Here is a 57,671-nt window from a genome sequence, read left to right as displayed (position 1 = left end):
GGGCCCGACGCGGTGCTGGTGGCGCGCGGAGTCGTCGCTTACGACGCCGCCGAATTGGCCACGATGATCGGCCGGTCGACTTCTGACCTGCCCGCCGAGCTGCGTCGGCCCGCGGTGCACGCCGACGACCTGGTCGCCGTCTAACTCTTCGGAATCGGTTTCAAATATAAAGCTCCCCAAACGATCTCGGTCAGCGTAGCGGCGAGCTCGGCGTCGTAGTCGGGCGGACTGTGCGGCAGGTTCTGCTGACAGGCCCGCTCTACCATCCAGCTGAGCGTGCTGGCCGCGGCGGCCGCGGGTAGCTCGGGGCGGATCGTGCCGTCGGCCTGGCCGTCCTCGATCACCTGCGTGAGCCGGCCGGAGATGCCGGCGAGCAGTTCGCGGTAGATCGCCGCGACCTGCGGGTCGTAACCGGCCATTTCGTTGAGCGCCACCAGCACCGGCTGATGACGCCGATAACTGGCGATGATGCCGGCCATCGCGGCCCGGACATCGTCGGGATCGTGACGCCAGGCCACCCCCCACCAAAGCTCGGCATTGTCGGCCAGTTCGCCGAACACCTGACCGGCCAGCCGCCGCAGCAGATCGCCCTTGTCCTCGAAATAGATGTAGAAATTGGCCCGCGACATCCCGGCCGCGCCTGCCAGCCGGTCGACGGACAGTTCGGTGAAGCTCGCGCCGTCGCCCATCAGGCGTTCGGTCGCGTCGAGCAGCCGGCGTTCGATCTGCTCGCGACGCTCCCGCCGCTTGGCCTGCGGCTTGCGGGTCACTGAGGGCACAGGCGAAAGTATGACATCTTGACTAGACACAGTGTCCAGTTTAGGGTCGTCGGTGTTTCCCAAACTGTGACCGGCGTCATAGCCGATAGAGGACTCGCCCATGACCGCGACGGCCGCCAGCCCCCGTGCCTACGACCCCGTCGACCTGTCGTCCCGCGCGTTCTGGTCGACCAGTGCTCAGCAGCGCGAGCAGTCGTTCGCGGAATTGCGGGCCGCTCGCCCGGTGAGTTGGCATCCGCCGGTGGAAGACGCCATACTGCCGTCCCCTGACGACCCCGGCTACTGGGCGGTCACTCGTCGTGACGACATCGTCGCGGTCAGCCGTGACAACGAGTCGTTCCTGTCGGGCCAAGGCGTCATGTTCGAGAACTTCCCGGTGGAACTGCTCGAAGCCTCGCAGTCCTTCCTGGCCATGGACCCGCCGCGGCACACGTTTTTGCGCAAGCTCGTCAGCGCTGCCTTCACCCCTCGTCAGGTCCGCCGCATCGAGGACTCGATCAAGGCGAACGCGAAGACCATCGTGGCGGAACTCAAAGCCGCCGGCAGCGGCGCAGACTTCGTCGACCTCTGCGCCAAGGAACTGCCTATCCGCACGCTGTCGGACATGGTGGGCATCCCCGAGTCGGAGCGGCAAAAGCTGGCGCACGCGGCCGACGCCATGGTGTCCTCCGGTGACCCCGAGTACCTGAACGGCCGCCACCCGATGGAGGTGTTGTTGGAGGCGCAGACGTATGTGCACCAGGTAGCCGGGATGCTGGCCCGGGAGCGCCGCGAGCATCCCGGTGAGGACTTACTGAGCGCGCTGGTCAACGCCGAGGTGGACGGGGACCGATTGGCCGACGCCGACGTCGCCGCGTTCTTCGTGTTGCTCACGGTGGCCGGTAACGACACCACCCGCCAGACCACCAGCCATGCGTTGAGAGCTTTGACCGACTTCGGAGACCAACGCGACTGGCTGTCGGAGGATTTCGAGAGCCGAATCGGCGGGGCGGTCGAGGAGTTCATCCGGTTTGCGACCCCGGTGATGACTTTTCGCCGCACGGCGGCAAGGGATGTCGAGATCGGCGCTCAGAGCGTGCGGGCCGGCGAGAAGGTCGTGATGTTCTATTCGTCGGGCAACTTCGACACCGAGGTGTTCGAGCAGCCCGAGCGCCTCGACCTGAGTCGCAACCCCAACCCGCATGTCGGTTTCGGCGGCGGTGGTGTGCATTTCTGCCTGGGCGCGAACCTGGCCAGAGCGCAGCTACGCGCCATCCTCGGTGAGCTGCTGCATCAGCTGCCCGACATCCAGGCGGGCGATCCGGTGTATCTGGCGGGCAACTTCATTCACGGCATCCGCAGCATGCCCTGCACGTTTTAGCGCGCGGCGGCGGGCGACAGTTCCTCGGCCAACAACGTCAGCAGTTCCGAGCAGCCGCCGTCGACCTTGACATGGGCGTGCTCGTCACCGCGGGTGGGCCCGCGGTTGATGATGGCGATCGGCATGCCCAGGGCCGCGGCGTGGCGTACGAACCGGTAGCCGGAGAACACCGTCAACGACGAACCGGCGACCAACAACGCCTCGGCATGGTCTACGAGCGAAAACGCCTGCTGAACTACCTCTTTGGGCACGCTTTCGCCGAAGTACACGATGTCGGGCTTGAGCATGCCGCCGCACGAGGGGCAGTCGAGGTAGCGGAACGAGGCAGTGTCGGCGACGACGGCGTCGGCATCGGGCGCCACCGCGAGTCCGCCGGCGGCCTGCGCCCGCTCGGCGAAGCCCGGGTTCAGCGCGTCGAGTTGGTCGCCGAGTGCCGCGCGGGTCATGGTGTGGCCGCAGCTCAGGCAGACCACCCGCGCGTAGGTGCCGTGCAGGTTGACCACGTTGCGACTACCGGCCTTGGTGTGTAGCAGGTCGACGTTCTGGGTGATGACACCGCTGACGACACCGGCGCGCTCGAGTGCCGCGACCGCGCGGTGTCCGGCGTTGGGCCGGGTGTCGTCCATGTGTCGCCACCCGACGTGGTTGCGGGCCCAGTACCGCTGCCGGAAGGCCGGGTCGGTGGTGAACTGGCGGATCGTCATCGGGTTGCTCGGGGGCGAGTCCGGCCCGCGGTAGTCGGGGATGCCGGAGTCGGTCGACAGCCCCGCTCCGGTCAGCACGGCGATGCGGCGACCGGTCAGGGCAGCGACAAGCTCCGGAGCCTGCGCGCGCACAGCTGTCACCCTTCGATGGTACGGATCAGGCCCGGTTGCCCGCCGACGAGCGGACGAAAGAGTCGGTTGTCCCGCCGTTTTGCGATCACTGAGATTCCAACCAAGTTTATGTGTTGTCTATGTCGCGTCCGATCCGACACCCGAAGATGGGCTGCTCGTAATAGGTTGTTTCTCAGCTGCTTTGGCCTCAGAGGGATCGGCGATGCTGTCCTTGGGTTTTGCTGACGCTGCCGCCGCAGGCGGTCAGCGAGTTCGCGCCCGGGTGCGAATGACCATGGCGCCGTATTACTTTCAGCGCAGGGCCCACAGCGCCGGCGACTCAGGGTGGTGAGGTCGGACTAGGGGCCGTTGTGGCTCATCGGAAAGGAGTACCGCCAGTGCTCGATTACGGCGCACTGCCGCCCGAGATCAACTCGGGCAGGCTCTATGCGGGTCCGGGATCGGGTCCCATGATGGCCGCCGCGTCGGCCTGGCAGGCTACCGCCGGTCAACTGGAGTCGATCGCTCGCGGGTACGCCACCGTGATCTCGGGCCTACAAGGCGAAGCGTGGTCGGGAAGCGCCTCGACGGCGATGGCCGATGCGGCCGCACCCTACGTCGAATGGCTGGCGGCGGCGGCCGAGACAGCGGAGGCAACGGCCGGTCAGGCGCGGGCCGCGGCCGCGGCCTACGAGCTGACTTTCGCCGCGGCCGTGCCGCCGGCCCTGGTCGCGGCCAACCGCGCGCAGTACACGGCGCTGGTGATGGCCAACATCTTCGGCCAGTACACCGCCCGCATCGCCGCGGTCGAGACTGCCTACGCCGACATGTGGGCCCAGGATGCCCAGGCGATGTACGGCTATGCGGCGGCGTCCTCCGCCGCAACCGCGGTGTCGCCGTTCACCGAGCCGCCCGAAACTACAACGGCAACAGCGCACTCCGCTCAAGCCGCCGCCGTAACACAGGCCGTCGGCAGTTCCGGCTCGACCACCGCGCAGTCGGCGTTGTCTCAGTTCCTGGCGTCGGTTCCCAACCAGCTGCAGAACCTGGCGACCAGTGGGGCGTCGACGGCCGCCACCGACCCGTCATCATCGATTCTCACTGGTATCGGTAACTTCAACACGCTGACGGGCCCGGCGGGCCTCAGCGCGGCTTTCACTCGCACGGCCAGCAGCGCCGGAAGCTTCTTCACCCAGGTCTACCGCACCGGTCTGCAGGCGCAGGACCTGCCCAAGATCGCCGAGGAAGGCGCGGCAGAGGCGGGTAGGGCCGCCGGCGGCGCCAAAGCCGCGGCCCAGGCCTGGGTGGCTGAGGGCACGGAACGACCTGTGCTCGCCGGTCTCGGCAAGGCCGAGCCGATCGGCGGACTGTCGGTCCCGCAGACATGGGCGTCGGCAACCCCGGGGGGCAGCACGGGCGGACTGCCGCGGTGGCTGTCGGAGATGGACCTCGCGGCTGTTCCGGCGTCGGACCCGACCATGGGGGGCATGTCCGGTGCACCAATGGTCGGAATGGCCCAGCAACCCGGTATGTGGTCACGTCCCACCGTCAACAACATCTTGCGTGTCCAATCGGCCCGATTCAAGATGCCCCGCCCTGCGTTGGGCGGCTGAACGTCTTTCCGCCCGAATCCATTCACGGCAGGCAAGGCTTGTCGGCCCAAAAGTTGCAGCTGAAAAAGGGGAAGCGGTGCTTGATTTCGGGGCGTTGCCGCCTGAGATCAACTCGGCCCGAATATATGCCGGCCCGGGTTCGGGTCCGATGTCGGCCGCGGCCGCGGCGTGGGCCGGCGTGGCCGCCCAGCTCGAGACGTTTGCCGCCGGCTTCTCGGCGGTGATCTCCGAGTTGCAGGGCGTTTGGTCCGGCGCTTCCTCGGCTGCGATGACGGCCGCGAGTGCGCCCTACCTGGCGTGGGCGACGACGACCGCCCGGCAGGCCGGGCAGGCCGCAAGCCAGGCCCGAGCGGCAGCGGCCGCTTACGAAACGGCTTTCGCCGCAACCGTTCCGCCGACGGTGGTCGCGGCCAATCGCGCCCTCCTGGCGATGCTGATGGCGACCAACTTTTTCGGGCAGAACACCCCGGCCATCGCGGCCGCCGAAACTGTGTACGCCCAAATGTGGGCTCAAGATGCCGCGGCGATGTACAACTACGCCGGATCGGCCTCCTCGGCGGCGGCCTTGCCGCCGTTCGACCAGCCACCGCCCACGACGAGCACGGCGGAGCATTTCACCCAAGGTGCCGCGGTTTCCCAGGTCGCCGGTACCTCTGCCGATCAATCTCAGACGGCCCTGTCCCAGCTGCTGGCAGCGATGCCTGCGCAGTTGCAGAGCCTCGCATCGGGCGGAGCCGCGAACACGTCGGCGGCCGATGGCTCGGCGCCGTCGATTGTCACCGTCTTCGCCGACATCAATACCCTTACCGGACCGCTGGTTCCGGGGTATCAGTTCACCTACGCGACCTTCCAGACGGCCCAATTTGCTCAGGCACTGGTCCAGTCGGGGACGCAGGCGAAATTTCTGCCCGCGCTGGCCGGACCGTTGGAGGGTGTCGCATCGGCCGCGCAAACGACTGCACCGCAGAGTGTTTCGGGACCGGTGCTCGCCAGCGCGGGCCGCGCAATTCCGGTCGGAGGGCTGGCCGCTCCGCCGAACTGGGCAGCGGCGATGCCGCCGGAAAGCACCGTCGCCGAACCGATCACAGTCGCCGAGACAGGTTTCCGCGCCCTGCCGCCGTGGGTAGAGCAGCCGCAGCTGTCAGAGCGGTCAGGGTTGCCGATGATCGGGCAGGTTCACCACGGCGGCGGGCGCGGCGTCGACGACAACGCTTTCCGGATCAAGCCTCGTCGCTACCGCGTGCCGCGCCCCACGCTCGGGGGATAGCGGCCCAACTCGACCCCCGATAGTCGCCAGCTGCCACTCGCGGGGCGACAATAGGGGCACGATGGACTTCTACAACGCCTACAGCCAGGGGTTTGCCCGGGTTGCCGCGTGCACGCAGCACACCACGATCGGCGACCCCGCGGCCAATGCCGCATCGGTGTTGCGGCTGGCCCGACTGTGCCACGACGACGGTGTGGCACTCGCCGTGTTCCCGGAGTTGACGTTGTCCGGCTATTCCATCGAGGACATCCTGCTGCAGGACGTGCTGCTGGACACGGTCGAGGACGCCCTGCGCGACATCGTTGCGGCCTCCACCGACCTGCTGCCCGTAGTGGTGGTCGGTGCCCCGCTGCGTCACCGGCACCGGATCTACAACACCGCGGTGGTCATCCACCGCGGCGCGGTACTGGGTGTGGCGCCCAAGTCGTATCTGCCGACCTACCGGGAGTTCTACGAGCGCCGCCAGGTCGCACCCGGCGACGACCAGCGCGGCACCATCCGGGTTGCCGGCGTGGACGCGCCGTTCGGCCCGGATCTGTTGTTCGCGGCGACCGACGTGGCCGGCTTGGTGCTGCACGTCGAGATCTGCGAGGACATGTTCGTGCCGATTCCGCCCAGTGCCGAAGCGGCGCTGGCGGGCGCGACCGTGCTGGCCAACTTGTCGGGCAGCCCGATCACCATCGGTCGCGCCGACGACCGCGCGTTGTTGGCGCGCTCGGCGTCGCAGCGGTGTCTGGCCGCCTACGTGTATGCCGCTGCCGGAGAAGGAGAGTCGACGACCGACCTGGCGTGGGACGGCCAAACCATGGTCTGGGAGAACGGTGTCCTGCTCGCCGAGTCGGAGCGGTTCCCCAGGGGTGAGCGCCGCAGTGTCGCTGATGTCGACCTTCAACTTCTGCGTGCGGAGCGGCTGCGGGTGGGCACCTTCGACGACAATCGCCGTCACCACCGCGCGTCGGCAGAGTCGTTCCGGCAGGTCAACTTTCATCTGAAGCCGCCAGCCGGTGACATCGGTTTGCGCCGTAACGTCGAGCGCTTCCCGTTCGTGCCGGCCGATGCGCAGCGATTGCAGCAGGACTGCTACGAGGGCTACAGCATTCAGGTCGCCGGGCTCGAACAGCGGTTGCGCGCCTTGGACTTTCCGAAGGTGGTCATCGGCATCTCCGGCGGGCTGGACAGCACGCATGCGCTGATCGTCGCCGCACGGGCGATGGACCGGGAAGAGCGGCCGCGCAGCGACATCCTGGCGTTCACGCTGCCCGGCTTCGCCACCGGCGAGCACACCAAACGCAACGCGGTCGAACTCTGCCGCGCGCTCGGGGTCAGCTTCGCCGAAATCGACATCACCGAGACCGCGTCGTTGATGCTCAAGGAGATGGACCACCCGTTCTCGCGCGGCGAGAAGGTCTACGACGTCACGTTCGAAAACGTCCAGGCCGGCCTGCGCACCGATTACCTGTTCCGGCTGGCCAATCAGCGCGGCGGCATCGTGCTGGGCACCGGGGACCTGTCCGAGTTGGGATTGGGTTGGTCCACCTACGGCGTGGGCGACCAGATGTCGCACTACAACGTCAACGCCGGTGTGCCCAAGACGCTGATTCAGCACTTGATCCGCTGGGTGATCTCGTCCGGGCAGTTCCCACCCGAGGTGGGGAAGGTGCTGCAGTCGGTGCTCGACACCGAGATCACCCCCGAACTTGTGCCCAGTGGCGAGGAAGAGGAGTTGCAGCGTAGCGAAGCGAAGGTCGGACCCTTTGCACTGCAAGATTTTTCGCTGTATCACATCCTGCGGTACGGATTCCGTCCGGCGAAGGTCGCTTTTTTGGCCTGGCACGCGTGGGGCGATGCCGACAGCGGCAATTGGCCGCCCGGTTTCCCCGAGAGTAAGCGGCCTTCATACTCGCTCAAAGAGATTCGGCACTGGCTGCAGATATTCGTGCAGCGGTTCTACTCGTTCAGCCAATTCAAGCGCTCGGCGATGCCCAACGGGCCCAAGGTGTCTCACGGCGGGGCGTTGTCGCCGCGGGGAGACTGGCGCGCTCCGTCGGACATGTCGGCGCGGGCCTGGCTCGACGCGATCGAACGCGATATCCCCGCGGACTGAACGTAACCGACCGGTATCGCATTCGCGTCGAAGCTGACTCGCTCGGCCGGCAGTGTACCGTCGGCGACAACACCCCGCCTGACGATGTCTACAGCACTCCCAGGCTTGCCGTCGCCCATCGCAATGGATCGATACAGCGGAACGGCGCAATGCCGCGGGGGTTGAGTCGGTTTCCGACCGGCGGCTGTCCCAGCGACGAGACCGCGAAGTAGCGATGATCCAACCTGATTCCGCTCGAAGGGTTTTCGACGCCGGCAACGATCGACCCACCGTGCAAACGCAGCAGCAGGCTGCGCACTTCCTCGTGCAGAAGGCGGCCTTCTGCCTCGTTGTAGCGTCCAGACGCCGAACTGTCCCGCATGAATGCTGCTCCGGCGTTGGACATCACCCGGCTCCATGCCGATCCCTCGACAGCAGTGAGCGCACGCAGTACATCGAACTTCGCCATGATTACAGCCAGTCGCGGCCGGCCTCCGCCCACCGCCAGTAGAAGATTGCTCAGCACCGAACGCGGATCGCCGCCGCTCCATGCCTGGGGCGGGATCAGGTCGTGAAGCTGGTCACGAATTGCCTCGACCCGCAGCGGGTCGAACATGAAGAACACCGCGTCGGCGTTGGCCAGCGGAGGCGCCTCGGACCGAGATCCAGCAACCTCACAGAAAAAAAGTCGCGAACGGCCGTTTCTCCGCCGTGGTTTGGGGTAACCCCGGCCTTGCGTTTGACAGGTAGTGAAAAAGGTAGGTCTGTCTTCAGACTGATGGGCAGCCATCACCACGGCCCCTCCGGTGCCGTGCCTACGACGCGGCCGGGGGCCACAATGCGACGTTCAACATCGACCAGAATGGCATGCACAGCTGGGGCTACTGGGGGCTCAGCTGAACGCCATGAAACCGGACATGCAACACACGTTGGGGGCCAGCGGATAAAACGCCTCGTAAGTAGGTAAACCCGCTCTCGGACAAGGGGATAGGAGGAACGATACCGGCTCAGTAGCAGCGCTGTGAGCGCGGCGCTCAACCAGATCGTCACGACGAAGCCGTTGTGGAGCGATCTACGTCGACCGAACGACAAAACTCGATCATGGTGTGGCTGGTCCAAAGTCGTCCTGCCCGGCTTTGTGTATGACAGAGCCAGCCAACGGCTGGGTATTTCAGATCAACCGAAAAGTCGAAGTTTGCAACACAATTCAGAGGGGAATCTCGGCGGCATGACTTCACGTGTACATTTTCGTTCATTCGTTCTCGCGGTGCTGGCCGCCTTGAGCCTCGGTAGTTTCGGTGTTGGCGCCCCCAACGCATCGGCTCAACGGTGTCCGGACACCCAGGTGGTGTTCGCCCGGGGCACGGGGGAGCCACCGGGCGTCGGCCCGACGGGCCAGGCGTTCGCCGATGCCCTGCGGTCGCGGTTAGGTGGGCGTTCGATGGACGTGTACCCGGTCAACTATCCCGCGAGTGATCAGTGGTCCACCGGTCTCGACGGCATCAGAGACGCTGGTGCTCATATCGTTTCGATGGCGAACAGTTGTCCCAACACCAAGATGGTGCTCGGCGGTTACTCCCAGGGTGCAGCGGTGATGGGCTTCGTCACCTCGCCGGCTGTTCCGGATTCGATTCCCGACGACGTCGATCGCGCGACCATTCCCAAGCCCCTGGATCCCGGCATTGCCAACCATGTCGCCGCTGTGGTGCTGTACGGCACGCCGAATGTACGCGCCATGAACTTCCTCGGCCAGCCGCAGGTCGTCATCGGTCCGTTGTATGAGGACAAGACCATCAGAGTGTGCGTTCTGGAAGACCCGGTCTGCTCGGACGGGTTGAACTTCGCCGCGCACAGCACCTATGCCGACGACGCAAGCTCGATTGGCCAGGGCGTGGACTTCGCCGCCAGCCGGCTGGGCGTCGGTGGCGTGCAAATGGCCGGAGCTTCGGCGCACCAGGGCTTCGGCAGCTGAGGTGCGCGACGATGCACGCATTCGAGTCAGCTCGCGACGTTTGCGGCACAGCTCGCCGAGATGTGCGCCATCGCGGGTCAGACGATGCATGACGCCACGCACGCGGTACTGGAGGCCGATCTCGGCGTCGCCGATGCGCTGATCGCCGGGTACGACGAGGACGCGGCGATGAGATCCAGTGCGCAAGAGACCACCTTGTCGTTGCTGTCAATGCGGACACCGGCCGCGACGGATCTGGCCGCGGTGGTCGACGCAGTCAAGATGGCTCGAGTTGTGCACGACATGGCGCTGTCCGGGGATTGCGAGCTGGCGAAATCGACCTCCCACGATGTCGACGCCATGGCAGATGTACACCGCCGACTGGTCGCCGTGCTGGTCGGCGAGCAATGGAAGGACGGCGTAGCCGTCGCGGTTGACGTCATCTCGTTATCGGTGTGCTACCGACGGTTTTCTGATGATGATCAACCCGGCAGCATCGCGTCATCGATCGCCGCGGCGGACGGCGCGCAATCCCCGGCCCCGGGCACCAGCGTCGCGAGTGCGCCACCAGCGCAGGCGCGGCGCAATGCAAGGTCCCGGTCGCCGGCCCAGTTCGCCGCCAGCACACCAGCGAACACATCGCCGGCACCCGATGTGTCGAGTGCAGCTACCTCGGGAGCGGCCACAGTGAAGTCCGCGTTCTGGCCGGTGTAGCCCGCGCCGCGGGCGCCGAGCGTGGTCACCTTGTGCCGGACGGGCCAAAGCCATTGTGCAGCTTCGGATTCGTTGACGACCAACACATCGGTCAGCTCGGCAAGCCGGGCCAGCTCGGCCTGGTCACCACCCGCCGGTGACGCGTTGAGCATGACGGTCACCCCGGCGGCATGCGCCTCGCTGGCCGCCGCGGTCGCTGTGGCGAGCGGAATCTCCAACTGCAGCAGTAACACATCGCTGTCTGCGACCAGATTGCGCCCCGCCGAGTCCAGCGTCAGCCGGCCGTTGGCCTCCGGCGCGACGACGATGACGTTCTCACCGCCTGCGTCGACGATGACGACCGCGTTGCCGCTGCGCCCCGGGATGGTGATCAGCCCGTCGGTTCCTACGCCGTTTGCGTTGAGGTGCTCGCGCAACTGGTCGGCCGCCGCGTCGTCGCCGACGGCGCCGACGAACTGCACCGTCGCACCCGCGCGCGCCGCCGCGACGGCCTGATTTGCGCCCTTGCCGCCCGGTGTCGAGCGCATCGAGGACGCCAACGCCGTCTCGCCCGGACGGGGCAGTGTGCCGACATCGAACCCGATATCCATGTTCACGCTGCCCACCACACAAACGCGCGTCATTCCACCGACGCTATTTCAGAAGCGCCCGGATACACAAACATCGTGTTGATAACGGTTTTCGGCAAAACCGTTCTCACCGCTCAGGAGACGATATTCTGCTGCGTGATCTGGGCTTCTTGGCCTGGCCGCGAAAGGACGCCGATTGACGCCGCAGGGCTCAGCTGATCCCGCACCGGACGATCAACCGGCGCGGTTCGGTACTGAGCGGCGGCATCTTCGCCGGTGGCTGCCGAAATTGAGCATCCAATCCAAAATCATGGTGATGCTGCTGGTTTCCAGCCTGGCGTCGCTGGCGGTCATCGGTGCCGTCACCTACGTCTCGGGTCGACGCACATTGCTGCCCATTGCGGCCGAACGCATGACCCAGTTGCGTGAGGGTCAGAAACGGGCGATCGAAATGCTTTTCGCCGATCTGTCGAATTCACTGGCGATCTACAGTCGCGGGCTCACCGCCGACGAAGCCATGCAGTCATTCACCGCCGGATTCGACCAATTAGCGGATGCACCAAGCGATCCCGGTCAACAACAAGCACTGGATCAGTATTACACCGACAAGGTGATCAAGCCTTTCCAGCAGACTGCCGGCATCAAGCTGGATCTGTCCGCGTTGTTGCCCAGCAGCAACGCGCAGCGCCATTTGCAACTGCGCTACACCATTCCCGCAGCGGACCGTAAGACCCCGCCCGAAGACGCGGGCGACGGTAGCGCGTGGTCGGCGGCGAATGCGCGCTTCAACAGCTATTTCGGCGAGATCGCAACACGGTTCGAATACCGCGACGCCATGTTGCTCGACACCCGCGGCAACGTGGTCTACAACTTCAGCAAAGGGCCCGCGCTGGGCACCAATATTCGCACCGGGCCGTATCGAGGTTCGAATCTGCGTGATGCGTACGAAAAAGCCATGAACGCAGACTCGGTCGACTTCGTTTGGATCACCGATTTCCAGCCGTTTCAGGCATCCGGCGGAATGCCCATTGCGTGGCTGGTGTCGCCGATAGGCGCGCCGGGTAGGACGGACGGGGTGATGGCGCTGCCGCTGCCGATCTCGAAGGTCAACCGGATCATGACCGCCGACCAGCACTGGAAAGCCGCCGGCATGGGTGCAACGGCAGAGACGTACCTGGCCGGCCCGGACGGGTTGATGCGGTCCGATTCACGGCTGTTCTTGCAGGACCCCGCGAAATACCAGCGCGACGCGGTGGCGGCCGGGACACCGGCCGACATTGTCGCCAAGGCGATCCGGTGGCATGGCACCACGCTGGTGCAGCCCGTAGAGACTCAGGCCTTCCGCGCCGCGCAACGCGGGCAGAGCGGAACTGTCATGGACACCGGCTACCTGGGTGACCGTGAACTCGCCGCGTACGCCCCGGTGACTATTGCGAATTCGGATCTGCGCTGGTCGATCCTGGCCACCCGGGACAGCGAAGAGGCCTACTCACGGCTGGTGTCGTTCGCTCGCACGACGGTGGTCACCGCCGCGATCCTGGTTTTCGTGCTGTGTGTGCTCGCGATGCTGATCGCCCAACGCTTCGTGGGACCCATCCGGCGACTGCGCGCCGGCGCGGAGGAGATCAGCGCCGGGCACTACGACGTCGCGATACCTGTCACCACCCACGACGAAATCGGCGATCTGACAATCGCTTTCAACGCGATGAGCCGCAATCTGGAAATCAAGGAAGGGCTGCTCGCCGAACAGCGCGGGGAGAACGACCGGCTGTTGCTTTCGCTGATGCCTGAAGCGGTCGCGCAGCGGTATCGCGACGGCGAGCAGACCATCGCGCAGGAGCACCAGGATGTGACCGTGATTTTCGCCGACATCATCGGCCTCGACGAAATCTCTAACGGCATGTCGGGCGAAGAGTTGGTCGGGGCGATCGACGAACTCGTACGCGAACTCGATTCGACTGCCGAAGCCCTCGGCGTCGAGCCGATTCGCACCGTGCACAACGGATATCTCGCCAGCTGCGGACTGAACGTGCCGCGGCTGGACAGCGTGCCCCGAACCATCGACTTCGCCGTGGAGATGCAGCGCATCATCGAGCGGTTCAACAGCGGAAAGGGTTACCACCTGAGCATCCGGGCCGGTGTCAACACCGGCAACGTGATCAGCGGACTGGTCGGCAGATCCAGCGTCATCTATGACCTGTGGGGTGCTGCGGTCAATCTGGCTCACCAGATGCGCAGCGGAGCAACCGAGTCCGGAATCTTCGTCACCACCGACGTCTACGAGGTGATGCGCGACATCCGACAATTCACCGCCGTGGGGACCGTCACGGTCGGCGGCACCGAACAGCCGGTCTGGAAATTGGCGGACCGCAAATGACCATTGTCGATCCGGGGTGGTTGTACTGGGCCGTCGGGCTGGCGGTCGGATTACCGTTGCTGCTGATCGGTCTGACCGAATGGCACCAGTTCCTCACGCGCAGACAGAGCGCCCTGGCACGGCCGGTCGACCTGTTGCGCAACTACCTGGTGCCACTGGCGGCGTTGCTCCTACTGCTGGTCAAGGTGGCGCAGGTGCCCGCGCGCGTCGACTCAGTCCGGCTGTTGGCGACGATATTCGGCTTCGTGTTGCTGTTGCTGGTGTTGTCTGGGCTCAATGCCACGGTGTTCGAGGGAGCGCCGGAAAGCTCTTGGCGCAAACGGGTTCCGGCGATATTCCGGGACGTGACAAGGTTTTTGCTGATCGCAGTGGGTCTCGCGCTGATCTTGTCCTACGTCTGGGGAGTGCGGGTCGGCGGCCTGTTCACCGCACTCGGCGTGACGTCGGTGGTCATCGGTCTGATGTTGCAGAATTCCGTCGGCCAGATCGTGTCCGGGTTGTTCATGCTGTTCGAACAGCCGTTCCGGATCGGCGACTGGCTGGACACGCCGGCCGCCCGCGGACGCATCGTGGAAGCGAATTGGCGCGCCGTGCACATCCAGACCGGCCACGGCTTGCAGATCACACCGAACTCGGTGCTGGCCGCTACCTCGTTCACCAACATGAGTCGCCCGCCGGGCTCGCACAAGCTGTCGATCAGCACCGCGTTCTCACCCGCCGATCCCCCCGACCGGGTGTGTCGCCTGCTGGTGCGGGTGGCAACTGCGTTGCCGCAACGCAAAAGGGATGTCGTGCCGACGTCGTCGGTCGTTGGTCCGGGTCAGTATCAGGTCAGCATCGCGTTGAAGTCGCCCGCCGACGACGGCGCCGCCAAAACGACCTTCCTGCGGTGGATTTGGTATGCGGCCCGGCGCGCGGGGCTGCACCTGGACGACGTGGTCGACGACTTCTCCACGCCGGCCCGGGTCCAGGCGGCGATGCGCCGTGTCGTGGCGCCCGCATTGCGGCTGAGTGTCACCGATCAGCAATTGGTGATCCCGCACGCGAGGATGGTTCGCTATGGCGCCGACGAAATCGTGCAGTACGCCGGGGAAGTGCCCACGGCGATGACGTTCGTGATCAACGGCAGCATTCGGCGGACCGCGACCAACGAGGACGGATCGGTGACGCCGCTGAGCCTTCTGGAAGAAGGCTCGTTCCTCGGGTTGAGCTCGCTGACCCGGCAGCCGAGCGTGGCCGGCGCGTATGCGCTGGAGGAGGTGACCGCACTTGAGATCGATCGCGAGCACATTGAAGATCTGGTGCTCCGGACACCTTTACTAATGCAGGAATTTGGCCGGATCATCGAAGACCGCCGCAGCGAGTCATCGCCCATTGGGGCCGTCTCCACCCGGTGCTAGATTGCCCGCTACCCTGGGTTAATGAGCGTCCATGCCTTCTCGGCGACCGACGTGCGCCAGCGGGTGCATGACGCGGCGCGCCGGGCCCGGGTGGCGGCTCGAGTTCTGGCGTCACTGCCGACCGTCGCCAAGGACCAAGCGCTGCACGTCGCCGCGAACGCGCTGGTCGCCAACACCGACCGGATCCTGGCCGCCAACGCTGAGGATCTCGACACGGCGCGGGCTGCGAACACGCCGACCGCCATCCTCGACCGGCTGGCACTGGACCCCAAGCGCGTCGAGGGCATCGCCGCGGGCCTGCGTCAGGTGGCCGGCCTACCCGACCCGGTGGGCGAGGTGCTACGCGGCTACACGCTGCCCAACGGGCTGGCCCTGCGCCAGCAGCGTGTCCCGCTCGGCGTGGTCGGGATCGTCTACGAAGGCCGGCCCAACGTCACCGTCGACGCGTTCGGTCTGACACTCAAATCCGGCAACGCCGCCCTGCTGCGCGGCAGCGCTTCGGCCGTGCACTCCAACACGGCGCTGGTCGCCGTGCTGCGCGACGCACTGCGCGCGGAGGACCTGCCCGTTGATGCTGCGCAACTGATCCCGTCGGAAGACCGCGCGTCGGTCACACATCTGATTCAGGCCCGCGGACTGGTCGACGTGGTCATCCCGCGCGGCGGCGCCGGCCTGATCGACGCGGTGGTCCGCGACTCGCAGGTGCCGACGATCGAGACGGGTGTCGGCAACTGCCACGTCTATGTCCACGATGCCGCCGACCTCGACATGGCCGAGCGAATCCTGTTGAACTCCAAGACCCGTCGGCCCAGCGTGTGTAACGCCGCCGAGACGTTACTGGTCGACCGGGCGATCGCTGACCACGCCATGCCGCGACTGGTCAACGCGTTGCAGGCCGCCGGTGTCGCCGTACATCTGGATCCCGACGACGACCACCTGCGCCGCGAGTACCTGGAAATGGAGATCGCCGTCGCAGTCGTCGACGGTGTCGACGCCGCCATCGCCCACATCAACGAATACGGCACCGGCCACACCGAAGCCATCGTGACCTCGAACATGGCTGCCGCGCAACGCTTTACCGAAGGTGTCGATGCGGCCGCAGTGATGGTGAACGCTTCGACGAGCTTTACCGACGGTGAGCAGTTCGGGTTCGGTGCCGAAATCGGCATCTCCACCCAGAAGCTGCACGCCCGCGGCCCGATGGGGCTTGCTGAACTGACCTCGACCAAGTGGATCGGTTGGGGAGACGGCCAGACCCGTCCGGCCTGACATCGCTGAGGAGAACCCAAACGTGAGTGTGCCTGCGCGGCCGGCGCCGCTGTTCGTCGACATCGACGACGTCGAACGGCGGTTGGCCGAAACCGGCTATCTGGTCGACAAAGCCACCGCCACCGCGGTTTTCCTGGCCGACCGGCTCGGCAAGCCGCTGCTGGTCGAAGGACCGGCCGGCGTCGGAAAGACAGAACTCGCGCGCGCCGTGGCGCAGTCGACCGGGGCTGGTTTGGTCCGCCTGCAGTGCTACGAGGGCGTCGACGAGGCGCGCGCGCTCTACGAGTGGAACCACGCCAAGCAGATACTGCGTATTCAGGCCGGTAGCGCTGCCGGACAAGGTGACTGGGACCAGACCAAGACCGACGTCTTCACAGAGGAATTCCTGCTGTCTCGACCACTGCTGACCGCGATCCGGCGCACCGAGCCGACCGTGCTGTTGATCGACGAGACCGACAAGGCCGACATCGAGATCGAAGGCCTGCTGCTGGAGGTGCTTTCCGACTTCGCGGTCACCGTGCCGGAATTGGGGACGATCAGCGCGCAGCGCCGCCCGTTCACGGTGCTCACCTCCAACGCCACCCGAGAGTTGTCCGAAGCGCTCAAACGACGCTGTTTGTTCCTGCACATCGACTTTCCCAGTGCGGCGCTGGAACGCCGGATCCTGTTGTCCCGGGTTCCCGAGCTGCCCGATCACATCGCCGAGGAGATGGTCCGCATCATCGGTGTATTGCGGGGCATGCAACTCAAGAAGCTTCCGTCGGTGGCCGAGACCATCGACTGGGGACGCACCGTGCTCGCGCTGGGCATGGACACCATCGACGATGCGACGATCGCCGCCACGTTGGGCGTGGTGCTCAAGCACCAATCCGATCAACAGCGCGCCACCTCCGAGCTCCGGCTCAACTGAGGCGGGCTGATGGCCGTTCGCCGCGTTCGCCCCAGCCAGCCGCTGGCCCCGCACGGTATCCCGGGCCATCTGGTCGGGTTTGTCGAAGCACTGCGTGCGCAAGGCATTTCGGTCGGACCGTCGGAGACGGTGGATGCCGGCCAGGTGATGGGAGTACTCGGCCTCGGTGATCGCGAGATCCTGCGCGAGGGGCTGGCGTGCGCGGTGCTACGACGGCCCGAGCACCGCGAAACCTACGACGCGATGTTCGACCTGTGGTGGCCGGCGGCGCTGGGCACCCGGGCCGCGGTTGCCGACGAAGACGCCATCGCCCCGGACGTGCAGTTGCCGCCCGACGATGTCGAGGCGATGCGCCAGATGCTGCTCGACCTGCTCACCGAGAATCCCGAACTCGCCGACATGGACGACCGCCTGGTCGCGATGATCGCCCAAATCGTAGACGCCTACGGCAAATACAACTCCAGCCGCGGCCCGTCGTACTCGTCGTATCAGGCGCTCAAGTCGATGGCGCTGGATGAGTTGGAAGGTAAACTCTTGGCCGGGCTGTTGGCGCCCTACGGTGACGAGCCCACGCCGACCCAAGAGCAGATTGCCAAAGCGCTTGCCGCCCAGCGGATCACCCAACTCCGAAAGATGGTCGATGCCGAGACCAAACGGCGTACCGCCGAGCAGCTCGGCCGCGACCATGTCCAGATGTACGGGATCCCGCAGCTCTCCGAGAACGTCGAGTTCCTGCGCGCTTCGGGCGAACAGTTGCGGTCGATGCGCGGGGTCGTGCAACCGCTGGCCCGCACGCTTGCGACCCGGCTGGCCGCGCGCCGGCGCCGGGCCCGTGCGGGCGCGATCGACCTGCGCAAGACGCTGCGTAAGTCGATGTCCACCGGCGGGGTGCCGATCGATCTGGTGCTGCGTAAGCCGCGCCCGGCCCGCCCGGAGTTGGTGGTGTTGTGCGACGTCTCCGGTTCGGTTGCCGGCTTCAGCCACTTCACTCTGCTGCTGGTGCACGCCCTGCGTCAGCAGTTTTCCCGGGTTCGGGTCTTTGCGTTCATCGATACCAGCGACGAGGTCACCCATATGTTCGGCCCGGATGCCGACCTCGCCGTAGCGATCCAGCGGATCACCCGCGAAGCGGGCGTGTATACCCGCGACGGCCACAGTGACTATGGCAACGCGTTCGTCTCTTTCATTCAGGCTCACCCGAACGTGCTGTCCCCACGTAGTTCGCTGCTGGTGCTCGGCGACGGGCGGACCAACTACCGCGACCCGGCCACCGACGTGCTGGCACATATGGTGACCGCCAGCCGGCACGCGCACTGGCTGAACCCCGAGCCCAAGCACCTGTGGGGCAGCGGCGACTCGGCGGTGCCGCGCTACCAAGAGGTGATCACCATGCACGAATGCCGCTCCGCAAAGCAGCTCGCCGCGGTGATCGACCAGTTGCTGCCGGTCTAGATTTCCTCAGTTGGACAGCTCGAACTGAGGTTATTCTTAGCGCAACATTTGATGTGCGTATGAACACTGAGTGGGGTTCGTCATGCTGAAGAGTCTTCGCGCTGTGGCGCCGATCGTCGGTGCTGCCGGGGTGTCGATTCTCTTATCTGCGTTGGCCCACGCCGACGACCCTTTGGCGGGCAGTACCAATGCGATCTTTCTCGGCGGCACATTCGCACCGACGCCGTCGACGGCCTATGTGGACGCCGCCGAGTCGCTGTATCTGGATCCACTGGGGTTCACTAACGCCACGTCAATCTGCGACATGGCCGGAAACTTGCCGTGCGACGCTCCGTTGCAGGTGCTGACGACGCCGGAACTGCTCGAGGAGGGTCCGAGCAGCCTGCAGGACGAGACGGACCTCGTGTACGCGATTGAAGCTGAATACCAAGCCGGGGATATGAGTGCCAGCGACCCGCTGACGGTGTTCGCCTACTCGCAGAGTGTCATCGCGGCCTCGGCGGCAGAGAAAGTGCTCTCGGCAGACCACATTCCCACCGCCGACCTGCATTTCGTGTTCATCGGCGACCCGAGCGACGCGCAGGGGGTGGCCACCAACATCTACACCGACTTGGTTCAGCTGTTCGGCGGCGGCACCACCGAGACGACTCTGACCAACGAGCTGCTCACCGACACCAACGAGGACCAATTCGCCCCCGGCGGCACGCTTGCCGGTGTGACGCCGGATGACCTGTATCAGACGACGATCTACACGATCGACACCGACGGGGTTGCCGACTGGCAAGAGGATTGGAACGCGGCCCTGGCCGCCGACGACGGCAACACCTTAGACGCCCTCGGCAACGCGCTCTACCACTTCTTCACCACCCACGCGGAATACCTGGGGTTGACGCCGGCCGACATCAGTACCGGCGTGGCGACGACCAACGACCTGACCACGACCATCACCATTCCGGACGGATCGGATCCGGGCAGCGTGATCAACGACACGACCGCGCTGCTGGACGCTATTTTGCATGGCGGAGTTGCCGACAGCGGATTGTTGACCGCCCTGCTCGTCTCTGTTCAAGACCTCTTCAACCCTGCCTTCGCTTGACCGCATTTGGCGGACCACACCTGAAGCGCAGTGCAGCATTCCGAAACTCGCTGGTCCGATGCTGATGACGGCACCCGACAGGTACCGGGGCTTCGGAAGGACTAGGCCGGCAAGGTGATACCCGAGTGCCCGCCTCACAGCGACAATAGCGGCGACAGTCAAGATTTGTCGCGCGGAGGTGGGCACATCGAACGCTGGCTCCCCGGGGTGCTGGTGTGGCATCTGAGTTCGGCCTGCGCACCTAGGCTCAAGTAAGCTGGCAAACCGTGCCAAAGCGGCGGCTGGGAGTCATGGGCGGGACGTTCGATCCCATCCACAACGGACACCTGGTCGCGGCCAGCGAGGTCGCTGACTTGTTCGACCTCGACGAAGTGGTGTTCGTCCCGACCGGTAAACCCTGGCTGAAAGGCCGCGAGGTCAGCGCCGGCGAACACCGCTACCTGATGACGGTGATCGCCACCGCGGCCAACCCGCGTTTCTCGGTCAGCCGCGTCGACATCGACCGCGACGGGCCTACCTATACCAAGGACACCCTGCGGGATCTGCAGGCGCTCAAGCCGGACTCCGACCTGTACTTCATCACCGGCGCCGATGCGCTGGCGTCCATTCTGTCCTGGCAGGACCTGGATGAGCTGTTCGCGGCGGCCCGCTTCGTCGGCGTCAGCCGCCCGGGCTACGACCTTCGCAGCGAGCATCTGGCCGGCATCCTCAACGGACTGCCCGAGGATGCCCTGTCACTAGTCGAAATCCCGGCTCTGGCAATCTCTTCCACCGACTGTCGGCTGCGCGCTGCCCATAGCCGCCCGCTGTGGTACCTGATGCCCGACGGTGTTGTGCAATACATCTCCAAGACCGATCTGTATCGCAAACCGGGGGAGAACGCGTGACCGCAGCGCCCGAGGCCATTGATATGGCAGCAGTCGCAGCCCGCGCGGCCGCCTCCAAGCTCGCCGACGACGTGGTCGTCATCGACGTCTCCGAACAGTTGGTCATCACCGATTGCTTCGTGATCGCATCGGCATCCAACGAACGACAGGTCAACGCGATCGTCGACGAGGTCGAGGAGAAGATGCGCGAGGCCGGGTACAAGCCGGCCCGCCGTGAAGGCACCCGCGAGGGCCGCTGGACGCTACTGGATTACGTCGACATCGTCGTGCACATCCAGCACCAGGACGAGCGCGACTTCTACGCCCTCGACCGGCTGTGGCGGGACTGTCCGGTGGTGGCGGTGGACGTGTCATGACCGTGCGTCGGCTGGTGATGTTGCGGCACGGCCAGACCGCGTTCAATTTCGGCAGCCGGATGCAAGGCCAACTCGACACCGAGCTCACGGAGCTTGGCCACGCCCAGGCGGTGGCCGCGGCCGAGGCGCTCGCCAAGCAGCAGCCTTTGCTCATCGTGTCGTCGGATCTGCGGCGCGCCTACGACACGGCGGTGGCGTTGCAGCAACACACTGGGTTGCGGGTGCGCGCCGACGACCGGCTGCGGGAGACCCATCTCGGTGACTGGCAAGGACTGACCCACGCCGAGATCGACGCCAGTGTGCCGGGTGCGCGGTTGGCGTGGCGCGATGACGCGACGTGGGCGCCGCACGGTGGGGAGAATCGGATCGACGTGGCCGATCGCAGTCTGCCGTTGGTCACCGAATTGGTTGCCGGCGAGCCGGGTTGGGGAGCCGACGACGAGCCGGGCAGGCCAGTTGTTCTGGTCGCCCACGGCGGTCTGATCGCCGCGCTGACCGCGGCGTTGCTGCGGCTGCCGGTCCGCAACTGGCCGGCGTTGGGCGGCATGGGCAATGCCAGCTGGACGCAGCTGTCCGGGCATAGCGAGTCCGGTGCGGCGGCTGATGATTTCGATGCCATCCGCTGGCGGCTCGACGTGTGGAACGCATCGGCGCAGGTTGCGGGCGATGTCCTCTGAGCCGCGGCCGACCCTGCTGGTCTTCGCCGATTCACTGGCCTACTACGGCCCGACTGGCGGCCTGCCCGCCGATGACTCCCGCATTTGGCCCAATATCGTTGCCACCCAACTGGGTTGGGATTTAGAGCTGATCGGCCGTATCGGGTGGACCTGCCGCGATGTCTGGTGGGCGGCTACCCAGGATCCGCGGGCGTGGGCGGCGCTGCCGAGAGCCGGTGCGGTGATCTTTGCGACCAGCGGCATGGACTCGCTCCCCTCGCCGTTGCCGACCGCGCTGCGGGAACTCATCCGCTACGTGCGCCCGCCGTGGCTGCGCCGCTGGGTTCGAGACGGTTACGGGTGGGCGCAGCCCCGGCTGTCGCCGGTCTCGCGAGCCGCATTACCGCCGCACCTCACCGCCGAGTATCTCGAAGAGACCCGCGGCGCAATCGATTTCAATCGACCGGGCATCCCGATCGTCGCAACGCTGCCGTCGGTGCATATCGCCACGGCGTACGGGAAGGCGCACCACGGAAGGGCGGGCACCGTCGCGGCGATCACCGGATGGGCCGACGCGCATGATGTCGCGCTGGTCGACCTGAAAGCCGCTGTCGCCGACGAAGTGCTGAACTGTCGTGGCAACCCTGACGGCATTCACTGGAACTTCGAAGCGCACCGGGCGGTGGCGGAATTGATGCTCAAGGCGTTGGCCGGGGCCGGCGTGGCGACGATGCAGAGCGCGCAGCGCGATGAGGAGGAGCCGCGCGATCCGGCCACCGTGGCGACGATGCAGAGCGCGCAGCGCGATGAGGAGGAGCCGCGCGATCCGGCCCCCGTGGCGACGATGCAGAGCGCGCAGCGCGATGAGGAGGAGCCGCGCGATCCGGTCGATGTCCGAGTCGACAGCTGAGCTCATGTCCGTCATCGTCGTCACCGACTCGTCGGCCCGACTTTCCGATGAGTTGCGCCGGCAGTGGGGGATACGTCAAGTCCCGCTGCACATCCTGCTCGACGATGCCGATTTCCGCGACGGCATAGACGATATCCCGGCCAATATCCACGAGTACGGCGATGCCACCACAGCGGCCGCGACCCCGTCCGAGTTGACCCAGGTCTACCGACAGGCGCTGGCCGACAGTGGCGGTGACGGCGTTGTCGCCGTGCATCTGTCCGGCGCGTTGTCCGGCACGCTCGGTGCGGCCGAATCGGTTGCTACCGAGATCAGCTCTGGCATAACGGTTCTCGACTCAAAGTTCACCGGGATGAACACCGGATTCATCGCACTGGCGGCGGCTCGGGCGGCCGCCGGCGGTCTTGACCACGACGGGGTGGTGGCGGCTGCCAAGGCCGCCATCGGCCGCAACCACGGTTTCATCGTCGTCCACCAGCTGGACAACCTCCGCCGTAGCGGACGCATCGGCGGTGCCGGGGCGTGGCTGGGCACCAAGCTGTCACTCAAGCCGCTGCTACGCATCGACGACGGCAAACTGGTTCTTGCGCAACGGGTTCGAACGGCCAGCAAAGCGGTTGCGACGATGGTCGATCGGGTAGTCGACATCGTGGGTGAGCGGCAGGCCTCGATCGCGGTGCATCACGTCGCCAATCCCGACGGCGCGCACCGTTTGGCGGCCGAGTTGGCCGAGCGGTTGCCCGGCTGTGAACCTGCGATCGTCACCGGGTTGGGCCCGGTGCTGGCCCTCCACGTCGGCGCGGGCGCACTGGGGGTCTGCGTGGAGTTGGCGGGCTAGGACTTTTGCACGGCCAGCGGCGCGGTGCTGGCCTCGTCGCTGACGGCGGTCGCTGCCTTGGGCTTGGCGTTGTCGCCGCGAGGATGGACCACCAGCGGCCACCAGAACCAACGGCCCAAAAGCGTTGCCAGCGAAGGCATGAACAGCGTTCGGACTACCAAGGTATCGAGCAGCAGGCCGATGCAGACCGTCGAGCCGAACTGACCCAACACCGTCAACTCGCTGCCCAGCATCGCCGCCATCGTGAAGGCGAACACCAGACCCGCTGACGTCACTACCGCGCCGGTGCCGGCCATCGACCGGATGTAACCGGTCTTGAGGCCCGCGTGTATCTCCTCTTTGAATCGCGACACCAGCAGCAGGTTGTAGTCCGAGCCGACGGCCAACAAGATGATGACCGACAGCGCCATGACGATCCAGTGAATGTGGATGCCGAACAGGTCCTGCCAGATCAACACCGACAACCCGAACGACGCTGCAATCGAACTGCTCGCTGTTCCCACGATCACCAACGCCGCCACCACACTTCGGGTGAGCAGCAGCATGATCATGAAGATCAACGTCAGGGCCGAGACCACCGCGATCATCAGGTCGTACTTCTCGCCGTCGGCCATGTCCCGGAACGTCGCGGCGGTGCCGCCGAGATAGACCTTGGCGTCCGACAGCGACGACTGCTTGAGGCCTTCCTGTGCGGCAGTACGCTCCGCACCCACCCGGTCGATGCCCTCGGGCGTCATCGGGTCGCCCTGGTGAGTGATGAAGAACCGCACCGATTTTCCATCGGGGGAGAAGAACATCTTGACACCCCGGATGAACTCCGGATTCTGGAACGCCTCCGGTGGGAGGTAGAAGAAGTCGTCGTTCTGCGACTTGTCGAAGCTCTGCCCCATCACGATGGCGGTGTTACTCATCGCCTCCATCTGGTCGATCATCGCCTTGAAGGTCTGATACATGGTCAACGTCAGACCGTGCGTTGTCTTCAGCGTCTCCAGCATGATCGGGATCAGCTGCTCCAACTCGTGCGACGCGGTTGCGGTGCGCCCGATGTCGCCGGAGAGCTCGTGGAACTTTTCGGCGAGCTGGTCGAACCCGTCGATCGAGTCGAAGAACGACCGGAATGAGTAGCAGACCGGGATGTCGAAGCAGTGCTTGTCCCAGTAGAAGTAGCTGCGGATCGGCCGGTAGAAGTCTTCGAAGTCCGCGAAGTGGTCACGCAGGGTGTCGGTGATCTCGGAGGTTTCCTGCGTGGTTTTCGCGCTGTCGAGGGCGGCGGTGGCGAGGTCATGGGTGACCTTGGCCTGACGTGCCGTCACGTCGATCATGATCTGCATCTCGTCGGCCATCTTCAGCAGGTCCTTCATGCGGTCCTTCAGGAAGTCCATGTTCTGCATGGTCGTCTGGCTCTGGATGCTGTTCTGGAACGGAATTGAGCTGTGCTGGATGGGAATTCCCAGCGGTCGGGTGATGTCCTGGATCATCGCGATGCCGAGTGTGCGGATCTCGTTCTTGGCGACCTTGTCCAGCACCAGCATGTCGGCGGTGTTGCGCATGTCGTGGTCGGCCTCGATCATCAACAGATCCGGGTTCATCCGAGCCTCGGAGAAATGCCGTCGGCAGCGGCGTATCCGACGTTGGAGGGCGCTGTCGCCGGGAGGTAGTGCCGGTCGTTGTAGCTGGTCTTGAATCCGGGCAGCGCGACCATGCCGACCATAACGACTGCCAGGCTGACCGCGAAAATCGGCGCGGGCCAACGAACAACGGCGGTGCCGACCCGCCGCCACAGCTTGCCGCGGGCCTGCCCCTTCTTCTCGAACAGCCCGACTTTGCTACCCAGGAAGACGACTGCCGGTCCGAGCGTCAAACCCGCCAGGACGACGACCAGCATGCCGATGGCCACCGGTGCGCCCATCGTCGCGAACCACGGCAACCGGCAGAAGCTCAGGCAGTATGTCGCGCCGGCAATCGTCAGGCCAGACCCCAGGACGACCGGAGCCACACCCTTGAATGTGGTGTAGTACGCGGTTTCTCGGTCTTCGCCCTCGCGGCGTGCTTCTTGATAACGGCCGACGAGGAAGATCCCGTAGTCCGTTCCGGCCGCGATCGCCAGCATCGTCAAAATGTTGGCGGCGAACGTGGTGAGGCCGAAAGCGTTGTTGTAGGCCAGAACCGCTACGACCCCCCGTGCGCATGCCAACGCCACGAACGTCATGAACAACTGAATCAGCGTGGTCACGATCGAGCGGTAGACCAACAGCAGCATGATCGCGATTGCGCCGAGCGTGAACAGCGTGATCTTGGCCAGGCTGGCGTTGCCGATGACGTGCATGTCATCAGAGAGCGCGGCCGGGCCGGTCACGTAGGCTTTCACTCCGGGCGGCGCTTTCTCCTCGTCGACGACCTTTCGGACCGCCTCGACGGAGTTGTTGGCCTCGGTCGTGCCTTGGTTACCGGCGATGTTGACCTGCACATAGGAGCCCTTGGCGTCGGCGCTCTGCGCGCCCGCGGCGGTGAACCGGTCGCCCCAGAAGTCCTGAATGTGCTGGACGTGCTTGGTGTCGGCGCGCAGTTTGCGCACGATGTCGTCGTAGTACTTGTGTGCGGCCTCGCCGAGAGGTTGCTGGCCTTCCACGACGACCATCACCGTGCTGTTGGAGTCGAACTCGTGGAAGTTGTGCCCCATCCGCATCATCGCCTTCATCGACGGCGCGTCCAGCGGTGCCATCGGCGCGGAATGCGCCTCGCCGACGACTTCCAACGTCGGGACCGCGACATTGACGATGACGGTGACAGCGACCCAGAGAAGGATGATCGGTATCGCGAAGATCCGGATGACGTGCGGCAGGAAGGGGCGGTGGGGCTTGCGCACCGGCGGTGTGGTCGACGGGTTTTCGTGGTTGCTCATGCGGACTTCACCAGGCAGAAGGTCTGCGCGTTGTGCCCGTCGGAGCTCTGGTGCTCGCGCAACTCCCCGTCGACGGTGATGCGACAGCCGATGTACCCGCCGTCGGTCTGGGCCATGATGTTGGCGCTCACGGTGGGCAGCGTGGTCGACAGCGTGTAGGTCCACGGCAGCGACGCATTGTTGACCTGGTGGGTGTTGGCGTCGGCGTCCCAATAGTTGATGTTCGCGGTCGTCCCGGGGTTGCCGAAAATCTCGTACTTCACGACTTTGGGGTTGAATTGCACGATCTTGATGCTGGCTCCTGCATTCGCGTTGAGGTCCTGGGAGGCGAACACCTTGTGCAGTCGCGTCACGACGAGCGCGGAGACCGCGAGCACGACGATCAGCAGCAAAGGTATCCAGGCGCGTTTGACTACACCGCTCATCGACATCGCCCTCACTGAGTCTCCTCCCGCCGCGCGTCCCGCAACGTTGTCCGTGAACGCGTCGAGCCACTGCTCCGTGCCGCGACCGAAAAGGGGCGTTCAGGGCAGCTTCGCCGAGCGAGCAGGGCCCTCAGAATCGGTGTCGGAAAGTCGACGCCGATCAGAACCTTTGCTCGGCTAACGATGCTAGACGATAGAGGACGTCCGCGTTCTGCTTGGCCCGAATAATGTCTGTGACGGCGCACCAGGACTGGGTGGCGCACTAGGAGTGGGTGGCGCGCCCGGTTACCGGCGGCAGGTCGGCCAGCGTGACGATTCCTGGCTTGGCCGCTACGACGGCGGGCACCGCATTGGTCACCGGCATCGCCGTGTAGATCATGCCCAGGCCCATGAATCCCGGTTCGGTCCAGTCCTTCGGCGGCAGGCAGTGCACCACTGTGCGCATGTTGGGCACCCCGAACACCTGAATGACATGGCCGTGCTCGAGAGGCTTGGGCGGCGTCACGTGATCGCCCATGGTCCAGTTGAATCCGACGCTGACCACGTTGCGATCGCCGACCCAGCCGCGGTGGTAGCCGAAGACGCCGCCGACGGTGCCGGCCGGGATCTTCATGAAGCCCAGGTCGGAGTCACCGGTGGCCGCGGTGAATGTGACGTCGAAGGTCATCTTGTCCAAATGCGCGCCGATCGCGTCGGCCATCATCGCGGCCGACTCGGCGAAGACTTCGCTTTCGCGCCGCACGTTCTCGGCCAGTCCCGGTGTCTCGGGGTCTTGGGAAAACCCCATCGCGGTCTGGGTCTCCGCCGACTCATAGGTAGAACAGTCCACCGACTCGGTGATGCGGATCTCGTCGACGCGCTCACACGAACCGCTGAGCGCCATCGCGACCAAGTTGGTCATCCCGGGGTGTGCGCCGCTGCCGAAAATCGTCGAGGTGCCCCGCTCGCAGGCGTCGAGGATCCGCTGCCGGTCCTGCGGCCGCTGCTTGCCGCCGGTGATCCAGGCCGCGCTGGTGCACACGTTGACGCCGGCCTCGAGCAGGCGAACCAGTTCGTCGACGCTGGGCCAGAGCGGGTTGTAGCAGCAGGCATCGGGCTGAAGTGCCAGTAGGGCGGCGACGTCGTTGGTCGCCGTGATGCCGGTCGGCTCGGGCCAGCCGGACAGCTCGGCGGCGTCCACTCCGACCTTGTCTTGCCCGTGAGCGTAGACACCGACCAGTTCCAGGTCCGGCCGGCCGATGATGGCGTGCAGCGAGCGTCGCCCGATATTTCCGGTGGTCCACTGGATGACGCGAAGCGGGTGGTGTGCTGTGGACGCGCTCATCAAGGGCTCCTTTGGCCGGCGTGATGGAACTCATCGTGATGGAACTCATTATGTGCAGTCGGCCGCTGTGTCTCGAAGCCAGTGCGCTATATGCGCAGAGTTAATTTTGCCGCGCCGGATATTTTTCGGCCCGTCTGCCGCCGTGAGCCGGTGACGGCACCGGGGCACCAACCGGATGGTTGGGCTCGGGTTCGAGCCGGCGATGCGTATTCGACACCTGTCAATATAGACTGATCGCGGCGTGTGTTCAAAGCCGGCGTTGGGTCGGTCCGAAATCCGCACTGCCGCAACCGATCGGGCTATCCGTCGGTCACGCGACAGCGGGCCGGGCCGCCGGTGCTGATGTTTGTCCAATACGTTGACAAGCGGCGTTCGCCAACCTTACTGTTGAGTAACCTACGCACGGGTAAGTTGTTTGAACCACCGAAAGGGGTCTGGCCGCATGGGCACACAGCAAACTAGTCGTGCGCGATGCCCGGGCCGATAGCTCAGGGCTGCCACGCGATGTCGCAATCGCCTGACAACAGCGCGAGGATCCTCGGCCAGACGGACGTCATGTCCGTTTCGCTACCCGGCTACGGGTACTTGGACCCGTTGTCGGCGGTTGCGGTCGAGGAGTGGGTTCGGCGGGGGAGCCTGCTGCCGATCGAGGACGTCCCGGTGGCCTCGATTCGAAACTCCTACACGCCCAGGAAGAACAAAGCCAACGAGAATCACATTCGAGTGCTGGCACAGTCACCGCTGCCGTTGCCGCCGATCGTGATCCATCGGGCCTCGATGCGGGTGATCGACGGCGTGCATCGGCTTCGGGCCACCGAATTGCGTGGGCATCCCACGATTGCGGCCCGGCTTTTCGAGGGTAACGACGCGGAGGCTTTCGCGCTTGCCGTGCATTTGAATGTGACGCACGGCCTGCCGTTGACGCTCGCTGAAAGGAAAGCGGCCGCGCAAAGAGTGCTCGAATCTTACCCGCATTGGTCGGACCGGTCCATCGGGTTGATTGCGGGCGTATCGAACAAGACGGTCGGAAAATTGCGCGGGTGCGCAACCGGGGAAATTTCCCAGTTGCACCCCAGGCTCGGTCGTGATGGAAAGCTACGACCGGCCAGTCCGGCCAACGGCAGGCGCCGCGCCGCCGAATTCCTCTCCGTGAATCCGCGCGCGTCATTGCGCGAGATCGCCCGCAAGGCGGGGGTCTCGGTCACGACGGCGCGCGATGTGCGTCAACGCATCGAACGGGGTGAAAGCCCACTGCCGGAAAATCTGGCCAAGCGCGCCGGGCCGCCGACCGCCCCAGCCGTCAGCGCGACCAACGGCGCCACCGTCTCGCCGCTCGTGACGTCACGCGAGTCCACGCGGATGCCGGTGGAGGGCCGCGGCCGCGACCTCCTGCAGCGCCTGCGAAACGATCCATCGGTCCGGTCCTCCGAGCGGGGCCGTACCCTGCTGCGACTGCTGTCGACGGTCGTCGTCGCGATCAGCGCCTGCAACGAGTTCGCCGATGCGGTGCCGCCCCACTGCTCGGGCACCTTCGCCGAGATCGCTAGGAAGAACGCACGCGCCTGGCAGGAGATCGCGGACAAGTTCGAACCCAACTCGCACTGAAACAGCTTGCGGGGCGCATCAGCCTGCCGCGCCGACGGTCAGGAAAGCGCAGCCGATGACGGCCAGTGTGATCGCGACGTCGCGTCGTCGGCGCGATCGAATCCATGCGTGCAGCGCGACTACCGCCCGTGCGGTTCGGGTGGGCGCCATCAGATAGGCCAGCAGCGGAATTTCCACCAGCGCGAATGCCACCACGTTGAACATCACCAAGACCGCGATCTGTGTCGGCGCGGTGGCCCCCGAGGCGAGAATGACGGCCAGCGCCGCCAGGTAATCCACTGACGGCAAAGCGATGCTGAGACCCGCGATCGCGGCCACCGACAGCGAGTCGCCCTTCAACAGCCTGGTCGCCGGCTGAGTCAGTTTCGCGTGATGCGGACCGAGTCGCCCGACCACGTCGAAGCCGACGACCACGGCGACGCACAACATCAGCAGGCCGATCAGGACCTGCACTCGGGGCACCGTGACGAAGGACGTCCCGAGCAGGATGCGCCGCAACAGGAACAGGACGGTCAGGCCCACGGTCGTTCCCATGGCGAATCCGCCACACAAGAATACGAACAGCTGAAGCGTGGGCCTCGGCCTGTTCAGCATGAGCACCGTCATACCGATGCGAAAGGGTTCGACACTGACGGCAAGCGCCATTATCAGGACAGTTGCCAGCATGAGGTGATTCTGGTGTCGCGCCCCCGCTGGGGCTAGACGTCCAGCCGCGCGAACTGGTCCCGTCGGTATTGCTCGACGCAGGCCGCGCGGCGGATCTTGCCGCTCGTGGTGGTGGGAATGGAGCCGGCCGGAACCAGGACGACGTCACCGACATTCAGCCCGTGCGAGTTGGAGATCGCCGCTGTCACGCCGTTTCGGACCTCGCTGAGCCGGTGGCGGAGATCCTCGGCGGCCTCGCCGCGCTTCTTCTTCACCTCGATGACGGTGACCAGTTGCTCGGTGCTGTCTATCGGGACCGAGATCGCCGCGACGCGGCTCTGGGCGATCTGCTGAACCGTCGCCTCGATGTCTTCGGGGTAGTGGTTCCGCCCGCGGATGATCAACAGGTCTTTGATCCGGCCGACGATGAACAACTCGCCGGCGGAGATGAACCCCAGGTCGCCGGTGCGCAGCCACGGGCCGTCGGGGGTGCCGGGCGAAGGGTCGTTGAGGATGGCGCCGAAACAGGCCTGCTCTTCCGGCGGCTTACTCCAGTAGCCTTCAGCGACGTTCTCGCCGTGCACCCAGATTTCGCCGACCAGGTCTGGCGGGCACTCGCGGTGCGTCTCGCTGTCGACAATGCGTAGCTTCGGTGACTGCGGGACCCGGTAGCTGACCAGCGCGGAGCCGCGCCCCGGCGCGCAGCGCTCGACGCGGCCCGCGCCGAGCTGGTCGACGTCGAAGTGCGTGGCCGGGTTGTCCTCATGCCAGGTGCCCGTGGTGACGAAGACGGTGGCCTCCGCCAGACCGTAGGACGGCCGCATCATGTGGTCTTTGAAGTTGAAGTGCGAGAACCGGTCCACGAATCGCTGCAGGGTGATCGGCTCGACACGCTCGGCCCCGCTGATGATGCCCAGCACCCCCCCGAGATCGAGCCCGGCCAGGTCGGCGTCGGTGGTCTTGCGGGCCGCCAGGTCGAAAGCGAAGTTGGGCGCCGACGACCACGCGTGGGGATTCTCGGCCAAGGCGCGCACCCACCGGGCCGGGCGCTCCAGGAAGCCGACCGGGCTGGTCAGCTGCGCGTGATAGCCGCCCAGGATCGGCGCGCAGACCCCGAGCACCAGACCCATGTCGTGGTAGAACGGCAGCCACGACACCAAAGTGGTATCCGAGGGGACTTTGGAACCCGCGAAAAAGCTGCCCATCAGCTGCTCGAAATTCACCGTCAGATTGCGGTGCGACATCATCACGCCGGTCGGTGTCCGCGTGGAACCCGAGCTGTACTGGAGATAGGCGATATTCGGCGCATCGCCGGTTGAAAGGCTGTGCTCGCCCTCGGCTGCCAGATTCAGCGAATCGATCTCGACGATCTTCGGCGCGGTGTCCATCGGGGACTGGTCGACGTAATCGCCGACGTCCTCCGCCGCCGCAGATGTCGTGAGGACAACCGACGGCGCGGTGTCGGCGAACACCCCAGCGACCCGGTCGTAGCTCGAGCCGCGATGAGGCAGGGGCAACGGCACCGCGATCAGCCCGGCCTGCATGGCCCCCAGGAAAGCCCGGATGTAATCCAGACCCTGCGGGGCCAGGATGACCGCGCGATCGCCGACCGATCCGTGGGCACGGATGTCACGGGCCACCGCCAGCGTCTGACGAGACAGTTGTGACCAGGTCAGGGTCTCCGAGACGCCGGCATAGTCCTGCTCGTAATCGGTGAAGGTGAAAGCGGGATCGTCGGGCCGCAAACTGGCACGCCCGTGGAGCATGGAGAGAATCGTGGATTGAGACATGTGTCGTCCGTACTGGTAGTCGAATTCGGTGGTCAGCTCGGCGCTTCGCCCGCGCCGTGGGACAGCACGGACATGGCACCACTGAGAATCTGCGACAACGGATCGGCACCGCCGCCGAACGTCGCCTGGTTCGCCGGCGCCGTGACCTCCGCCGGGTCGAAGCCGTTTATCGGGTCCACCTGAACCGGCGCCGTCGCCGGATGGTCGTTACGAATGTAGCCCGCATTGACCCGCGGGATGAGGATCGCGTCGAGCTTGTTGAGCGTGTCCTCCGGGATGCCGAGGTATTTGAGTGGCATGACCAGCGGGAGGTGCTTCTCGGGGACCATGATCGTGGTGTCTTTGGCGCCCCGCGAGTTGACGAAGGTCCGGATGTTCTGCGGCGGCACCATGCTGGCGTTGGTGAACGCCACCGCGGTGTGGCCCGTGGCCAGGCCCATCAGCGTGTTGGCGAAGGCGAACATGTTGTCCGGCCGGTCGGGGAAATCCGCGATCGAGTCGTAGGCGGCGACGAACCGGTTGGTGTCGTACTGGCTCTCGTAGTGCGCAGGCATGGTGTAGTCCAATGCCGGGACGACGCTGCCCACCGGGAAGGTGGCGGTCAGGAAGCTCTGCCCGAACGCGTGCTGCCCGATCGGGTCGCCGAAGGTGGCGAAATTCAGCGTGTTCGGCGGGGGAGCGTCGGCGGCGGTGGCCAGCCGTTGCTGCTCACCGTCGACCACGAACCCGCCCTCGGACAGGCCGATCGCGGTGCCCGGCCGACCGATGCTGCGGATCGCCGCGTCGAGGTTGTCGACGCCGACGTCGACCGATTGGCCGACACTGGGACCGTCCAGACCCAGGCCCGGGAATTGCTGGTCGACCTTGTCGATGTCCGGGCGCAGGCCCGGGAAGAGGCGCGCCAACACGTGGCCCTGCACCTGCCCCGCCGGGTAGCGGACGATCTGTCGCTGCTGGCCGGGGAACCACTGCGCGCCCTCCATCTTGATGTACTGGTCGTAGGGAATTCCCAGTACGTGGGCGCCACCCAGGGCGTAGGCGGTCTGATCCCCTGGGGCTCCGGGGGTTGGCGGTCCACCGATCGGTGTGTCGTCGGCCGCTGCGGTCCCACCGCCGAAACATCCTGTGGCGCCAACGATGACCAGCGCTGATACTCCTGCGAGTAGTTTCTTCATTCCTACTCCTGACCCGTTGGGTTCGGCTCGTAGTTTCGCATACACGGGGATGCGCGCTAACTGGCTCGGGGCTGTGCGCGGCCTGCTGTCGACCTCGACGACGGCCACCAGTTCGCCCGTCCGACCAGCGCCGCAATGGCGGGCACGGTGACGGTCCGGACCAGGAAGGTGTCGAGCAGAATCCCCACCCCGATGACGAAACCGCCCTGAACGACGGTGCCGATGCTGGAGAACAGCAGGCCGGCCATCGAGGCGGCGAAGATCAGGCCGGCCGCGGTGATCACGCCGCCCGTCGAACTCAGGGTGCGGATGATGCCGTAACGCGCGCTGTGCGGAGACTCATCGCGCATCCGCGAGACCAACAGCATGTTGTAGTCGGCTCCCACCGCAACCAGCACCACGAAGGCCAACGGCGGCACGCTCCAGTGCAGTTGCTCGCCGAGGATGAATTGGAAGAACACCGCCCCGATCCCAACCGCCGACAAGTAGGAGATGACGACGGACGCGACCAGGTACAGCGGCGCGACGATCGCCCGCAGCAGCACGATCAGCGTCAGCAACACGACCAGCAGGGTCGTCGCGATGATGAACCGGATGTCGTGCCGGTAGTAGTCGCGGGTGTCCTTCAGGCCGACGGTGTAGCCCGCCATCGAGATCTTGGCATCGGACAACGCGGTGTTGGGTTGGGCGCCCTTCGCGGTCGCCAGGATCGCGCTGACCTGGTCCATCGCCTCGGTGCTGAATGGGTTGAGCTTCGTCTGGACCAGGTACCGCACCGAATGGCCGTCGGGGGAGATGAAGACCTTGGCCGCGTTCTGGAATTCCGGCAAGTGCAGCAGCTGCGACGGAATGTTGAATCCGGCCATAGCCGGATGGGCGGCGTCTTTCTTCAGCGACAGCAGAAACGTCGCCGACTCGCTGAGCCCGGCGCCCAACTGCTTGACCTGGTCGACGAGGAGGTTGACCGCGTCGGCAATCTGGCGGCTGCCCCCGGCGAACTGGCCGGCGCCGCCTTGCAGCTGGTCCAGGTTCGCCTGCAGGCCGCCGGGCTGGTCCACGCCCAGTGCTTTCAGCACGCCGGTGAGCTTGGTGATCGCGGCCCGCATTTTGTCGGTTGAGGCCTTGAGTTGCTTTTTGTCCGGGTAGTCGGCCATCTGCCGGGCCAGGTCGTTGATCGCGTCGAGGTCTTGCTGGTTGCGGCCGGCGAGCAGCTCCTCGAACACGCCGCGGGCGTCGGCGCAGGACTCATTGAGGTCGCAAACCGGGTTGCCCTGCAGGGCGGTCAGCACCGGGCCGATCCACTCCACCAGGTTTTTCGCCCCGGTGTAGTTCCAGCCCATATCGTTGCTGATCGCGTTCACGTGGTCGACGAGCTGGGCCGCGAGGTCGACCTCGTGGACCAGCGTCTCGCCGCTGTACTGGTCCTTGGTCGAGGTGAAGGTGTTCTCGAGCTGCTGGACGCTGGCGGCGAGTTCGCCGATCTGGCCTTGCACCTGTTCGAGCTTGTCGGCCAGGGTGACAGACCCCTCGGACAGTTGGTTGAGGTCGCTGGTGTGATCGTTGATCAGGGTCGATCCACTGGCCAGGAAGGAGCCGATGGCGCCCGCCTGATAGGTGGCCCGGAACTGCTCCGGCACGTTTCCGGTGGGCCGGGTGATACCGCTGATCGCGGCGATGTTCGGCAGCTGGCTGACCCGGTCGGCCAGCTGCTCCAGATCGGCCAGTGCCTGCGGATCACGCAGGTCACGCGGTGACTGGATGAAGAGGTACTCCGGAATCGACTGGTTCACCGGGAAGTGACGATCCAGCGCCGCATACCCGATCGAACTCGCGGCGGACGCGCTGAGCGCTTTGCGGTCGTCGTAGTTGTAGCGGACCAGCCCCGCGCAGCTGGCCAGCAGGGCCAACACGATCAGGCTGGCGACCAGGTGGGTCCGCGGCCGGCGCACGATGCGGATGCCGGACCGGCGCCAGAACCGCGCGGTCAGCTCGCCCCGCGGCCTGACCCAGCCGCGGGGACCGGCCAGTGCCACGATGGCCGGCAGGAGCGTCACCGCGGCCAGGAACGCGATGGCGACACCGATCGCCGAGGCGATACCGACGGTCTGGAAGACGCCCATGCGGGCGAAGCTGATCACCAAGAACGTGATCCCGACGGTGCTGGCGGATGCGGTGATGACCTTGCCGATCGAGACCAGCGCCTTCTTCAGCGCGACCTCGTGGTTCTCACCCAACCGCAGATAGTCGTGATATCGACTGATCAGGAAGACGGCATAGTCCGTTCCGGCGCCGGCCATGATCGCGCTGAGGAACACGATCGACTGATTCGAGACGCCGGCGCCGGTCAAAAACGAATAGGCAGCCACCGCCGCCTGGGCGATCACCAGCGACAACGCGATGGTGATCAGCGGCAACATCATGGTGATCACGCTGCGATAGACGACCAGCAGCACGATCAGCACCAGTACGCCGATGGCCAGTTCGATCGGCATCCGGTCCTGCCGGCCGGCGACGGTGAGGTCGGCGACGGTGCCGGCGGGCCCGGTGAGATTGGCTTTCAGCGAGGTTCCGGCGACGGCGTGGTCGACGACGCCGGTGATCTGCTGGAACGCCTGATAGGACTTGGGCGTGCCCAGTTCCCCGGCCACGCCGACCGGCAGGACCCAGGCCTTGTTGTCCTTGCTGGTGACGATCGACTTCAGTGGCGGCGTGCTGATGAAGTCCTGCAGCATGACCACGTTCTTGGTGTCTTTTCCCAGCGTGTCGACCAGGTTGCGGTAGGTGGTCTCGTCGGCGGGGCTCAGTCCCTTGTCGTCGGTCAAGACGACCAGCAGCAGGTCTTCGGAACCCGCGTCGTGGAACGCCTCGGTCATCGTGCGCGCGGTGACGTTGGAGGGCGCATCGCTGGGCAGGATCGCCAGCGGGTGCTGTTCGGACATCTTGTTCAGCGACGGGAACGACAGCGGCAGTGCCACCGCGACCGCGATCCATACCCCGATCACCACCCAGGGCCATCGCACCACGAAGTCAGCTAGCCGTCGCATACAGGTCTTTCCCCCAGTCGGCACGGCCATCCGCGATCGAACCGCCCACGTCAGGCGACGCGTCCCCAGTGTCCGCTGTCGGCGACGCGGGTGCACACAAACCTCATCGCCTCCATGTAGCGGGTCGCTGACTTGAGGGCGATCGGGTTGTCGGGATGCATGATCGCCATCACCGTGCCCTCTTTGTAGCGGAAGATGTAGATGGTCAGCTGGTAGGAGAATCGTCCGTCGGGGTAGATCCCGATGTTGTCCGCCAGTCCCAGGTCGCCCGCCGCGAGGATGGCGTTCAGTGGAGCCGCGCCGCCGTGCAGAAAATTCGACACCGGGAAGTTCGGTTGTGGCCACTTCAACCAGGGCGCCAACTCCAGCACGCGGTAATACGGCACCCGGGCCATGTCCAGACCCGAGTCGAAGGATGTCTGTGCCGCGTAGGCCGCCTCGTTGAACGAGGTCGCCGCGATCGGAACGGTGATCGGGATCAGGCCGGTGAACCAGCCCTGGGTCATGAAGTTGTCGGCGCCGGTGCGCGAATCCCGCGGCGTGAGCCCGTAGTAGGTGAGGGCGCCGGTGAATTCGTGCTCCACCAGGGCAAGACACGCGTAGATGCCGCCGACGAAGCGCGCACCGGCCGTCTGACACGCCGCCTCGAACCGCTCCACCTGCGCCGGGTCCATCAGTAGTTCGGACGACATTTCGCTGCTGAGCGTCTGCTCCGGATCCCCCAGCGGTAGGGGGAACTCGGGGAAGCCGCCGTCGTTGTTCTCGGCGAAGTCGATCCACGCCTGTACACCCGGCGACTCCAGCGTCAACGCCGACGTGGACTCGCGCTCGCGGACGCAGAAGTCGTCGAAGCTGCCGGCGTCCGGGAGCTCCAACGCGTCACCGCCACTGCTCAGCGCGGCATACATACCGTTGGCTTCGATCATCGTGGTGCCGATCAGCGTCGCGTCGCCGTGCACGTGGTCCATCGCGACGAAAAAGGTGAACTGGCCTTCGCGCTGCACAACCCCGAAGGTGAAGCAGCCCCACTGGAACGGATCGGGGATTGCGGTGGAGTGCTCGCGAATCTCGTCGGCCGTCATGTGGCCGTGATCGACCGGCTCGAATTCGATGTCGGCCGGGTCGGCGATGGTGTGCCGGACGAATTGACCGTCGTCGGTGCGCTCGAACCAGCTGCGGAAGGTGTCGTGCCGGCGGAGGTAGGCGTTGAGCGCGGCGTTCATCGCGGCGATGTCGCACTCACCCTTGGCGTCGCAGCTGGCGATGATCTGCCGGGAAAAGTTGAGTCCCGCGGCGTCGCGCTCGTAATAGTTGCGTAGGTGCTGGCTCTGCATGTAGCTGACCGGGACCGTGCTCGCTGGTGCCTGACCGGCTTTTTCCGCGGACGCGGCGGTGGGATGCCAGGAGGTGACGGTGCCCGGGGTCAGCGTCCACTCACTCAGTGAGCCGACCGTAATTTGCCCGATGCGCAAGAGAGCGTCCTCCTCAGTTGAACGGCGCGCGTCCGGCCGCGGATGCGCGCGGCGAAACCCAAGATAGCCCTCGCGGCTGTGACTGTCGCCCCGTCGCATCGGTGTGTTCGACGTGCCTGACCTGATCAATGGTGGCAACGTGTACGGCTATTGACAGGTATCTGCCCGGCGTGCCTCCGGGTGAACTTGGCCATACCCTGCGGTACGGTCCGCCTTGTCCGGCACCGCCGCCGGGGCGGTGCTTGCAATCCTCGGACGCGCGGACAAGTCTGTTGCGCATCCCGGCCGCACGCGGCGACCGAATCTTCTGACAGTCCCCAAACCGAGAGGACAACAGCGCATGGCATCCCAAGGCCAACCGCCAGCCAGTTTTGCGATCGTCGGGTATGCGGCGCGATTCCCCGGGGCCGCCGACGCCGACGAATTCTGGCAGGTGCTGAGCGAAGGCCGGGACGCGATTTCGGAGGTGCCCGCCGACCGTTGGGACGTCGACGAGTTCTTCGACCCGGACCCCGACACACCCGGCAAGGTCGCGACGCGCCGCGCGGGGTTCGTCGACGACGTGACCGGCTTCGACGCGCCGTTTTTCGGGATGTCGACCCGCGAGGCCCGGATGCTGGACCCGCAGCACCGCCTGCTGCTGGAGACGGCGTGGCGCGCGGTGGAGCATTCCGGCACGGCACCAACGTCTTTGGCGAATTCCAACACCGGTGTGTTCGTCGGTCTGGCCACTCACGATTACCTCGGCATGGCGTCGGGTGAGTTGACGTTTCCCGAGATCGAGGCCTATATGGCGATCGGGACGTCGAATGCCGCAGCGGCGGGCCGGATCAGCTTCCGGTTGGGGCTGCAAGGTCCGGCCGTCGCCGTCGACACGGCCTGCAGTTCGTCGCTGGTGGCCATCCACCAGGCCTGCCAGGCGCTTCAACTCGGGGAATGCGACCTGGCGTTGGCCGGCGGGGCCAACGTCCTGCTCACGCCCGCGACGATGATCACCTTTTCCAGTGCCCACATGCTCGCGCCCGACGGTCGATGCAAGACCTTCGACGCGGCCGCCGACGGTTACGTCCGCGGTGAGGGCTGCGGTGTCATCGTCATCAAACGTCTCGAGGACGCGATCAACGACGGCGACCACATCCGGGCCGTCATCCGCGGCAGTGCGATCAACCAGGACGGCGCGTCGGGTGGCTTGACTGTGCCGAATGGCGTTGCGCAGCAACGAGTCATCGCCGCGGCGCTCAAGCGTGCCGGGTTGTCACCCGCGGACGTCGACTACCTGGAAGCGCACGGAACCGGCACCTCGCTCGGTGACCCGATCGAGGCTCAGGCCGCGGGCGCGGCGCTCGGTGAGGGCCGCAAGGACGGCGACCCGTTGCTGATCGGTTCGGCGAAGACCAACATCGGGCACCTGGAGGCCGCCGCCGGTATTGCGGGTGTCATCAAGGTCATCCTGTCGCTCGAAAACGAGCTGTTGCCGGCGCATCTGCACTTCGAGAATCCCTCGCCGCACATCCCGTGGGACCGGCTTGCGCTGGAGGTGGTCAAGGAAGCCACGCCCTGGGAACGCAGTGGCAGACCGCGAATCGCCGGGATCAGTTCGTTCGGGTTCGCCGGCACCAATGCCCACGTGATCCTCGAAGAAGCGCCCGCTCGCACACCACAGGTGGTCGACGTACCGACCGAGGGTGCGGACAGGCGCTTCAGCATCCTGCCGATCTCGGCCCGCACGCCCGACGCGCTGGTGCGGATCGCCGCGCAGTACCGCGACTGGTTGAACGCGCACCCGGAGGCCGACCTGGCAGAGGTGTGCCTGACCGCCGGGGTGGGGCGCGCGCACTTCGAGCACCGCGCCGCGCTGGTAATCAACTCCAAAGACTCTGCCGGCGACCTGCTCGGTGCGCTCGCAGACGACCGGCCGGCGCCCGGCTTGGTGCGCGGCGTTTCCGACGCCACGCCGAAGACGGCCTGGCTGTTCACCGGCCAGGGCAGCCAGTACCCGGGCATGGCGCACGAACTCTACGACGCCGAGCCGGTGTTCGCGCAAACCCTCGACCGCTGCGCCGCTGCAGTCGACGATGTTCTCGAAAAGCCGCTTCTGGAAGTAATTTTCGACGTCGACAGCGCAGATGCCGAAGCGACGCTGCGGCAGACCAGCTATGCCCAGCCTGCATTGTTCGCGGTGGAAATGGGTCTTGCTCGACTCTGGCAATCCTGGGGCTTAGAGCCCGCAGTGGTGTTGGGCCACAGCGTCGGCCAGTATTCGGCGGCCTGTGTCGCCGGGGTCTTCGGCCTCGAGGACGGGGCAAGGCTGATAGCCGAGCGTGGCCGTCTCTTCGGTAGCCTGCCGGCCGGCGGGCGGATGGTCGCGGTGTTCGCCGCCGCGGAACGGGTGGAGAGTCTGACCGACCAGTACCCGAGCCTCTCGGTCGCCGCCTACAACGGAGCTAACACCGTGTTGTCAGGTCCGGCAGGTGATTTGGACCGGGCCGTGGCCGTGCTGACCGCCGACGGCGTGCGCTGCGACTGGTTGGAAACCAGCCACGCATTCCACTCGGCGCTGCTGGATCCGATCCTCGACGAGTTCGAGAAATATGCGGACACGTTCACATACGCGTCGCCGCAACGGATTCTGGTGGACAACCGCACCGGCGCGGTCGTGGGCCGCAGCCAAAAACTGGACGGCAACTACTGGCGCCGGCACGCGCGCCAGCCGGTCGAATTCGCCAAAAGCGTGCAGACGCTGTCCGAGCTGAAATGCAAGGTGCTGCTTGAGATCGGCCCGCAGCCGGTGCTCACCGCCGCGGCGCTGCGTGCCTGGCCCGATCCGGCGACCACGCCGCGCGCCATCGCGTCGCTGCGTAAGAACACCGCCGACCACCGTCAGATCACCGAAGCCCTCGCCGACGCCTACGCACTGGGGGCGTTGCCCGACTTCGGCGCGGTCCACCACGGGCCCGCGCGCAAGCTCGATCTGCCGACGTATCCGTTCCAGCACCGCCAGTACTGGTTCCGGGAGAATCGCGAGCTGCCGACGCAGCAGTCACATGTGGGGTCGACCAGCGAGACGGTTCGTCTACTCGAAGATGGCAAAATCGAGGAACTCGCCGCGCTGCTCGGTGGTGCCGGCGACGACGGGCAGGTGCTGTCCGTGCTGACAAAGGTTGCGGCTCAACATAATCAGCAGCGCAAGGCCAGGTCGATCGCCGACGCACGTTACGAATTCCGCTGGGACAAGATCGCTGCCGCGGCTACCGGGCCCACCGAGACGGCCACCTGGCTGCTGATCGGCGACAATGCCGACGCGGTCGCGCCGTTGATCGATACGCTCACCGAGCGCGGTCAACACCACCGGATCATCGGATTGCCGGCATCCGACGCCGATGAGCAGGCGCTGACGGCCACCTTGCGGTCCGCGGCCGAAGCGTCGGGTTCGCTGCGTATCGTCAGCTTCGCGGCGGTCGAGTCCGACGCCGAGCCGTCCCGGGGTTCGCTCGTCCGGATGCAGCACCAGGTTCTGGGGGGCACCCGGCGACTCTTCCGCGCCGCGGCCGCCGCCGAACTGCGCACCCCGATCTGGTTGATCACCCATGGTGCGCAACGAATTTCCGACACCGACACGGTGTCGCCCGAGCAGACCGCGCTGTGGGGATTCGGGCGTGCCGCGTCGCTGGAATTGCCGCACCTGTGGGGTGGGCTGGCCGATGTGTCGGAAGGCACCGCCGCCGAATGGTCGGGCGTGATCAACCAGGCCGCCGCCGAGCCTCGCCTGGAGGACCAGATTGCGGTGCGCGCAGAGCGCATCTACGTGCCGCGGCTGGTGCGCAGCGATGGTGCCCCCAGTGCTGCGCCACTGGTATTGCGCCCTGACGCGACGTATTTGGTGACCGGCGGGCTGGGATCGATCGGCCTGGAGATCGCCGGATATCTGGCGGCCAATGGCGCCAAGCAGGTGGTGCTGACCAGCCGCCGCTCACCGAGCGAAGCCGCGCAGCAGCGCATCGACGCGCTCGGCGGGCAGCACGGCTGCGACTTCCGGGTCGTGACCGCCGACGTTGCCGACGCCGACGACGTTGCGCGGCTGCTGGCCGGAGTCACGGACGAACTGCCCCCGCTGGCCGGCATCGTGCACGCCGCCGGGGAAAACGACATCACCCCGCTGGCCGAACTCACCGACGCCGAGATTGACCGAGTGTTTGCCGGAAAAGTCTGGGGTGCTTGGTATTTGAGCGAGGCCGCCGTCGGCCTGGAGCTCGACTTTTTCGTCACCACCTCTTCGATCGCGTCGGTGTGGGGCGGATACGGCCAGGCCGCCTATGGTGCGGCCAACGCCTTCCTGGACGGGTTGACCTGGCGTCTGCGTGAGCGGGGCATCGCCGGGGTGAGCGCCAACTTCGGTCCGTGGTCGGTGGGCATGGCCGACGCGGAGTCGCGGGCCAAGTTGGCCAAGCGCGGTATCAAGACATTGTCTCCGGCCGACGCGCTGGCGGGTCTGGCGGACCTGATCGCGGTCTCAGGCCGGCACGGTGCCGCATCAGGTGTGGTGGCCCGGATGGACTGGGCGAAGTTTCTTCCGCTTTACCAGAACGCGGGCCACCGGGCATTTCTGGCCGAGTTGGAGCGCGAGGTGCCCAGCACGGTCCCGGTGACCGGGGTCTTAGCGGCATCCGGCCGGACCGAACTGGTCGAGCGGCTCACCAATGCGCCTGTGCAGCAGCGCCGCAAGCTGATGTCGGACTTCCTGCGCGAAGCGGTGGCCGACGTGACGCGGGTCGAGGCGTCCGAAATCCGCGAGGACGCCGGCTTCTTCGACCTCGGCATGGACTCATTGATGGCGGTGGAGTTGCGCCGCCGCATCGAGCAGAACATCGGCAAAGCGATTCCGGCCACGCTGGCGATGGACCACCCCCGGCTGTCCGATACGGTGGATTATCTTCTTGGCGAGGTGCTTTCGCTGACCGAGCAGAAGGCCGGACCGGCGGTCGCGGACATAGTGGCCCGCACTGACGAGCCGATCGCCATCATCGCCGTGTCGTGCCGTTTCCCCGGGGCACCCAACCCGGAAGCGTTCTGGGATCTGTTGTCCGGCGGCATCAACGCGATCCGCGAGATCCCCGAGGATCGCTTCGACATCGACGAGTTCTACGACCCGGACCCCGACGTCGCGGGCAAGACGTACACCCGCTTCGGCGGGTTCCTGGACGGCATCGACGGTTTCGATCCCGAGTTCTTCGGTATCTCGCCGCGCGAGGCCGTCTGGATCGAGCCGCAGCAGCGACTGATGCTCGAAACGGTCTGGGAAGGCTTGGAGCGGGCCGGCTACTCGCCGGCGGCGTTGCGCGGTAGCCGAACTGGTGTCTTCGCCGGCGTCGCCGCCAACGAATATGCCCACTTGCTGTCGGCCGAGTCGATCGACAAGATCGAGCCGTACTTCATCACCGGTAACGCGCTCAACGCGATCACGGGCCGCGTCGCTTTCGCTCTCGGCCTCGAGGGGCCGGCCGTCGCGGTCGACACCGCGTGCAGTTCGTCCTTGGTGGCGGTCCACCAGGCCGTGCAGGCATTGCACTCCGGTGACTGCGATCTCGCACTTGCCGGTGGAGTCAATGTCCTGCTGAGTCCGGTGACGGTGGTCGCCGCGTCGCGCGCCCGGATGCTGTCGCCGGTTGGGCAATGCAAGACCTTCGACGCGTCGGCCGACGGCTACGTCCGCAGCGAAGGCTGCGGCATCCTGGTGCTCAAGCGACTCAGCGACGCCCAGCGCGACGGCGACCGGATCGCCGCGGTGATCCCGGGCAGTGCCGTCAACCAGGACGGCGCGTCCAGCGGTCTGACAGTCCCCAATGGTGGTGCCCAACAACGACTTATCGCCACGGCGCTGGCTCGGGCCGGACTGTCGGGCGGTGACGTCGACTACCTCGAGGCGCACGGCACGGGCACTCCGCTCGGTGACCCGATCGAGGTCCAGGCGGCCGGCGCGGTTTACGGCGCGTCCCGCGACCCGAACCACCCATTGCTGATGGGATCGGTGAAGACCAACATCGGCCATACCGAATCCGCCTCGGGCGCAGCGGGTCTGATCAAGGTAGTGCTGTCGTTGCAAAATGGCGTGCTGCCGCAGAGTCTGCACTTCGACAACCCGTCGCCACACATCCCGTGGGGTTCGCTGCCGGTGAAGGTCGTCGACAAGGCGATCCCGTGGGAGGCCAACGGCCGGCCCCGTCGCGCCGGGGTCAGCTCCTTCGGATTCACCGGTACCAACGCCCACGTGCTGGTCGAAGAGGCGCCGGCCCCTCAGCGGGTGATCGCCGACGAGGAGCCGGCGGACGACGCTGCCCCAACCCCGGATTCGAATCCAGAGCACATCAACGTGTTGCCGCTGTCGGCGCGCTCCCCGCAGGCGCTGGTCGAGTTGGCGCAGCGGTACCGGACGTGGCTGGACACGCACCTGGATGCCGACATCGCCGAGGTGTGCCGCACCGCCGGGGTGGGCCGGTCGCACTTCGAGCACCGCACCGCCCTCGTGGTGGATTCGGCGCAGACCGCGAGCGAGGGTCTCGCCGACCTGGTCGCGGGCCAACTGCGTCCGGGTGTGGTGCGCGGCGAGTGCACCGATCGTCCGACGACAGCGTGGCTGTTCACCGGGCAAGGCAGTCAATACCCGGGCATGGCGCGCGAATTGTTCGCCGCTGAACCGGTTTTCGCGGAGACGGTGAAGCGCTGCGCCGAGGCTGTCAGCGATCTCCTGCCGGAGCCGTTGCTCGAAGTGATCTTCGCGACTGACCGTGAGACCGGCGGCAAGGCCGGAGAACGGCTGAAGCACACGTCATTTGCACAGCCGGCGCTGTTCGCCATCGAGATGGGCCTGGCCCGGCTGTGGCAGTCGTGGGGTATCGAACCCGACGTGGTGTTGGGGCACAGCGTCGGGCAGTACGCCGCCGCCTGCGTCGCCGGGGTGTTCAGCCTGGAGGACGGCGCCAAACTGATGGCTGAGCGTGGCCGGCTGTTCGGCAGCCTGCCCGCGGGGGGCCGGATGGTTGCGGTGTTCGCCGACCCCAAACAGGTCGAGAAGGCTGCCGGCGAATTTCCGAGGGTATCGGTCGGGGCGTACAACGGCCCCAACACGGTGCTGTCGGGACCGGATGAAGACCTACAGCAACTCGTCGCCATATTCGCCGAAGAAGGGGTGCGCTGCACGTGGCTGGAGACCAGCCACGCCTTTCACTCGGAGCTACTGGAGCCGGTGCTCGGCGAATTCGAGTCTTTTGCAAGTCAATTCGATTTCGCCACGCCGACGTTGCCGCTTGTTTGCAACCGCACCGGGTCGATTCTGACGGCGGGCTCGCCGCTGGATGCGCAGTACTGGCGCAAGCACTCGCGGCAACCGGTGCAATTCGCCGAGAGCGTGCGCACCGTCGCGGCGCTGGGTTGCTCGGTGCTGATGGAGATCGGCCCGCAGCCGGTGCTGACCGGTGCCGCGGTGCAGGTCTGGCCGGAGCACCTGGCCGCGCCGCGGGCGATCGTGTCGCTGCGTAAGGGTGTGCCGGACCGCCGCCAGATCGCCGACGCGCTGGCCAACGCCTACGTCGGCGGACATCGGCCCACGTTCGAGGCGCTGTACCAGCAGCACGGCCAACGGCTGGAGTTGCCGACGTATCCGTTCCAGCGCCGTCGCTTCTGGCCGAAGAGTTCGGCGATCACCGTCGACGGCCCGGCTATGTCCGGATTGCTCGGCAGCGGAAAGGATCTGGCCTCTGGCGACTCGGTATACACGAGCCGGCTGTCGGTCAAATCGCAGCCATGGCTGTCCGACCACGTCATCTACGGCACCGTCGTCGTCCCCGGCGCCACCTATGCCGCAATGGCATTGGCCGCCGTCGGCACACCGGCACACGTCAAGGAGGTCTTCTTCTACGAGCCGATCATCCTGCCGGAGAGAGCTTCTCGTGAGGTGCAGCTGACGTTACATCCGCTGGAGGAGGGCTGGAAGTTCCAGGTACACAGCCGTGCCTATGGCATCAAGGACGCCGACTGGTCGCTGAACGCCGATGGGACCGCAATCGCTGGTGCCGGTGAAGAACCGGCGGTCGACGATCCGGCGGAGGAGCCCATCGATACGGCGATCGAGCGGATGGAGCGCATGCGGCCCCAGGAGTTGTTCGAGACCTTCGACGACATGGAGTTGTCGTGGGGTCCGAACTGGTCCGGGTCGCTGAAGTCGCTGTGGCTCGGCGACGGCGAAGCGATCGGTGACATCTCGGTCGGCGAAGAGCTGTCCGAGAATCTCGGCACCGAGCCGATGCACCCGGTCCTGATGGACCTGTGCACCGGTGTTGCGTTCCCGGCTTTCCCCGCGTTGCGGGCGGCCGAACAGGGCGTCAGCGGACTGTTCCTGCCGTTGCGCTATGAGCAGGTGACGTTGAAGGGCAAGATGCCGCGCCGGTTCTACTGCCGGGCGAAGTGGCATGCCAGTGGGCTGGACAGCGAAACCCAGGTGTTCGACCTCGATTACATCGATCGGGACGGCCGCAACCTGGGTGGGATCCGCGGCTTCACGGTCAAGCGGGCTCCGCGAGAGGCGTTGCTGCGCGGCCTCAGTGGCGACGCCACCAGGCTGATGTACGCGCTGGGCTGGCACGAGGTGCCGATTGCACCGACCGACGGAGAGGCCGCAACCCCGGCTGGCACCTGGCTGGTCGCCGGGTTCGGCGCGCTGGCGGCGGCGCTGCCGGGCTGCATCCCCTTCGACCGGGCCGACAACTCCGAGCTACTGGGACGGCTGCTGGCGCAGGCGCACGAGAAGGGCATGCCGTACACCGGCATCGTCTGGCGCAGTTCTGGGCGCAAGGCCGAGGAGTCAAGCACAGAGCAGATCTCGCGGCTGGAAGCCGAAATCGAGAATCTGCTCAGCGCGGTGCACGCCGCGCAGGCCGACAACTCGGTGAAACTGCCCGGTGGGCTGTGGATCGTCACCGAGCGCGCGGTGGCCACCGAATCCGGCGAGCCGGTCGACGCGGTGCAGGCCGCGCTGTGGGGCCTGGGTCGCACGATCCTCAACGAGGAGCCTGGCCTGCGCAGCAAGCTGATCGACGTCGACGGCTCACCAGAGGCGGTGAAACTGCTGACCGGCATGCTCGCGACGCCGATCGACGAACCGGAACTGGCTCTGCGCCAGGGCAAAGCGCTGGCATCCCGGTTGCTGCAGTGGTCGCGCAGCGGTCACCTCAACGTGCCGCGCGCCGACGATTACGCCCTGCTCCCCACCGAGCGCGGTGCGATCGACAACCTGCGGCTTACCGAAAAGGAAGTGCTGCCGCCGGACGAGGGCTATGTGCAGGTGCGGGTCGAGGCGGCGGGCCTGAACTTCCGCGACGTGCTCAACGTCTTGGGCCTCTACCCGGGTGACCCAGGGCCGGTCGGTGGCGACTTCGCCGGTACCGTAACCCAATTGGGTGAGGGCGTGAGCCATGTCGAGGTCGGTCAACGTGTCTACGGCTCGATGCAGGGCGCATTCGCCAGCCGGTTCAACGTGCCGGCCCAGTTCCTGGCGCCGATCCCGGACGGGGTGAGCGCGGTTGAGGCGGCGACGATTCCCGCCGCGGCACTGACGGTTCGGCTCTCGTTCGACTGGGCGAAGCTGAACCCGGGCGACAAGGTGTTGATCCACGCCGCCAGCGGTGGTGTGGGATTGGCCGCCATCCAGATGGCGCAGCAACACGGCGCAGAGGTCTACGCGACGGCGAGCACCTTCAAGCGCTCGACGCTGCGCAAGCTCGGTGTGAAGCACGTGTACGACTCGCGGACAACCGAATTCGCCGACCAGATCCTGGCCGATACCGACGGCGCGGGCGTCGACGTGGTACTCAACTCCTTGACCAGCGACGGGTTCATCGAAGCGACCGTGCGGGCCACCGCCAAGAACGGCCGGTTCGCCGAGATCGCCAAGCGCGACATCTGGACCCCCGAGCAGATGGCGCAGGCCCGACCCGACATCGCCTACGAGATCGTCGCGTTGGACACGGTGATGTTCCAAGAACCCGATCGCATTCGCGACCTGCTCACCGAGGTCTCGGACGGGTTGGCCAAGGGGGAGTGGACCCCACTGCCCGCTGAGATCTACCCGCTGACGGAGGCCAGGACGGCATTCCGTCGCATGCAACAGGCACGCCACATCGGCAAGATCGTCTGCCAGATGCCCAATCCGCTTGCACCGCGGCCAGATCGGACCTATCTGATCACCGGTGGACTGGGTGCCATCGGCCTGAGCACGGCGTCATATCTGGCGCAGCGCGGGGCCGGCGACATCGTGTTGACCAGTCGGCGTGACCCGGACGCCCAAGCGCGGAAGACGATTGAGGAGATCACCGAGCGCTACAAGACGCGCGTCCACACCTTCTCGGCGGACGTCGCGAACGAGTCCGACGTCGAAAAGCTGCTGGAGCGTATCCGGGGTGAGCTGCCGCCGCTCGCCGGAGTTGCTCACCTGGCCGGTGTGCTCGACGACGCGCTGCTCAACGCCCAGGATCTGGACCGGTTCCGGACAACGTTGGCGCCCAAGGCTTTCGGCGCGTTCTATCTGGACAAGTTGACCAGGGACGACGCGCTTGAATTCTTCATCGTGTCGTCGTCGGTGTCGAGCTTGCTCGGCCCGCCGGGGCAGGCTAACTACTCGACGGCCAACGCGTTGCTGGACGGGCTGATCGCCGACCGTAAGGCGCACGGGCTGCCGGCCACCGGTATCAACTTCGGTCCATGGGGCGGTGCCGGTATGGCGTCGTCGGAAGCTGCCAGCTCCAACATCAGTGCGCAAGGGTTGCTTCCACTGGACGCCGCGGGCGCGCTCGGCGCGCTCGCCGAAGTGGTTGCCAACGGCACCGGCCAGGCGACTGTGCTGAAGGCCAACTGGGCGCGGGCGGCCAAAGTGATGGGTAGCTCGCGGCCGCCGATGCTGGATCTGGTGCTGCCCAGCGAGATGGCAGAGGTTGTCGACAGCGAATTGCTCAAGCAACTCCAGGAACTCCCGGTGTCCGAGCGCGCGACGTTCATCACCGAATTCCTGCAGCGCGAAGTGCAAGGCTTCCTGCGCCTGGCGCAACCGCCCGCGGCGACCAGCCGGTTTTTGGACCTCGGCACCGACTCGTTGATGGCCGTGGAACTACGAAACCGGTTGCACAGCCAGTTCGGCGGCAAGTTCACTATCAACGCCACTGCGGTGTTCGATTACCCGACGATCGGCGGGCTGGGTGAGTACCTCGCGGCCCAGATGCCGGACGCGGAGTCCGAGCCGGAAGCCGTTGAGGCGCAAGCGGAGCCGACGGAGGAGCAGCCTCAGAGCGTGACGACGTCGTAGTCGTCGACGTGGTCGATGAGCACGTGCAGCTGGTCCTGCGCTGACCCGAAGGTGTGGTCGATTGCGGTCAGCCGCGCGGCGTAATGACCGACGGGGTATTCGTTGGTCATTCCGATGCCGCCGTGCAACTGGATGGCTTCCTGGCTGATGTGGCGACCCGAGCGGCCGATCTGCAACTTGGCGCGCGCGGCGATCACCGGATCGAAATTGCCGTCCGCCACCGAGAGGCCGGCGTAAAGGTTCATGCTGCGTGCCAATTCCAGCGAGACGTACATGTCTGCCGAACGCTGAGTCAACGTCTGGAAGGTGTTCAGCGTGACGCCGAACTGCTTGCGCTGCTTGAGGTAGTCGGTCGTCAACCGCAGCGCCTCCTCCATGACGCCGATCGCCTCTGCGCACATCGCGGACTGGATGCGAATCAGGCCGTTGCGGAGGGCCGCCGACGCGTCGACCGCATCGCCGAGCGGCTCGCCGGGGGTGTTGTCCAGGTCGATCTGCGCGCCGCGCTGGCCGTCGAAGGTGCGGTAGGGGCGGCGGCTGACCTCTTCGCTGTCGACCAGGAACAAGCCCACTCCACCGTCGGGCAGCTTCGCGCTGACGACCAGGGTGTCGGCGCAGTCACCGGCCAGCACGGGGTTCTTGTGGCCGCTGAGCACCCACGAATCACCTTGCCGCACAGCGGTTGTCGATACGCTGTCGATACCCAGCCCGCGTGCGCCCGGTTCCAGGTGCGCCAACGCCAGCAATCGCTGACCTTCGGCGACCTCTTCGAGCAGTTCCTTCTGGGCGTCGTTGCCTACCTCGGCGATGATTGCGCCAGGCCCCAGCGCCCCATGCACGACGGGTTCGGGTGCCAGTCGTCGACCGACTTCGGTGAGCACGGTGATCACTTCGATTTGCCCGGCTTCGTCGGTGTCGAATCCGAGCCCGAGAATCCCGGTTTCGGCCAACTGGGCCCACACCTCCCGGTTCCAACCCAGTTCGGAGTCGACGGCCTTGATCCGGCTTTCGGTGTCATAGCTGCGCGACAGCAAGTCGCGGGTGGTGTCGCGCAGAAGCGTTTGTTCTTCGCTCAGTTGAAAGTCCATGTCGTTACCTTCCCTACTAGCCCGGTTCTCGTTTACAAGCCCAGAATGGTCGACGCGATGATGGTGCGCTGAACTTCGTTGCTGCCGCCGTAAATCGACGTCTTGCGGTAGTTCAGGTAGTGCGGAGCGCTGTGCTGGGCCCACGATGGCGAAGCGATGTCATCGCCGGCTTCGTAAGGCAGGGCGTCCGGGCCGGCGACCTCGACGAGCAGTTCGGTGGCGATCTGCTGCAATTGGCTGCCGCGCAGTTTCAGCACCGACGACGCCGGGTTGGGTTTGCCGCTCTTGGACCCGGATGCGACCCGCATCTGGGTGAGTTCCAATGCCAGCAAGTCGTTTTCGGCTTCGGCGACTCGAGCCGCGAACAGCGGGTCCTTCAGGAGGCCGCTCTCGGCGGCGCGCCTCTTCACGTCCGCGAGACGGACCTTGGTGCGACCCACCTGCGCGATACCGGTGCGCTCGTTGCCCAACAGGAACTTTGCGTAACTCCAGCCCTGATTCTCTTCTCCGACAAGCTGATCGGCGGGCACCCGGACGTCTTCGAAGAACACCTCGTTGACCTCGACGCTGCCGTCGATCAACTTGATCGGCCGCATGGTGATACCGGGAGTGTCGAGGTCGATGAGCAGAAACGAGATGCCGGCCTGCTTCTTCGGCGCTTGCGGATCGGTCCGCACCAGGCAGAAGATCCAGTCGGCGTACTGACCGAGCGTGGTCCAGGTTTTCTGGCCGTTGACGACGTAGCTGTCGCCGTCACGCAACGCAGTGGTGCGCAGCGACGCCAGATCGGAGCCGGCTTCGGGCTCGGAAAACCCTTGGCACCACCAAATGTCGAGGGCCGCGGTCGGCGGCAAAAAGCGTTGCTTGATCTCCTGCGAGCCGAACTCGGCGATGACCGGGCCCACCATTTTGGCGTTGAAGTTCAGCGGCTCCGGCACGCAGGCCAGTTGCATCTCGTCGAGCCAGATCTGATGCTGGGCCGGGGTCCAGTCTTTGCCGCCCCATTCGAGCGGCCAATGTGGCACCGCCAGCCCGTGCTCGTTGAGGATCTTGTGGCTGGTCGCGATGTCGTCGCGGTCGGGGCCCTCGCCCGCGCGGGTCCGTTCCCGGATCTCCGCGGGGATCTTCGTCGTGAAAAACTCGCGTAGCTCGTCGCGGAGGGCGGCTTCGTCCTTCGTGAGCGCCAGTTGCATGCCAGTCTCCTCTGCTGGATCTGTCAAACCTGTATTGCACGTTATCCGGCCACCCGACCAACTAGTCAGGCGGCTCGCTGCTGAATCGTTCATGCACAGTCGCCACCTGCTCCACAGCGGGTGCCTCAGGACCGCCACGACGTGGGCGCGGCGGCAGTGGGCGGTCCTACCGTCGACGCATGCGAACACAACTGCCCGCTGAGCGATTGCACCGCCGACTCGGCGCGGAGCCGAGCGCGGACGCACGCTCGGATGACGACATCGACGACGATATCGACGACGACGATCCCAACTCACTGTTGCCGCGGTGGGTTCCAGACGGTTCGGCGCAGGACGGGTGGCTGGCCAAGATCCGCGGCGACCCTGGTCGCGCGGGTGCGATCGCCTTGTCCGCGGTCGCGGTCATCGCCGTGCTGGTCACCATCTTCACGCTGATGCGCGAACAGCCCGCACCCGTGGCCTCTGCCAAGCTGCCGCCGGTCGAGATGGCGGCCTCGGCAAGCCGCAGCGCCGATCCGTCCGCTCGGGCGAACCAACCGGTCGTGGTCAGCGTCGTCGGCCTGGTGCACAAGCCCGGGCTCGTCACGCTGGCACCGGGCGCACGCATCGCCGACGCCCTGAAGGCGGCCGGCGGCACCACCGATGGCGCGGACACCATCGGGCTCAACATGGCGCGCCAGCTCGACGACGGCGAGCAGATCGTGGTGGGCATTGCGCCGGCCGCAGGGCAGCCCACGTTGCTGGGCAGCTCGGTGAGCCCCGGATCGAAGGTGCCGGGTCCCACCGGGTCGGTATCGCGGCCGACCAAGGGCGGACCGCCGCAGCTGATCAACCTGAACACGGCGAACGTCCAGCAGCTGGACAGCTTGCCCGGGGTGGGCCCGGTAATGGCGGCGGCGATCGTGGCCTGGCGCGACGCCAACGGCAAGTTCACCAGCGTCGAACAGCTCGGCGAGGTCGACGGCATCGGCCCCGGCCGTCTGGAGAAGCTGCGTCGGCTGGTCCGTGTCTGAGGCCGGTGACGCAGGCATCCACCGCCGGTTCGTCGCCGGCGGGTCTATGGCGCCTGGACGCGCGCTTGGTGCCGGCGGCGCTGACCAGTTGGGTGGTGACCGCGGCCGGGATCATCTGGCCGGTCGGCGCGCTCGCCGGATGCCTCTGCCTGACCGCGGGCGCGGTCGGCGTGCTGCTGTGGCGCTTGGGCTCCGACCGGCCCGGGCTGCGCGCGATCGGCCTCGGGCTGGCCGCCGCGGGCGTGGTCGGTGCGGGCTTCGGGTTTGCGATCGCGTTGCGCGCCGACGCGGTCGCGCACCACCCGATCACCGCGGTATTCGGTACCACGGTCGAGGTGGCCGTCACCCCCGTCGAGAGCGCGCGGCCGGTGGGTCGCGGGCGGCTGCTGTTCCGCGCCGAACTCCGGCGGCTCGGCCGCGACGAGATATCGGGCCGTGCAGCGGTTTTTGCTCCCACGCGCGACTTCGCAGCGGTGATGGTCGGCCAACCGATGCGTTTTCGCGCACGCATCACCGCGCCGACCCGTCGTGACCTGACGGTGGCCGTGGTGACCGCGGTCGGCGCGCCGACAATGGGCCGAGCCGGGCCGCTGAACCGTGCCGCGGATGCCGTCCGCGCGGGGTTCGCCGACGCGGCTCGCCGGGTGTTGCCCACCGATCAGGCGGCGATGCTGCCCGCGCTGGTGCTCGGTGACATGTCGTCGGTGACCCCGGTCGTCGGCCAAGAGTTCCGCGTCGCGGGTCTGACGCACCTGACCGCGGTATCGGGTGCCAACGTCACGATCGTGTGCGGGGCGGTGCTGTTCGCTGCGCGCCTGATCGGCCCGCGGGCCGCGGTGGGTTTGGCCGGCGTCGCGTTGGTGCTGTTCGTCATCGTGGTGCAGCCCTCGGCGAGCGTGCTGCGGGCGGCGGTGATGGGCGCGATCGCGCTGGTCGGTGTCCTGTCGTCGCGGCGACGGCAGGCGATTCCGGCGCTCGCGGGCACCGTGCTGGTGTTGATGGTCCTCACGCCGCAGTTGGCTGTCGACGTGGGCCTGGCACTGTCGGTGGTGGCCACAGCCGCGCTGGTCGTCATCGCGCCGATCTGGTCGCGGCGTCTGGTGACGGGAGGCTGGCCCAAGCCGCTGGCAGACGCGGTCTGTGTGGCGTGCGCCGCGCAGTTGGTGACCGCGCCGCTGATCGCCGGTATTTCCGGCCGGCTCAGCCTGGTGTCGGCGGCGGCAAATCTCGCGGTCGCGGCGTTGGTCGCGCCGATCACCATCCTGGGCACTGCGGCGGCGGCAGCGTGTCTGTTCTGGCCGGCCGGGGCGCAGCTGCTGATCCGGTTCACCGGTCCGGAAGTGTGGTGGCTGTTGCGGATCGCGCACTGGTCGGCGAGTGTGCCCGGCGCGAGTGTGCCGGTGCCGTCCGGGCTTTGCGGGGTGCTGGGGGTCGGCGCCGCGGGACTGCTGGCCGTGCTGCTGTGGCGATGGCGGTGGTTTCGGGCAGTGATGGCGCTGGCGATCTGCGCGCTACTGGCCTGGTCGCTGTCCGGTCTGCTGGCGGGGGCCGGCGCAGGTGTCGGCCGAACGTGACACCATCATCCGGTGAGCCAGCAGGATTCGGCAGTGCACCTGGTGTTGGGCGATGAGGCGCTGCTGGTCGAGCGCGCAATCGCGGACGTGCTGCGGTCGGCCCGCGAGCGCGCGGGTACCGACGACGTCCCGGTCGACCGGGTCCGCGCCGGCGATGTCGGCGTCTACGAACTGGCCGAACTGCTCAGCCCGTCGCTGTTCGCCGACGAGCGCGTCGTCGTCTTGGAGGCCGCCGGTGAGGCCGGCAAAGAGGCGGCCGAATTGATCGCCAAAGCCGCAGCCGACGTGCCGGCGGGCACCGAACTTGTCGTGGTGCACTCCGGCGGCGGGCGTGCCAAGGCGTTGGCCAATCAGCTGCAGAAGCTGGGTGCTGAAGTTCATCCCTGCGCGAAAATCGCCAAGGCCGGCGAGCGGTTGGACTTCGTGCGCAAGGAGTTTCGTGCCCTGAAGGTCAAGGTCGACGACGACACGCTCACCGCGCTGCTCGACGCGGTCGGCTCTGATATTCGTGAATTGGCTTCGGCCTGTTCGCAATTGGTTGCCGATACCGGTGGCCGGGTGGATGTCGCCGCGGTGCGGCGATATCACCACGGCAAGGCCGAGGTCAAAGGTTTCGACATCGCCGACAAAGCCGTGGCGGGTGACGTCGAGGGCGCGATCGAGGCGCTGCGCTGGGCGATGCTGCGCGGCGAACCGCAGGTGGTGTTGGCCGATGCGCTGGCCGAAGCCGTCCACACCATCGGGCGGGTGGGGTCGCTGTCGGGCGATCCTTACCGGCTGGCCTCGGAACTGGGGATGCCGCCCTGGCGGGTGCAGAAAGCCCAGAAGCAGGCACGACGTTGGTCGCGCGATTCGGTGGCTACCGCGATGCGGCTGGTGGCGGCGCTGAACGCCGACGTGAAAGGGGCGGCCGCCGTCGCCGACTACGCGCTTGAGGCGGCGGTGCGAAAAGTCGCGGAGCTCGTCGCCGAATAAGCGGACTAGCCGAGTTTGTGGAGTGCGTGGGCGAGCGCGGACTTTTTGTTGGCCGCCTGGTTCTTGTGGATAACACCCTTGCTGGCGGCCTTGTCGAGCTTGCGGCTGGCCGAGACCAGCAGTTCGGCTGCCTTGTCCTTCTCGCCGGCCGCGGTGGCGTCGCGGAATGCGCGCACCGCCGTGCGAAGCGACGACTTCACCGACTTGTTGCGCAGCCGGGCGCGTTCGTTGGTGCGGTTGCGCTTTTGCTGCGACTTGATGTTGGCCACGCGTAATTCCTCTTCAAAGTTTCAGCGGCTTGGGGTGTCACGGGTTGCCGGGGCGCGTTGACGCTTAAGCGGCGATTGCCCAGGGTATCAGTCCGGCGTGAAATCCCCCAAAGTGAAGCACCCGACCCTGCGCGGCTGGCAGATCTGATGCAGCATGACACTGTGGCCCTTCGAACTGTTCCCGCAGAGTCCCGACGGCAAAAACAAGGCACGTCGCAGAACTTCGAGCGCATTTTCGACGGCTACAACGTGGTCAACGGCTACTCCGACGCTTTCGACGAGATGTTCGACGGTCAGGGCAACGTCCGGGGACCGTACAGAGGCATCTACCGCGAGCTCGCGCCGTCCAGCGCCGCCGACCTCGACGACCGGGCCGAAGCGCTGAGCCGGGCGTTCAGCGACCAGGGCATCACCTTCTCACTCTCCGGCCAGGAGCGCCCGTTTCCGCTGGACCAGGTGCCGCGAGTGATTTCGGCCGCCGAATGGGCGAAGTTGGAGCGCGGCCTGATCCAACGCGTCCGCGCCTTGGAGGCCTTCCTCGACGACATTTACGGCGATCAGGAGATCCTGCGCGACGGCGTCATCCCGCGACGGCTGATCACCTCGTGTGAGCACTTCCACCGTCAAGCCGTGGGCATCATGCCGCCCAACGGGGTGCGTATCCACGTCGCGGGGATCGACATGATCAAGGACGAGAAGGGCATTTGGCGGGTGCTCGAGGACAACCTGAGATCGCCGTCGGGGGTGTCCTATGTGATGGAGAACCGGCGCACGATGGCGCGGGTCTTCCCGAACCTGTTCGCCAGCCACCGGGTGCGCGCCGTCGACGACTATGCGTCGCATCTGCTGCGGGCGCTGCGTAACTCCGCGGCCACCAACGAAACCGACCCGACGGTGGTGGTGCTGACCCCGGGCGTCTACAACTCGGCGTACTTCGAGCACTCGCTGCTGGCCCGTCAGATGGGTGTCGAGTTGGTCGAAGGCCGCGACCTGTTCTGCCGCGACAACCAGGTCTACATGCGCACCACCCAAGGGGAGGTGCAGGTCGACGTCATCTATCGCCGCATCGACGACGTCTACCTGGACCCGATGCAGTTCCGCCCCGACTCGGTGTTGGGGGTCGCGGGGCTGCTCAACGCCGCCCGGGCGGGCAACGTGGTGATCTCCAGCGCCGTCGGCAACGGTGTGGGCGACGACAAACTCGTCTACACCTATGTGCCGACCATCATCGAGTACTACCTGGGCGAGAAGCCGCTGCTGGCCAACGTGGAGACCTTCCGCTGCTGGCTGGACGACGAGCGCGAGGAGGTACTCGACAGGGTCGACGAACTGGTGGTCAAACCCGTCGAAGGCTCGGGTGGTTACGGCATCGTCTTCGGTCCGCAAGCATCGACCAAGGAACTGAACGCGATCAGCAAGAGCATTCGCGAGGACCCGCGGGGCTGGATCGCTCAGCCGATGATGCAGTTGTCGACGGTTCCGACGCAGATCGGCGACACGCTGGCCCCGCGTTACGTCGACCTGCGGCCGTTCGCGGTCAACGACGGCAACGACGTGTGGGTGCTGCCCGGCGGACTGACCCGGGTTGCGCTGGTCGAAGGATCGCGGGTGGTGAACTCCAGCCAGGGCGGCGGATCCAAGGACACCTGGGTGCTGGTTTCGAAGACCTCGGACGCCGACCGCGAACTCGGCGCCGCCGAGGTGGTCAAGGCGTTGCCTGCGCCGGCCACCGCCGAAGGCGCGGCGAAAGTGGAGAAGGAATCTCAACAACAACAGCAGGCGGTGGTTCGCTGATGCTCGCACGCAATGCCGAAGCGCTGTACTGGATCGGTCGCTATGTCGAGCGTGCCGACGACACGGCGCGCATCCTCGACGTCACGGTGCACCGGTTGCTCGAGGATTCCAGCGTCGACCCGGACCACGCCTCACGAGTTTTGTTGCAGGTCTTGGGCATCGACGAACCTGACACCGAGCTGGATGTGTGGTCGCTGACCGATCTGGTGGCATTTCGGCGCAATATATCGGGTGGCGGAACCTCGATCGTCGACGCGATCACTGCGGCACGGGAAAACGCGCGGTCAGCTCGTGAGGTGACGTCCACCGAGACCTGGGAGTGCATCAACACCACCTACAACGCGCTGGGCGAACGCGAGCGGGCCGCCAAACGCCTTGGGCCACATGAGTTCTTGTCGTTCATCGAGGGGCGCGCGGCGATGTTCGCCGGCCTCGCCGACTCCACGTTGTCCCGGGACGACGGCTACCGCTTCATGATGCTCGGCCGGGCGATCGAACGCGTGGACATGACGGTGCGCATGTTGCTGTCGCGGGTGGGCGACAGTGCGGTGTCCCCGGCATGGGTGACGCTGTTGCGGTCCGCGGGCGGTCACGATACCTACCTGCGCACGTATCGCGGTGTGCTGGACGCGAATCGGGTGGTCGAATTCATCCTGCTCGATCGGCGGTTTCCGCGGTCGATCTTCTATTCGCTGAAGATGGCCGAGCATCATCTCGACGAGTTGCTGCACAAT

37 protein-coding genes and 3 pseudogenes (1 of these 40 running past the window's edge) are annotated in these 57,671 nt (G+C 66.1%); 25 read left to right on the top strand and 15 right to left on the bottom strand.

Annotated elements, in window-relative coordinates:
- Positions 1–144, top strand: the end of a protein-coding gene (proB, locus tag AC2VOG_RS08350) for a glutamate 5-kinase (RefSeq protein WP_486939448.1). It extends 963 nt beyond the left edge of the window; the window shows 144 of its 1,107 coding nt (coding positions 964–1,107); the start codon falls outside the window, past its left edge; its stop codon occupies positions 142–144.
- On the opposite strand, the gene AC2VOG_RS08345 is transcribed toward proB, so the two are convergent.
- Complete coding sequence (locus tag AC2VOG_RS08345) at positions 141–779, bottom strand: TetR/AcrR family transcriptional regulator (protein WP_486939441.1); 639 nt, start codon at positions 777–779, stop codon at positions 141–143. The two genes, proB and AC2VOG_RS08345, sit on opposite strands and share 4 nt — an antisense overlap.
- A gap of 100 nt (positions 780–879) precedes the next feature.
- Here AC2VOG_RS08345 and AC2VOG_RS08340 point away from each other — a divergent pair, with 100 nt between their 5' ends.
- The gene (locus AC2VOG_RS08340; protein ID WP_486939440.1) at positions 880–2,139 is read left to right on the top strand and encodes a cytochrome P450; all 1,260 of its coding nucleotides are present in this window, start codon (positions 880–882) and stop codon (positions 2,137–2,139) included.
- Here the strand turns inward: AC2VOG_RS08340 and AC2VOG_RS08335 are convergent.
- Positions 2,136–2,984: a Sir2 family NAD-dependent protein deacetylase gene (locus AC2VOG_RS08335; RefSeq protein ID WP_486939439.1), complete on the bottom strand. Its 849-nt coding sequence runs from the start codon at positions 2,982–2,984 to the stop codon at positions 2,136–2,138. The genes AC2VOG_RS08340 and AC2VOG_RS08335 overlap by 4 nt on opposite strands.
- 368 nt (positions 2,985–3,352) lie before the next feature.
- On the opposite strand from AC2VOG_RS08335, the gene AC2VOG_RS08330 reads away from it, so the two are divergent.
- The 3 genes from AC2VOG_RS08330 to AC2VOG_RS08320 all read left to right on the top strand — a co-directional run bounded on the left by AC2VOG_RS08330 (position 3,353) and on the right by AC2VOG_RS08320 (position 7,938).
- Positions 3,353–4,567, top strand: coding sequence for a PPE family protein (locus AC2VOG_RS08330; protein ID WP_486939438.1), 1,215 nt, complete (start codon positions 3,353–3,355; stop codon positions 4,565–4,567).
- A gap of 76 nt (positions 4,568–4,643) precedes the next feature.
- Positions 4,644–5,834 carry a PPE family protein gene (locus tag AC2VOG_RS08325; protein ID WP_486939437.1) on the top strand — a complete coding sequence of 397 codons (1,191 nt, stop codon included), beginning with the start codon at positions 4,644–4,646 and terminating at the stop codon, positions 5,832–5,834.
- A 61-nt stretch (positions 5,835–5,895) separates the two neighbouring features.
- A complete protein-coding gene (locus tag AC2VOG_RS08320) occupies positions 5,896–7,938 on the top strand; it encodes an NAD(+) synthase (protein WP_486939436.1) in 2,043 nt (680 codons plus the stop codon).
- Positions 7,939–8,026: 88 nt separating this feature from the next.
- Here the strand turns inward: AC2VOG_RS08320 and AC2VOG_RS08315 are convergent.
- Positions 8,027–8,596 (bottom strand): annotated as a pseudogene (locus AC2VOG_RS08315) (hypothetical protein); the annotation flags it as partial.
- 134 nt (positions 8,597–8,730) lie between these two features.
- Here AC2VOG_RS08315 and AC2VOG_RS08310 point away from each other — a divergent pair.
- A pseudogene (locus AC2VOG_RS08310) lies at positions 8,731–8,864 on the top strand (diacylglycerol acyltransferase/mycolyltransferase Ag85A); the annotation flags it as partial.
- A 281-nt stretch (positions 8,865–9,145) separates the two neighbouring features.
- Positions 9,146–9,889, top strand: a complete 744-nt coding sequence (locus AC2VOG_RS08305) for a cutinase family protein (protein ID WP_486939447.1) — start codon at positions 9,146–9,148, stop codon at positions 9,887–9,889.
- A gap of 461 nt (positions 9,890–10,350) precedes the next feature.
- Here the strand turns inward: AC2VOG_RS08305 and AC2VOG_RS08300 are convergent, their stop codons facing one another.
- On the bottom strand, positions 10,351–11,205 hold the full coding sequence (locus AC2VOG_RS08300; RefSeq protein ID WP_486939435.1) for a ribokinase: 855 nt from the start codon (positions 11,203–11,205) through the stop codon (positions 10,351–10,353).
- Positions 11,206–11,347: 142 nt separating this feature from the next.
- Between AC2VOG_RS08300 and AC2VOG_RS08295 the strand changes: the two genes are divergently transcribed.
- From AC2VOG_RS08295 to AC2VOG_RS08245, 11 genes are all read left to right on the top strand, one after another.
- On the top strand, positions 11,348–13,528 hold the full coding sequence (locus AC2VOG_RS08295) for an adenylate/guanylate cyclase domain-containing protein (protein ID WP_486939434.1): 2,181 nt from the start codon (positions 11,348–11,350) through the stop codon (positions 13,526–13,528).
- Complete coding sequence (locus AC2VOG_RS08290; RefSeq protein WP_486939433.1) at positions 13,525–14,928, top strand: mechanosensitive ion channel domain-containing protein; 1,404 nt, start codon at positions 13,525–13,527, stop codon at positions 14,926–14,928. The genes AC2VOG_RS08295 and AC2VOG_RS08290 overlap by 4 nt, the downstream gene beginning before the upstream one ends.
- A 21-nt stretch (positions 14,929–14,949) precedes the next feature.
- Entirely contained in the window at positions 14,950–16,197 is a 1,248-nt protein-coding gene (locus tag AC2VOG_RS08285; protein ID WP_486939432.1) for a glutamate-5-semialdehyde dehydrogenase, read from the top strand.
- Between the two features lie 22 nt (positions 16,198–16,219).
- Positions 16,220–17,107 (top strand): AAA family ATPase, encoded by an 888-nt coding sequence (locus AC2VOG_RS08280; RefSeq protein WP_486939431.1) that lies wholly within the window; start codon positions 16,220–16,222, stop codon positions 17,105–17,107.
- A 9-nt stretch (positions 17,108–17,116) separates the two neighbouring features.
- Positions 17,117–18,559 carry a vWA domain-containing protein gene (locus AC2VOG_RS08275; protein WP_486939430.1) on the top strand — a complete coding sequence of 481 codons (1,443 nt, stop codon included), beginning with the start codon at positions 17,117–17,119 and terminating at the stop codon, positions 18,557–18,559.
- Positions 18,560–18,662: 103 nt separating this feature from the next.
- Complete coding sequence (locus AC2VOG_RS08270; protein WP_486939429.1) at positions 18,663–19,655, top strand: PE-PPE domain-containing protein; 993 nt, start codon at positions 18,663–18,665, stop codon at positions 19,653–19,655.
- 281 nt (positions 19,656–19,936) lie between these two features.
- Positions 19,937–20,542 carry a nicotinate-nucleotide adenylyltransferase gene (gene nadD / locus AC2VOG_RS08265; protein ID WP_486939446.1) on the top strand — a complete coding sequence of 202 codons (606 nt, stop codon included), beginning with the start codon at positions 19,937–19,939 and terminating at the stop codon, positions 20,540–20,542.
- On the top strand, positions 20,539–20,898 hold the full coding sequence (gene rsfS, locus AC2VOG_RS08260) for a ribosome silencing factor (RefSeq protein ID WP_486939428.1): 360 nt from the start codon (positions 20,539–20,541) through the stop codon (positions 20,896–20,898). Before nadD ends, rsfS begins: the two co-directional genes overlap by 4 nt.
- Complete coding sequence (gene gpgP / locus AC2VOG_RS08255) at positions 20,895–21,575, top strand: glucosyl-3-phosphoglycerate phosphatase (protein WP_486939427.1); 681 nt, start codon at positions 20,895–20,897, stop codon at positions 21,573–21,575. The genes rsfS and gpgP overlap by 4 nt, the downstream gene beginning before the upstream one ends.
- Positions 21,565–22,464 (top strand): diglucosylglycerate octanoyltransferase, encoded by a 900-nt coding sequence (gene octT, locus AC2VOG_RS08250; protein WP_486939426.1) that lies wholly within the window; start codon positions 21,565–21,567, stop codon positions 22,462–22,464. The genes gpgP and octT overlap by 11 nt, the downstream gene beginning before the upstream one ends.
- A gap of 4 nt (positions 22,465–22,468) precedes the next feature.
- Entirely contained in the window at positions 22,469–23,302 is an 834-nt protein-coding gene (locus AC2VOG_RS08245; protein WP_486939425.1) for a DegV family protein, read from the top strand.
- Here AC2VOG_RS08245 and AC2VOG_RS08240 read toward each other — a convergent pair.
- From AC2VOG_RS08240 to AC2VOG_RS08230, 3 genes and pseudogenes are all read right to left on the bottom strand, one after another.
- Positions 23,299–26,204, bottom strand: a pseudogene (locus AC2VOG_RS08240) (MMPL/RND family transporter). The gene AC2VOG_RS08245 and the pseudogene AC2VOG_RS08240 sit on opposite strands and share 4 nt — an antisense overlap.
- Complete coding sequence (locus tag AC2VOG_RS08235; protein ID WP_486939424.1) at positions 26,201–26,629, bottom strand: MmpS family transport accessory protein; 429 nt, start codon at positions 26,627–26,629, stop codon at positions 26,201–26,203. The pseudogene AC2VOG_RS08240 and the gene AC2VOG_RS08235 overlap by 4 nt, the downstream one beginning before the upstream one ends.
- 262 nt (positions 26,630–26,891) lie before the next feature.
- Positions 26,892–27,953 carry an NAD(P)H-dependent amine dehydrogenase family protein gene (locus AC2VOG_RS08230; RefSeq protein ID WP_486939423.1) on the bottom strand — a complete coding sequence of 354 codons (1,062 nt, stop codon included), beginning with the start codon at positions 27,951–27,953 and terminating at the stop codon, positions 26,892–26,894.
- A gap of 777 nt (positions 27,954–28,730) precedes the next feature.
- On the opposite strand from AC2VOG_RS08230, the gene AC2VOG_RS08225 reads away from it, so the two are divergent.
- Positions 28,731–29,558: a transcriptional regulator gene (locus AC2VOG_RS08225; RefSeq protein ID WP_486939422.1), complete on the top strand. Its 828-nt coding sequence runs from the start codon at positions 28,731–28,733 to the stop codon at positions 29,556–29,558.
- A gap of 18 nt (positions 29,559–29,576) precedes the next feature.
- On the opposite strand, the gene AC2VOG_RS08220 is transcribed toward AC2VOG_RS08225, so the two are convergent.
- Genes AC2VOG_RS08220 through AC2VOG_RS08200 form a run of 5 tightly spaced genes read right to left on the bottom strand, consistent with a single transcriptional unit; the run spans position 29,577 to position 37,684 of the window.
- A complete protein-coding gene (locus tag AC2VOG_RS08220) occupies positions 29,577–30,224 on the bottom strand; it encodes a GAP family protein (RefSeq protein ID WP_486939421.1) in 648 nt (215 codons plus the stop codon).
- 32 nt (positions 30,225–30,256) lie between these two features.
- The gene (locus AC2VOG_RS08215; protein WP_486939420.1) at positions 30,257–31,993 is read right to left on the bottom strand and encodes an AMP-binding protein; all 1,737 of its coding nucleotides are present in this window, start codon (positions 31,991–31,993) and stop codon (positions 30,257–30,259) included.
- A gap of 32 nt (positions 31,994–32,025) precedes the next feature.
- Complete coding sequence (locus AC2VOG_RS08210; protein ID WP_486939419.1) at positions 32,026–33,168, bottom strand: PE-PPE domain-containing protein; 1,143 nt, start codon at positions 33,166–33,168, stop codon at positions 32,026–32,028.
- A 56-nt stretch (positions 33,169–33,224) separates the two neighbouring features.
- Positions 33,225–36,212: an MMPL/RND family transporter gene (locus AC2VOG_RS08205; RefSeq protein WP_486939418.1), complete on the bottom strand. Its 2,988-nt coding sequence runs from the start codon at positions 36,210–36,212 to the stop codon at positions 33,225–33,227.
- A gap of 50 nt (positions 36,213–36,262) precedes the next feature.
- Positions 36,263–37,684, bottom strand: a complete 1,422-nt coding sequence (locus tag AC2VOG_RS08200) for a condensation domain-containing protein (RefSeq protein ID WP_486939417.1) — start codon at positions 37,682–37,684, stop codon at positions 36,263–36,265.
- Positions 37,685–38,024: 340 nt separating this feature from the next.
- Between AC2VOG_RS08200 and AC2VOG_RS08195 the strand changes: the two genes are divergently transcribed.
- Positions 38,025–49,031: a type I polyketide synthase gene (locus AC2VOG_RS08195; RefSeq protein WP_486939416.1), complete on the top strand. Its 11,007-nt coding sequence runs from the start codon at positions 38,025–38,027 to the stop codon at positions 49,029–49,031.
- Here the strand turns inward: AC2VOG_RS08195 and AC2VOG_RS08190 are convergent.
- Positions 49,010–50,119 (bottom strand): acyl-CoA dehydrogenase family protein, encoded by a 1,110-nt coding sequence (locus AC2VOG_RS08190; RefSeq protein WP_486939415.1) that lies wholly within the window; start codon positions 50,117–50,119, stop codon positions 49,010–49,012. The two genes, AC2VOG_RS08195 and AC2VOG_RS08190, sit on opposite strands and share 22 nt — an antisense overlap.
- A 32-nt stretch (positions 50,120–50,151) precedes the next feature.
- Positions 50,152–51,312: an acyl-CoA dehydrogenase family protein gene (locus tag AC2VOG_RS08185; protein WP_486939414.1), complete on the bottom strand. Its 1,161-nt coding sequence runs from the start codon at positions 51,310–51,312 to the stop codon at positions 50,152–50,154.
- Positions 51,313–51,491: 179 nt separating this feature from the next.
- Here AC2VOG_RS08185 and AC2VOG_RS08180 point away from each other — a divergent pair, with 179 nt between their 5' ends.
- From AC2VOG_RS08180 to holA, 3 genes are read left to right on the top strand one after another with little or no spacing between them, the layout of a single operon-like run.
- Complete coding sequence (locus AC2VOG_RS08180; RefSeq protein WP_486939413.1) at positions 51,492–52,325, top strand: helix-hairpin-helix domain-containing protein; 834 nt, start codon at positions 51,492–51,494, stop codon at positions 52,323–52,325.
- Positions 52,326–52,330: 5 nt separating this feature from the next.
- Positions 52,331–53,899, top strand: a complete 1,569-nt coding sequence (locus AC2VOG_RS08175) for a ComEC/Rec2 family competence protein (protein ID WP_486939412.1) — start codon at positions 52,331–52,333, stop codon at positions 53,897–53,899.
- Positions 53,900–53,932: 33 nt separating this feature from the next.
- Positions 53,933–54,874 (top strand): DNA polymerase III subunit delta, encoded by a 942-nt coding sequence (gene holA, locus AC2VOG_RS08170; protein WP_486939445.1) that lies wholly within the window; start codon positions 53,933–53,935, stop codon positions 54,872–54,874.
- Between the two features lie 5 nt (positions 54,875–54,879).
- Here holA and rpsT read toward each other — a convergent pair whose 3' ends face one another.
- Positions 54,880–55,143, bottom strand: coding sequence for a 30S ribosomal protein S20 (gene rpsT, locus AC2VOG_RS08165; RefSeq protein ID WP_486939411.1), 264 nt, complete (start codon positions 55,141–55,143; stop codon positions 54,880–54,882).
- A gap of 147 nt (positions 55,144–55,290) precedes the next feature.
- Here rpsT and AC2VOG_RS08160 point away from each other — a divergent pair, with 147 nt between their 5' ends.
- The gene (locus tag AC2VOG_RS08160) at positions 55,291–56,937 is read left to right on the top strand and encodes a circularly permuted type 2 ATP-grasp protein (protein ID WP_486939410.1); all 1,647 of its coding nucleotides are present in this window, start codon (positions 55,291–55,293) and stop codon (positions 56,935–56,937) included.
- Positions 56,937–57,671: alpha-E domain-containing protein (locus AC2VOG_RS08155; protein ID WP_486939409.1), on the top strand; the 735-nt coding region annotated here is incomplete at its 3' end. The genes AC2VOG_RS08160 and AC2VOG_RS08155, both read left to right, overlap by 1 nt.

The organism is Mycobacterium sp. TH-M11, assembly GCF_057473725.1.
Note: the sequence above shows the minus strand (reverse complement) of the source record. Positions and strands in the feature narration are given on the sequence as shown.

Bases quoted from the DNA above. Each gene is read 5' to 3' on its own strand.
- AC2VOG_RS08340 (WP_486939440.1), top strand. From the start codon at position 880: ATGACCGCGACGGCCGCCAGCCCCCGTGCCTACGACCCCGTCGACCTG.
- AC2VOG_RS08320 (WP_486939436.1), top strand. From the start codon at position 5,896: ATGGACTTCTACAACGCCTACAGCCAGGGGTTTGCCCGGGTTGCCGCG.
- AC2VOG_RS08305 (WP_486939447.1), top strand. From the start codon at position 9,146: ATGACTTCACGTGTACATTTTCGTTCATTCGTTCTCGCGGTGCTGGCC.
- AC2VOG_RS08300 (WP_486939435.1), bottom strand. From the start codon at position 11,205: ATGACGCGCGTTTGTGTGGTGGGCAGCGTGAACATGGATATCGGGTTC.
- AC2VOG_RS08290 (WP_486939433.1), top strand. From the start codon at position 13,525: ATGACCATTGTCGATCCGGGGTGGTTGTACTGGGCCGTCGGGCTGGCG.
- AC2VOG_RS08285 (WP_486939432.1), top strand. From the start codon at position 14,950: ATGAGCGTCCATGCCTTCTCGGCGACCGACGTGCGCCAGCGGGTGCAT.
- AC2VOG_RS08275 (WP_486939430.1), top strand. From the start codon at position 17,117: ATGGCCGTTCGCCGCGTTCGCCCCAGCCAGCCGCTGGCCCCGCACGGT.
- gpgP (WP_486939427.1), top strand. From the start codon at position 20,895: ATGACCGTGCGTCGGCTGGTGATGTTGCGGCACGGCCAGACCGCGTTC.
- octT (WP_486939426.1), top strand. From the start codon at position 21,565: ATGTCCTCTGAGCCGCGGCCGACCCTGCTGGTCTTCGCCGATTCACTG.
- AC2VOG_RS08245 (WP_486939425.1), top strand. From the start codon at position 22,469: ATGTCCGTCATCGTCGTCACCGACTCGTCGGCCCGACTTTCCGATGAG.
- AC2VOG_RS08235 (WP_486939424.1), bottom strand. From the start codon at position 26,629: ATGAGCGGTGTAGTCAAACGCGCCTGGATACCTTTGCTGCTGATCGTC.
- AC2VOG_RS08230 (WP_486939423.1), bottom strand. From the start codon at position 27,953: ATGAGCGCGTCCACAGCACACCACCCGCTTCGCGTCATCCAGTGGACC.
- AC2VOG_RS08225 (WP_486939422.1), top strand. From the start codon at position 28,731: ATGCGGGTGATCGACGGCGTGCATCGGCTTCGGGCCACCGAATTGCGT.
- AC2VOG_RS08220 (WP_486939421.1), bottom strand. From the start codon at position 30,224: ATGCTGGCAACTGTCCTGATAATGGCGCTTGCCGTCAGTGTCGAACCC.
- AC2VOG_RS08215 (WP_486939420.1), bottom strand. From the start codon at position 31,993: ATGTCTCAATCCACGATTCTCTCCATGCTCCACGGGCGTGCCAGTTTG.
- AC2VOG_RS08210 (WP_486939419.1), bottom strand. From the start codon at position 33,168: ATGAAGAAACTACTCGCAGGAGTATCAGCGCTGGTCATCGTTGGCGCC.
- AC2VOG_RS08205 (WP_486939418.1), bottom strand. From the start codon at position 36,212: ATGCGACGGCTAGCTGACTTCGTGGTGCGATGGCCCTGGGTGGTGATC.
- AC2VOG_RS08195 (WP_486939416.1), top strand. From the start codon at position 38,025: ATGGCATCCCAAGGCCAACCGCCAGCCAGTTTTGCGATCGTCGGGTAT.
- AC2VOG_RS08190 (WP_486939415.1), bottom strand. From the start codon at position 50,119: ATGGACTTTCAACTGAGCGAAGAACAAACGCTTCTGCGCGACACCACC.
- AC2VOG_RS08185 (WP_486939414.1), bottom strand. From the start codon at position 51,312: ATGCAACTGGCGCTCACGAAGGACGAAGCCGCCCTCCGCGACGAGCTA.
- AC2VOG_RS08180 (WP_486939413.1), top strand. From the start codon at position 51,492: ATGCGAACACAACTGCCCGCTGAGCGATTGCACCGCCGACTCGGCGCG.
- AC2VOG_RS08160 (WP_486939410.1), top strand. From the start codon at position 55,291: ATGCAGCATGACACTGTGGCCCTTCGAACTGTTCCCGCAGAGTCCCGA.